At 73.1% G+C, this 57,671-nt stretch carries 45 protein-coding genes and 1 pseudogene (1 of these 46 only partly in view); 35 read left to right on the forward strand and 11 right to left on the reverse strand.

The annotated features are described in order from the left end of the window. Positions 1–75 precede the first annotated feature (75 nt). Positions 76–900, reverse strand: coding sequence for a transcriptional repressor LexA (gene lexA, locus AB0P35_RS17445; protein WP_095872909.1), 825 nt, complete (start codon positions 898–900; stop codon positions 76–78). A 406-nt stretch (positions 901–1,306) separates the two neighbouring features. On the opposite strand from lexA, the gene nrdR reads away from it, so the two are divergent. Both nrdR and AB0P35_RS17455 read left to right on the forward strand, forming a co-directional pair. Then, positions 1,307–1,807, forward strand: a complete 501-nt coding sequence (gene nrdR / locus AB0P35_RS17450; protein ID WP_095872908.1) for a transcriptional regulator NrdR — start codon at positions 1,307–1,309, stop codon at positions 1,805–1,807. Between the two features lie 193 nt (positions 1,808–2,000). Beyond that, the gene (locus AB0P35_RS17455) at positions 2,001–4,877 is read left to right on the forward strand and encodes a vitamin B12-dependent ribonucleotide reductase (protein ID WP_363511508.1); all 2,877 of its coding nucleotides are present in this window, start codon (positions 2,001–2,003) and stop codon (positions 4,875–4,877) included. A 200-nt stretch (positions 4,878–5,077) separates the two neighbouring features. Here AB0P35_RS17455 and AB0P35_RS17460 read toward each other — a convergent pair whose 3' ends face one another. Further along, positions 5,078–6,085, reverse strand: coding sequence for a hypothetical protein (locus tag AB0P35_RS17460; RefSeq protein WP_363511510.1), 1,008 nt, complete (start codon positions 6,083–6,085; stop codon positions 5,078–5,080). Between the two features lie 180 nt (positions 6,086–6,265). Here AB0P35_RS17460 and AB0P35_RS17465 point away from each other — a divergent pair, with 180 nt between their 5' ends. Further along, on the forward strand, positions 6,266–7,183 hold the full coding sequence (locus tag AB0P35_RS17465; protein WP_363511512.1) for a sigma-70 family RNA polymerase sigma factor: 918 nt from the start codon (positions 6,266–6,268) through the stop codon (positions 7,181–7,183). A 78-nt stretch (positions 7,184–7,261) separates the two neighbouring features. Then, entirely contained in the window at positions 7,262–7,816 is a 555-nt protein-coding gene (locus tag AB0P35_RS17470) for a dihydrofolate reductase family protein (protein ID WP_363511514.1), read from the forward strand. Between the two features lie 68 nt (positions 7,817–7,884). Here the strand turns inward: AB0P35_RS17470 and AB0P35_RS17475 are convergent, their stop codons facing one another. After that, positions 7,885–9,357 (reverse strand): hypothetical protein, encoded by a 1,473-nt coding sequence (locus tag AB0P35_RS17475; RefSeq protein ID WP_363511516.1) that lies wholly within the window; start codon positions 9,355–9,357, stop codon positions 7,885–7,887. A gap of 223 nt (positions 9,358–9,580) precedes the next feature. Between AB0P35_RS17475 and AB0P35_RS17480 the strand changes: the two genes are divergently transcribed. From AB0P35_RS17480 to AB0P35_RS17545, 14 genes are all read left to right on the forward strand, one after another. Continuing rightward, positions 9,581–9,826 (forward strand): hypothetical protein, encoded by a 246-nt coding sequence (locus tag AB0P35_RS17480; protein ID WP_363511518.1) that lies wholly within the window; start codon positions 9,581–9,583, stop codon positions 9,824–9,826. 81 nt (positions 9,827–9,907) lie between these two features. After that, positions 9,908–10,141, forward strand: coding sequence for a helix-turn-helix transcriptional regulator (locus AB0P35_RS17485; protein WP_095872902.1), 234 nt, complete (start codon positions 9,908–9,910; stop codon positions 10,139–10,141). Positions 10,142–10,143: 2 nt separating this feature from the next. After that, positions 10,144–10,680 (forward strand): Clp protease N-terminal domain-containing protein, encoded by a 537-nt coding sequence (locus AB0P35_RS17490; protein ID WP_095872901.1) that lies wholly within the window; start codon positions 10,144–10,146, stop codon positions 10,678–10,680. 307 nt (positions 10,681–10,987) lie between these two features. Continuing rightward, complete coding sequence (locus tag AB0P35_RS17495) at positions 10,988–12,673, forward strand: ATP-binding protein (RefSeq protein WP_363511521.1); 1,686 nt, start codon at positions 10,988–10,990, stop codon at positions 12,671–12,673. Next, the gene (locus tag AB0P35_RS17500) at positions 12,673–13,086 is read left to right on the forward strand and encodes a roadblock/LC7 domain-containing protein (protein WP_363511523.1); all 414 of its coding nucleotides are present in this window, start codon (positions 12,673–12,675) and stop codon (positions 13,084–13,086) included. Before AB0P35_RS17495 ends, AB0P35_RS17500 begins: the two co-directional genes overlap by 1 nt. After that, on the forward strand, positions 13,083–13,445 hold the full coding sequence (locus AB0P35_RS17505; protein WP_095872899.1) for a DUF742 domain-containing protein: 363 nt from the start codon (positions 13,083–13,085) through the stop codon (positions 13,443–13,445). The genes AB0P35_RS17500 and AB0P35_RS17505 overlap by 4 nt, the downstream gene beginning before the upstream one ends. Next, a complete protein-coding gene (locus AB0P35_RS17510) occupies positions 13,426–14,049 on the forward strand; it encodes an ATP/GTP-binding protein (protein ID WP_363511525.1) in 624 nt (207 codons plus the stop codon). The genes AB0P35_RS17505 and AB0P35_RS17510 overlap by 20 nt, the downstream gene beginning before the upstream one ends. Next, positions 14,046–15,293: a cytochrome P450 gene (locus tag AB0P35_RS17515; protein WP_363511527.1), complete on the forward strand. Its 1,248-nt coding sequence runs from the start codon at positions 14,046–14,048 to the stop codon at positions 15,291–15,293. Before AB0P35_RS17510 ends, AB0P35_RS17515 begins: the two co-directional genes overlap by 4 nt. 22 nt (positions 15,294–15,315) lie before the next feature. After that, positions 15,316–16,593 carry a cytochrome P450 gene (locus AB0P35_RS17520; RefSeq protein WP_363511529.1) on the forward strand — a complete coding sequence of 426 codons (1,278 nt, stop codon included), beginning with the start codon at positions 15,316–15,318 and terminating at the stop codon, positions 16,591–16,593. A 263-nt stretch (positions 16,594–16,856) separates the two neighbouring features. Beyond that, a complete protein-coding gene (locus AB0P35_RS17525) occupies positions 16,857–18,218 on the forward strand; it encodes an ABC transporter substrate-binding protein (protein WP_363511531.1) in 1,362 nt (453 codons plus the stop codon). A 76-nt stretch (positions 18,219–18,294) separates the two neighbouring features. Then, positions 18,295–19,305, forward strand: coding sequence for a sugar ABC transporter permease (locus tag AB0P35_RS17530; protein WP_095872895.1), 1,011 nt, complete (start codon positions 18,295–18,297; stop codon positions 19,303–19,305). Further along, positions 19,302–20,258, forward strand: a complete 957-nt coding sequence (locus tag AB0P35_RS17535; protein WP_363511534.1) for a carbohydrate ABC transporter permease — start codon at positions 19,302–19,304, stop codon at positions 20,256–20,258. The genes AB0P35_RS17530 and AB0P35_RS17535 overlap by 4 nt, the downstream gene beginning before the upstream one ends. A gap of 164 nt (positions 20,259–20,422) precedes the next feature. Next, positions 20,423–23,533 carry an Ig-like domain-containing protein gene (locus AB0P35_RS17540; protein WP_363511536.1) on the forward strand — a complete coding sequence of 1,037 codons (3,111 nt, stop codon included), beginning with the start codon at positions 20,423–20,425 and terminating at the stop codon, positions 23,531–23,533. A gap of 796 nt (positions 23,534–24,329) precedes the next feature. Next, on the forward strand, positions 24,330–25,859 hold the full coding sequence (locus tag AB0P35_RS17545; RefSeq protein ID WP_363511538.1) for a DUF4173 domain-containing protein: 1,530 nt from the start codon (positions 24,330–24,332) through the stop codon (positions 25,857–25,859). A 94-nt stretch (positions 25,860–25,953) separates the two neighbouring features. On the opposite strand, the gene AB0P35_RS17550 is transcribed toward AB0P35_RS17545, so the two are convergent. Next, the gene (locus AB0P35_RS17550; RefSeq protein ID WP_363511610.1) at positions 25,954–27,495 is read right to left on the reverse strand and encodes an MFS transporter; all 1,542 of its coding nucleotides are present in this window, start codon (positions 27,493–27,495) and stop codon (positions 25,954–25,956) included. Between the two features lie 196 nt (positions 27,496–27,691). Here AB0P35_RS17550 and AB0P35_RS17555 point away from each other — a divergent pair, with 196 nt between their 5' ends. From AB0P35_RS17555 to AB0P35_RS17565, 3 genes are all read left to right on the forward strand, one after another. Next, entirely contained in the window at positions 27,692–28,456 is a 765-nt protein-coding gene (locus AB0P35_RS17555; RefSeq protein WP_363511540.1) for a TetR/AcrR family transcriptional regulator, read from the forward strand. A 163-nt stretch (positions 28,457–28,619) separates the two neighbouring features. Continuing rightward, positions 28,620–29,303: a ribonuclease HII gene (locus AB0P35_RS17560; protein ID WP_363511542.1), complete on the forward strand. Its 684-nt coding sequence runs from the start codon at positions 28,620–28,622 to the stop codon at positions 29,301–29,303. Positions 29,304–29,712: 409 nt separating this feature from the next. Then, positions 29,713–30,051, forward strand: a complete 339-nt coding sequence (locus AB0P35_RS17565; RefSeq protein WP_363511544.1) for a hypothetical protein — start codon at positions 29,713–29,715, stop codon at positions 30,049–30,051. A 94-nt stretch (positions 30,052–30,145) separates the two neighbouring features. Here AB0P35_RS17565 and AB0P35_RS17570 read toward each other — a convergent pair whose 3' ends face one another. Together AB0P35_RS17570 and AB0P35_RS17575 are read right to left on the reverse strand one after the other, a co-directional pair. After that, the gene (locus AB0P35_RS17570; protein WP_363511546.1) at positions 30,146–30,775 is read right to left on the reverse strand and encodes a hypothetical protein; all 630 of its coding nucleotides are present in this window, start codon (positions 30,773–30,775) and stop codon (positions 30,146–30,148) included. Positions 30,776–31,085: 310 nt separating this feature from the next. Then, complete coding sequence (locus AB0P35_RS17575; RefSeq protein WP_363511548.1) at positions 31,086–33,416, reverse strand: DEAD/DEAH box helicase; 2,331 nt, start codon at positions 33,414–33,416, stop codon at positions 31,086–31,088. A 205-nt stretch (positions 33,417–33,621) separates the two neighbouring features. Here AB0P35_RS17575 and AB0P35_RS17580 point away from each other — a divergent pair, with 205 nt between their 5' ends. Next, positions 33,622–35,382, forward strand: coding sequence for a DUF4192 family protein (locus tag AB0P35_RS17580; protein WP_363511550.1), 1,761 nt, complete (start codon positions 33,622–33,624; stop codon positions 35,380–35,382). Positions 35,383–35,416: 34 nt separating this feature from the next. Here AB0P35_RS17580 and AB0P35_RS17585 read toward each other — a convergent pair whose 3' ends face one another. Next, complete coding sequence (locus AB0P35_RS17585; RefSeq protein WP_363511552.1) at positions 35,417–36,730, reverse strand: alpha/beta fold hydrolase; 1,314 nt, start codon at positions 36,728–36,730, stop codon at positions 35,417–35,419. Positions 36,731–37,784: 1,054 nt separating this feature from the next. On the opposite strand from AB0P35_RS17585, the gene AB0P35_RS17590 reads away from it, so the two are divergent. From AB0P35_RS17590 to AB0P35_RS17620, 7 genes and pseudogenes are all read left to right on the forward strand, one after another. Further along, positions 37,785–39,947 (forward strand): glycogen debranching N-terminal domain-containing protein, encoded by a 2,163-nt coding sequence (locus AB0P35_RS17590; protein WP_363511554.1) that lies wholly within the window; start codon positions 37,785–37,787, stop codon positions 39,945–39,947. Positions 39,948–40,162: 215 nt separating this feature from the next. Next, a pseudogene (locus AB0P35_RS17595) lies at positions 40,163–40,894 on the forward strand (NUDIX domain-containing protein); the annotation flags it as partial. 281 nt (positions 40,895–41,175) lie between these two features. Then, a complete protein-coding gene (locus AB0P35_RS17600) occupies positions 41,176–42,591 on the forward strand; it encodes an ATP-binding cassette domain-containing protein (protein ID WP_363511556.1) in 1,416 nt (471 codons plus the stop codon). Beyond that, positions 42,588–43,487: a hypothetical protein gene (locus AB0P35_RS17605; protein WP_363511558.1), complete on the forward strand. Its 900-nt coding sequence runs from the start codon at positions 42,588–42,590 to the stop codon at positions 43,485–43,487. The genes AB0P35_RS17600 and AB0P35_RS17605 overlap by 4 nt, the downstream gene beginning before the upstream one ends. 170 nt (positions 43,488–43,657) lie before the next feature. Then, complete coding sequence (locus tag AB0P35_RS17610; protein ID WP_363511560.1) at positions 43,658–44,530, forward strand: FCD domain-containing protein; 873 nt, start codon at positions 43,658–43,660, stop codon at positions 44,528–44,530. A gap of 561 nt (positions 44,531–45,091) precedes the next feature. Continuing rightward, positions 45,092–46,714, forward strand: coding sequence for an RNA polymerase sigma factor (locus AB0P35_RS17615; protein ID WP_363511562.1), 1,623 nt, complete (start codon positions 45,092–45,094; stop codon positions 46,712–46,714). A gap of 240 nt (positions 46,715–46,954) precedes the next feature. Continuing rightward, positions 46,955–47,848: a serine protease gene (locus AB0P35_RS17620; RefSeq protein WP_363511564.1), complete on the forward strand. Its 894-nt coding sequence runs from the start codon at positions 46,955–46,957 to the stop codon at positions 47,846–47,848. A 145-nt stretch (positions 47,849–47,993) separates the two neighbouring features. Here the strand turns inward: AB0P35_RS17620 and AB0P35_RS17625 are convergent, their stop codons facing one another. Next, a complete protein-coding gene (locus AB0P35_RS17625) occupies positions 47,994–48,224 on the reverse strand; it encodes a hypothetical protein (protein ID WP_095872878.1) in 231 nt (76 codons plus the stop codon). 495 nt (positions 48,225–48,719) lie between these two features. Here AB0P35_RS17625 and AB0P35_RS17630 point away from each other — a divergent pair, with 495 nt between their 5' ends. From AB0P35_RS17630 to AB0P35_RS17655, 6 genes are all read left to right on the forward strand, one after another. Beyond that, the gene (locus AB0P35_RS17630; protein ID WP_363511566.1) at positions 48,720–50,828 is read left to right on the forward strand and encodes a DNA topoisomerase IV subunit B; all 2,109 of its coding nucleotides are present in this window, start codon (positions 48,720–48,722) and stop codon (positions 50,826–50,828) included. A 170-nt stretch (positions 50,829–50,998) separates the two neighbouring features. Continuing rightward, complete coding sequence (locus tag AB0P35_RS17635) at positions 50,999–51,481, forward strand: DUF1453 domain-containing protein (RefSeq protein WP_363511568.1); 483 nt, start codon at positions 50,999–51,001, stop codon at positions 51,479–51,481. 29 nt (positions 51,482–51,510) lie between these two features. Next, positions 51,511–52,671, forward strand: a complete 1,161-nt coding sequence (locus AB0P35_RS17640) for a histidine kinase (protein ID WP_363511570.1) — start codon at positions 51,511–51,513, stop codon at positions 52,669–52,671. After that, the gene (locus tag AB0P35_RS17645) at positions 52,668–53,381 is read left to right on the forward strand and encodes a response regulator transcription factor (protein WP_363511572.1); all 714 of its coding nucleotides are present in this window, start codon (positions 52,668–52,670) and stop codon (positions 53,379–53,381) included. The genes AB0P35_RS17640 and AB0P35_RS17645 overlap by 4 nt, the downstream gene beginning before the upstream one ends. A gap of 156 nt (positions 53,382–53,537) precedes the next feature. Further along, complete coding sequence (locus AB0P35_RS17650) at positions 53,538–54,017, forward strand: DUF485 domain-containing protein (RefSeq protein ID WP_363511574.1); 480 nt, start codon at positions 53,538–53,540, stop codon at positions 54,015–54,017. Continuing rightward, a complete protein-coding gene (locus tag AB0P35_RS17655) occupies positions 54,014–55,648 on the forward strand; it encodes a cation acetate symporter (RefSeq protein ID WP_363511576.1) in 1,635 nt (544 codons plus the stop codon). The genes AB0P35_RS17650 and AB0P35_RS17655 overlap by 4 nt, the downstream gene beginning before the upstream one ends. 50 nt (positions 55,649–55,698) lie before the next feature. On the opposite strand, the gene AB0P35_RS17660 is transcribed toward AB0P35_RS17655, so the two are convergent. The 3 genes from AB0P35_RS17660 to AB0P35_RS17670 form a co-directional block, all read right to left on the reverse strand. Then, positions 55,699–56,088 (reverse strand): hypothetical protein, encoded by a 390-nt coding sequence (locus AB0P35_RS17660; protein WP_144298600.1) that lies wholly within the window; start codon positions 56,086–56,088, stop codon positions 55,699–55,701. 231 nt (positions 56,089–56,319) lie between these two features. Further along, positions 56,320–57,003 carry a response regulator gene (locus AB0P35_RS17665; protein ID WP_095872870.1) on the reverse strand — a complete coding sequence of 228 codons (684 nt, stop codon included), beginning with the start codon at positions 57,001–57,003 and terminating at the stop codon, positions 56,320–56,322. Beyond that, positions 57,000–57,671, reverse strand: partial view of a sensor histidine kinase gene (locus AB0P35_RS17670; RefSeq protein WP_363511579.1) — the 3' portion only. The gene runs 915 nt beyond the window's last position; only the last 672 of its 1,587 coding nucleotides appear in the window; its start codon lies off the right edge, out of view — the gene reads right to left on this strand; its stop codon occupies positions 57,000–57,002. The genes AB0P35_RS17665 and AB0P35_RS17670 overlap by 4 nt, the downstream gene beginning before the upstream one ends.

Here is a 57,671-nt window from a genome sequence, read left to right on the forward strand (position 1 = left end):
GGGAGCCGCGCGGGCCGTGTGCCCCGCGCAGTTCTCCGCGCCCCCGGTGTCTGCCCCGTCAGGGGCGCCGCCCTGTCAGAGGCGCCGCAGGACGGCGACGACCTTGCCGAGGATGGTGGCGTTGTCGCCCGGGATCGGGTCGTACGCCGGGTTGTGCGGCATCAGCCAGATCTTGCCGTCCTCGCGCTTGAGGCGCTTGACGGTGGCCTCGCCGTCGATCATGGCGGCGACGATGTCGCCGTTCTCGGCGACCGGCTGCCGCCGGACGGTGACCCAGTCGCCGTCACAGATGGCCGCCTCGATCATCGAGTCGCCGCGGACGGTGAGCGCGAAGAGCTCGCCCTCGCCGACCAGCTGACGCGGCAGCGGGAAGACGTCCTCCACCGTCTGCTCGGCGAGGATCGGGCCGCCGGCGGCGATCCGGCCCACCAGCGGCACGTACGAGGTCGAGGGACGGCCGGCGGTGTCGGCGGTGTTGGGGCGGGCGACCTCCACGCCGCGCACCTCGTAGGCGCGGGGGCGGTGCGGGTCGCGGCGGAGGAAGCCCTTGCGCTCCAGGGCCATCAACTGGTGGGCGACGGAGGAGGTGGAGGAGAGGCCGACCGCCTGGCCGATCTCGCGCATGGAGGGCGGGTACCCGCGGCGCTGGACCGAGTCCCGGATGACCTCGATGACCCGGCGCTGGCGTTCCGTCAGGCCGGCCTCGTCGGTGCGGATGCCGGGCGGGCGGCCGGGCAGGGAGCGGGTGGGAACGGGCGCGCCGAGCACGGCATCCTGCACGGCGGCGTGCTCGATCGGCTGGCTACGGCTCATGCTGTGGTCCACGCCTTGCTGGTCCGTGGTGCGCGCGGAGCGCTCCTGCACCGGGATGGAGTTGCTCTTGAGTTCTACGGTGTTCATCGCGGCCCCTCATTGGACAGGCGTTTCTCCCTTGCCCTGCTCAACTGGTGCCCCTATCGAAAGGTTGCGCCAAACACACGTTCGAGTGAATTATTTAGCAGTCTGCTGACTCGATCAAGGCTTTGGGTGTACATCGATTAAATGTTCGACTCCAGCAGTCTATTTCACCCGCCCCGGAGATTTCGACCCGGTCGGCGGAAGGGGCTGCGGAAGGCGATCCGGGCCAGGCCCCGAACCGGCTGCGGACGAACCGGATCCGCTCGGCGTGGCGAATGCCCCGAGCGCTAGATCTTGTGCCAGTCTCACCGGTCGGGCCCACAGGTTGTGGTCGAGCTTGCTGTGGACCCCTGCCCATCGCGTAGAGTGTCCCGGTCCGCTGTCATGCCGTTCGGGAGGGAGTCCTCAGGTGCACTGCCCCTTCTGCCGGCATCCTGACAGCCGGGTCGTGGACAGCCGGGCCAGCGACGACGGAAGTTCCATCCGCCGCCGCCGCCAGTGCCCCGACTGCGGCCGCCGTTTCACCACGGTCGAAACCGCCACCCTCATGGTGATCAAGCGCAGCGGCGTCACCGAGCCCTTCTCCCGCGAGAAGGTGATCTCCGGCGTCCGCAAGGCCTGCCAGGGCCGCCCGGTCACCGAGGACGCGCTCGCCCAGCTCGGCCAGCGCGTCGAGGAGTGCGTGCGTGCCTCGGGCAGCGCCGAGCTGTCGACCCACGACGTGGGCCTGGCCATACTCGGCCCGCTGAAGGAGCTCGATGTCGTCGCGTACCTGAGGTTCGCGTCCGTCTACCGGGCCTTCGACGGCCTGGAGGACTTCGAGGCGGCCATCGCGGAGCTCCGAGCCGAGCAGCCGTTCGTCCCGGGGGAGGGCACCGCGGTGCCGGCCCCCGCCGCCGCCGCGCCCTAGTCCGGGCCGGCCCCAGCGCTCGGCCGTCCGCGGCCGGCGCGTACCCGCACAACGGGTACAGAACACAACACAACGTGCGAAAGCGGCCGGTGTCCGAGGCTGCCCGCACACCAGGAGAAGCGAACCACCGGGTGCCCCGAAAGCCGGAAGCATCGGGGCGTCCAGGGCGTTTGCCCAGGAGGAGGAAGAAGAAGTGACTGACACGACGAGCGGTTCCGCACGCGGGTCGAAGTCCGGCAAGGCGACCAAGGCGGCCGGCAAGGCGCCCGACGGGGGCCTGCGCATCGAGCGCATCTACACCACTCCTGGCGTCCACCCCTACGACGAGGTGACCTGGGGGCGCCGCGACGTCGTCATGACCAACTGGCGTGACGGCTCGATCAACTTCGAGCAGCGCGGCGTCGAGTTCCCCGACTTCTGGTCGGTCAACGCGGTCAACATCGTGACCTCGAAGTACTTCCGCGGCGCCGTGGGCACCCCGCAGCGCGAGTGGAGCCTCAAGCAGATCATCGACCGCGTGGTGCTCACCTACCGCGCCGCCGGTGAGAAGAACGGCTACTTCGCCACCCCGGACGACGCCGAGATCTTCGAGCACGAGCTGACCCACGCCCTCCTCCACCAGGTGTTCAGCTTCAACTCGCCGGTCTGGTTCAACGTCGGCACCAAGCAGCCCCAGCAGGTCTCCGCCTGCTTCATCCTGGCCGTCGACGACTCCATGGAGTCGATCCTCGACTGGTACAAGGAAGAGGGCATGATCTTCAAGGGCGGTTCCGGCGCCGGCCTCAACCTCTCCCGGATCCGCTCCAGCAAGGAGCTCCTCTCCTCCGGCGGCAACGCCTCCGGCCCGGTCTCCTTCATGCGCGGCGCCGACGCCTCCGCCGGCACCATCAAGTCCGGCGGCGCCACCCGCCGCGCGGCCAAGATGGTCGTACTGGACGTCGACCACCCCGACGTCGAGGCCTTCATCGAGACCAAGGTGAAGGAGGAGGAGAAGATCCGCGCGCTGCGGGACGCCGGCTTCGACATGGACCTGGGCGGCGACGACATCACCTCCGTCCAGTACCAGAACGCCAACAACTCGGTCCGCGTCTCCGACGAGTTCATGACCGCGGTCGAGAACGGCACCGCCTTCGGCCTGCGCGCCCGGATGACCGGCGAGGTCATCGAGACCGTCGACGCCAAGCAGCTCTTCCGCAAGATGGCCGAGGCCGCCTGGGCCTGCGCCGACCCGGGCATCCAGTACGACTCGACCATCAACCACTGGCACACCTGCCCGGAGTCCGGCCGCATCAACGCGTCCAACCCCTGCTCCGAGTACATGCACCTGGACAACTCCAGCTGCAACCTCGCCTCGCTCAACCTGATGAAGTTCCTCCGCGACGACGACTCCTTCGACGCCACGACCTTCGCCAAGGTCGTCGAGCTCGTCATCACCGCGATGGACATCTCCATCTGCTTCGCCGACTTCCCGACCGAGAAGATCGGCGAGACCACCCGCGCCTACCGCCAGCTCGGCATCGGCTACGCCAACCTCGGCGCCCTGCTGATGGCCACCGGCCACGCCTACGACTCCGAGGGCGGCCGCGCCCTGGCCGGCGCCATCACCTCGCTGATGACCGGCACCGCCTACCGCCGCGGCGCCGAACTCGCCGGCGTGGTCGGCCCGTACGACGGCTACGCCCGCAACGCCGCCGCCCACCGGCAGGTCATGCAGCAGCACGCCGACGCCAATACCGCCGCCGTCGCGGTCGACGACCTGGACGCCCCGGTGTGGGCCGCCGCCACCGAGACCTGGGGCGACGTGATCCGTCTCGGCGCCGCGAACGGCTTCCGCAACGCGCAGGCCTCGGTGCTCGCCCCGACCGGCACCATCGGCCTGATGATGGACTGCGACACCACCGGCGTGGAGCCCGACCTGGCGCTGGTCAAGTTCAAGAAGCTCGTCGGCGGCGGCTCCATGCAGATCGTCAACGGCACGGTGCCGCGCGCCCTCAAGCGCCTCGGCTACCAGGACGAGCAGGTCGAGGCGGTCGTCGCCCACATCGCCGAGCACGGCAACGTGATCGACGCCCCCGGCCTGAAGGCCGCCCACTACGAGGTCTTCGACTGCGCGATGGGCGAGCGCTCGATCTCGCCGATGGGCCACGTCCGGATGATGTCGGCGATCCAGCCGTGGATCTCCGGCGCCATCTCCAAGACGGTCAACATGCCGGAGAACGCCACCGTCGAGGACGTCGAGGAGATCTACTTCCAGGCGTGGAAGCTCGGCGTGAAGGCGCTCGCCATCTACCGCGACAACTGCAAGGTCGGCCAGCCGCTCTCGGCGAAGACCAAGACCCCGGCGGTCGAGGAGAAGGCCGCCGAGGCGCCCGCCGCGGTCGAGAAGGTCGTCGAGTACCGCCCCGTCCGCAAGCGCCTGCCGAAGGGCCGCCCGGGCATCACCACCTCGTTCACCGTCGGTGGCGCCGAGGGCTACATGACGGCCAACTCCTACCCGGACGACGGCCTGGGCGAGGTCTTCCTGAAGATGTCCAAGCAGGGCTCGACCCTCGCGGGCATGATGGACGCCTTCTCCATCGCCGTCTCGGTCGGCCTGCAGTACGGCGTGCCGCTGGAGACCTACGTCTCGAAGTTCACCAACATGCGCTTCGAGCCGGCCGGTCTGACGGATGACCCGGACGTGCGGATGGCGCAGTCGATCGTCGACTACATCTTCCGCCGCCTGGCGCTGGACTTCCTGCCGTTCGAGACCCGCTCCGCGCTCGGCATCCACTCCGTCGAGGAGCGCACCCGGCACCTGGAGACCGGCTCGTACGAGCCCGTCGAGGAGGACGTGGACGTCGAGGGCCTCGCCCAGTCCGCGCCGCTCGCCGCTCCCAAGGCCACCGAGCCCGCCCCGGCGAAGCCGCAGGCCGCCCCGGCCCAGGCCCACAACTCCACCGAGCTGGTGGAGATCCAGCTGGGCCTGAACGCCGACGCGCCGCTCTGCTTCTCCTGCGGCACCAAGATGCGCCGCGCCGGCAGCTGCTACCTCTGCGAGGGCTGCGGCTCCACCAGCGGCTGCAGCTGACATCAGCTGCCATCGGCTTCGTCCCCTCGTCGCCCGTCGGGGTGAGGCGAAGCCGTGATCGAGACAGGTGTGTCCCCTCGAAGCCCACGTGCTTCGAGGGGACACACGGCTTTGGGGCGGCGGCACGGCACGGGTGATGCACCGTGAACCGGCGAACTCCTCCAGGCCTCAGGGGAAGACCGACGGGACGTGCCGCAGGCTCACTGCATGTTTTCCAGGTGCGGGTGGTCGAAGGACGTGGGGCAGACGTAGATCTGCATGGTGTAGCCGCGGCCGATCAGGACCATCGGCGGGTCCGAGGGCTTGCGCAGCCCGATCGGGCCGGCGGGGGCTTCCCGGTCTTCCAGGGGGATCCAGCTTCCGCTCCCGCCATCCCATTCTCCGGAGCTGACGGTGAGCAGCGACCGGTACGCGGCGTTGCAGATCTCGCAGTGCATCGGCCAGGGGTCGCAGAAGCTCCACGGACCCCAGCCGCCGACTTTCCATCCCGGTGATACGGCGTGCTCGTACTGGTAGTAGGTGCCGCCCGGGCTCCATTCCTCCTCCGGGTCGTCCTCCGCCCACGCCTGTCGTCCCCATTCGACCAGGCGTTCCGCTAGCTCCTCCGGCAGCTCGTGCGGCGCCGGGTACTCGGTCACGACCTCGGGGTGCAGGACGCACGGCTCGGGAACGTAGTGCCCGTAGTGCTCGACGTCGACGGGCTCCGGTGGATCGGTGAGCACCTGGTCGACGCGGCCGGAGTCCCGCCAGACCAGGTGTGCTGCGGGAATCCCGTCGTCGTGATGCAGGGGGCACCACAGCACCTGCAGGAGGTCCGCTCCTGCGGGGCCGGACAGCCCGGGTACGTCGCGGAGGTAGAGCTGAGCGACGGGGAGCAGCGCATTCGAGCCGGCGTGTGGTTGATGGCCCGCTTGGAGCCTGTCGAGACAGGCCTGTTGTTCGGGGGTGAGGAGGTTCTCGCGGGGGGCGCGAGGACGGAGCCAGGCCGCCTCGAGGAGTGCCCTGCGCTGCCGGACGTCATCAAGGGAGACGGGCAGGTCCCAGTGGTGGTGCTCCTTCGTGCAGCCCGGCCATTCCTCGTCGGCTGGCCACCGCAGCGGGCCGCCGACGGAGCTCTCGTGAACAGTCGGCTCACCGGGGCGCGGGTGCAGGCGGACTGCCTGACGTGCCAGCGGAGCCAGCTCCGGGAACACGGACGCGATGTCCACAGGTCGGGGTGGTGTGGTTCTCGCCACCGGAACTCCCTCGGCCGTCATCTGCGAGATTCGGGCGGACTCTATGGGCATGCGCGGACAGCCGCATCGACGGTCGGTCCGGACCGCGGAAGCGCCTGCGTGGCGCCCTCGCGTCCCGGCCGCGGCGGGGCTGTGGTGCGGCATGATGAGTGGATGGAACTCGAGCCGCACCGGCGTGAGTTGGTGGTGTTCTGCTACCGGATGACGGGTTCGTTCCAGGAGTCCGAGGATCTGGTGCAGGAGACCCTGCTGCGGGCGTGGAAGGCCCGTGACCGGTACGACCCGGCGCGTGCCTCGGTGCGGACCTGGCTGTACCGGATCGCGACCAACGTGTGCCTGACGGCGCTGGAGGGGCGCGAGCGACGGCCGTTGCCGTCCGGCCTCGGGGTGCCGAGCGATGATCCCGGGGCGCCGCTCGTGCCGGCGCCGGACATCCCCTGGCTGGAGCCGCTCCCCGACGCCCGGTTCGACGTGGAGGCGCGGGCCGACCTCCGACTTGCGTGGGTGGCCGCCGTGCAGCACCTGCCGGCACGCCAGCGCGCGGTGCTGGTCCTGCGCGAGGTGCTGGCGTTCTCCGCCGCCGAGGTCGCCGGGCAGTTGGGGACCACGGTGGCCGCGGTCAACAGTGCGTTGCAGCGCGCCCGTGCGGCGCTCGCCGGCGTGGGCGATGCCGGCCAGGTCTGCGAGCCGGACGATCCCGAGGTGCGCGCGGTGGTCCAGCGCTATGTGCGGGCGTTCGAGGCGGCCGATGTCACCGCGCTGGTGCGGCTGCTGGCCGAGGACGCCGTCCTGGAGATGCCGCCCGTGCCGCTGTGGTACCGGGGCAGCCGGGACTACGGCCTGTTCCTCGAACGTGTCTTCCGGATGCGCGGTACCGGGTGGGGTGTGCGGCACCTCACGGCCAACGGGCAGCCCGCGCTCGCCGCCTATGCGCCGGAGTCCGGCGGTGGACTCCTTCTGCACACCCTGCAGGTTTTCACCGTTGCCCGGGGCCGCGTGACGCACAACGTGGTGTTCGCGGATCCGCGCGTCCTCGAAGGATTCGGCCTCCCGCGTCGGATTTCCGCCTAGGAGTTCCGGCGGCAGCGATGAGTTCGGGCGGTGCGGCCGGTACGTACCGGTGAACACCGAACCGAAGGGAATCCCGCCGTGAGTGTCATCGTCATCGAATTCATCACCCTGGACGGCGTCGTGTCCGACCCGGACGGGTGCGGGGGTACGCCGCTGGGCGGCTGGGCGTTCCGGTACGGCAGGGAGGCCGTCGCCGGGGACAAGTTCCGGCTGGGAAGCACACTGGACGAGGGGGTCCTGCTGCTCGGGCGCCGGACCTGGCAGCTGTTCTCGCGGCTGTGGCCGGGCCGCGACGACCCGTTCGCCGCCCGCATGAACGCCGTGCCGAAGCTCGTCGCGTCCCGCACGCTGACCGACACCTCGGCATGGGCGAACTCCCGCCTCGTCGACGGCGACCCGGTCGACACCGTCAGGCGCGAGCAGCGCGACGTGGTAATCACCGGCAGCCTCGGCGTCGTGCACCGGCTGATGGCCGAGGACCTGGTCGACGAGTACCGGCTGCTGACCTTCCCCGCCGTTCTCGGCGCCGGCCGCCGCCTCTTCCCGGCCGAGGGTCCGCACGTCGACCTGGAGTGCCGATCGGTCGAGCAGGTCGGCGCCGCCGTCCTCACCCGCTACCGGAGGGCCGTCTGAGCACCGCCCGCCTGCGGTGAAACGGCAGGGCCGGACCCCGATCGGGGTCCGGCCCTGCCGCTCACGGGTCAGTGCGTGGTGCTCACGGAGGGGAGGGCCCACTCGCGGTGGAAGGCGGGGAGGGGGAGGTCGGCCTTGAGGAGGGGGGTGCCGAGGATCTTGATCTGGGCGTAGAGCCTGCCGTTGATGTCGAGGCCGGCGGTGTTGGTCCAGCTGCCTTCGACGTGCGGGGGCTTGCCGGTGGTGTCGAGGGTGACGGTGCCGGCGACCTGCGTGCGCAGGTAGGGCTCGATGCCGGCGGCGACGCCGACGGTGTTGTAGAGGCCGACGGAGGCCTCGGCGGTGAGGCCGGTGCGCAGGGTGGCGTTGCCGCTGAGCTTGGCGCGGACGGGGCCGACGGTGGTGGTGCCGGGGTCGGCGGTGGTGGTCCAGCCCTTGCCCTTGGCGTAGTCGGCGTGCACGGACCAGGCGCCGTCGAGGTCCTGTTCGGCCTCGACGGTGAGCTTGCCGTCGGCGCCGACGGTCAGGTAGCAGGTGAGGTCGAGGTTGACCACGACGGGGAAGCCTGCGACGGTCAGCACGGGGCTGGCGCTGAGCTTGGCGAGCGGGACGCGCAGCGGGTTGGTGGCGCCGGCGAGGGTGGCGCCGACCTTCCAGTCGGCGTGGGCGCCGAGGCCGAAGCCGACGCGGGCCTTCTCGATGCCGCCCTTGAGGATGCCGCGGCCGTCGTAGGAGAAGTCGACGGAGGGGTTGAGCCGGATTCCGGCGGCCAGGTCGGCCTTGGCGCCGCCGGGCAGCGGGACGCTGGTGCTCGCGTCGAGGGAGAGTTCGGCGGAGGCGCTGCCGCTGCCGCCGCCAGGACGGGTGGCGAAGCCGACCTTGAGGTCCTTGACCAGGGGCTGGACGCGGATGCCGTGGACGTCGATCGGGGCGTGCTGCTCGGTGGCGGTGGCGCCGAGCAGTTCGGCGACCTCGGCGGGCCGGGTGGTGACCTCGACCTCGTCGCCGTCGGTCTTCCGGATGCCGGTGACGGCGACCAGGGCGCCGCGGGGTGCGGCGGCGGTGGGCGGGCTGGCGATGAGCTGCCCGGTGCGGACGGTGTCCGGCGCGGCCGTGGTGCCGGCGGAGGCACCGGGGCTCTGCGGGGTGCTCGGGCTGTGCGTGCTGCCGGGGGTGTGCGGGGCACCGGTGCTGCGGGTGGCGCTCGGGGCGGGGGTGTTCCCGCGGGTTGCGGTGCGCAGGGTGGCGTGGCCGTTGGCCGGGTCGTAGGCGACGAGGGCGACGCTGGTTCCGGTGCCGGCGGCGGGCTTGCCGGAGGCGGCCGGGGCGGCGACCGTGGCGGCCGGGGCCGCCGCGGCGGCGGGTTCGGTGCTGCTCGGGGCGCCGGCCGCGGGGGCCGGCGCGGTCTCGGTGGTGACGGCCGCGACGGCTTCCGCCGGGCCGGCGGCGGGTGCGGCGGCGGGTGAGGAGGCGGCGCAGCCGGTGACGGTGAGCAGCAGGCCGGTGGCCAGTGCGGGGAGCGCACGGGAGCGTATGGACATGCAGAGGGTTCGCCTTCGACGTGGTGAGGGCAGGGTGAGGCCGGACGGGGGTGGCCGACCGACGTATTCCTTGGCATGTTACTGACGAGTCATCGGTTGGACGAAAGTGACGCAGGCTCAACTTTCTGGAGGTGGATGCCGGATGAGTTTCGGATGGCATGCCCGGCGGGTGGCGGATTCGAGGTTGCCGTTGCGGGTGAGGGTGTCGGCGCTGCGGTCGTGCGTGCAGCTGTACCGGCCGCTGGGGTTCCACGGGACCCTGGACCGGTTGGCCTGGCTGGCCGGGCCGTTCCAGCGGGACGAGGACGCGCTGTTGCGGGCGCTGGCCGTGCTGGAGGAGGACCGGAGTCGCTGGCTGGCCGAGCTGGACGCCTATGCGCGGTCGCGGCGGACGGGCAAGCGCTGCGGTCGCCGGGTGCCGGGGGAGGGGGAGCGGAACCCGAACGACCGGACGTACTGGTCGGTGTGAGTCGCCGTGCCGTCCGTCCCGTCGCACGCCCGCGTGTCAACCTGGGTTGACAAGCGCGGGATGTCAACCTAAGTTGACAGCATGAGCGAGACGAGACAGCTCGCCGCGGACGCGAGCAGCCGCGACCCCGCGATCGGCCTGCGGGCCGTCCGGGCGCTGCGGGACCTGGCCGACCGGCTGGAGGACCTCCAGGTCGGCAACGCGCGCGAGCAGGGCTGGTCCTGGCAGGAGATCGCCGCCTGCCTCGGGGTCAGCCGACAGGCGGTGCACAAGAAGTACGCCAAGCGGATCTTCGGTACGAGAGGGGAGGGCTGACCGTGTTCGAGCGGTTCACGGACGGCGCGCGCCGCGTCGTCATCCAGGCCCAGGTGGAGGCGCGCGAGCTCGGCCACGAACGGGTCGGCACCGAGCACCTGCTGCTCGGCATCGTGCACGACCCGGACGACCCGGTGGCCGCACTGCTGGCCGCCGACGGCCTCGACCACGAGGCCGCCCGGGCCGAGGTGGTCCGACTGGCCGGTGGCGAGGTGGACGGCCGTGCGCTGGCCGCGATCGGCGTCGACCTCGACGCCGTCCGGGCGGCCGTGGAGTCCGCCTTCGGCGAGGGCGCCCTGGAGCGCAGGCCCGCCGAGGGCAAGCGGGACCGGAAGCACAGCCGGCTCACCCCCGGCGCCCGGAAGACCCTGGAACTCTCCCTCCGCGAGACCCTGCGGCTCAAGCAGAAGGAGATCGCCACCGGCCACATCCTGCTCGGCCTGATCCGCGAGGGCCAGGGCACCGGCGCGGAGGTGCTGTCCGGCCGCGGCCTGGACTTCGCCAAGCTGCGCCGGGACGTGGAGGCGATCCTCGGCTGACCTGCGAGCCCCCGCAAGCGCCTCTCCGGCGGGCCGTTCCCACATTGCGGAACGGTCCGCCGGACGTCTTCACGGCCCTGTGCCCGGCGGCCGGCGGGTGGTGCGGACGCGGATGGTCGCCTTGTGCGACTGTGCGTCAACTCGGCCGTTGAGTCGAAAAGCTGAATGGATATGATCGGGCGACCGCGTGTACCGATCAAATGAGCGGAACACGCCCGGCCGTACGCTCGCCGGCCGGCCCGGCGCACCCGTCTCCGGTCCCGCGGTCTCCCTGCTCCGCCGCCGACGCCGCACGAGGATCAGACAGATGAGAGCTCGCACGCGCCCCGCCCGGGCGGCGTACCGGGGATCCGACGGCGGACCCGCCGTCCGCGCCGCCGCCGGGATGGTCCTCGGCGCCGGAGCCGCCGCCGCGGCCGTCGCCCTCACCCCCTCCGTCCACCGCGCCGCCGTCGCGGGCGTCGCCGCCGTCGCCGCCCTCCTCTGGTGCGGCCTCGTCGGGTACGCCGCCACGCTCGGCACCCGCGCCCGCGCCGCCGAGCGCACCCTCGCCGACGTCCGCCGCGAACTCGCCGAGACCGGAGCCGCCGCAGGCGCGCTGCACACCGAACTCACCGCCACCCACACCGCGGCCGGCGCCCTGCGTGCCGCCCTCGCCAACGCCCAGGCCGAGACCGGCGAGATCCGCACCGAACTGGACCGGGCCCGCGCCGACGAGCAGGCCCTCCGGGCCGAACTCGGCGCCCTGCACGAGGCGCACAGCGCCGCCGTCCGCGAACGCACCGAACTGGCCGCCCTCCGCGACCAGGTGCTGCCCGCGGTGGTCGCGAGGCTCCGCGCCGGCGCCTCCGTCGACACCGCCCTCGCCGGCCACGACCTGCCGGCCCACCACGCCCTGCTGCGGGCCGTCGCCGAGGCCGTCGGCCGCGGCGAGCGCCAGCGCGCCGCCGCCCTCGCCGTCTGCGCCACCGCCGCCGGCCGCGTCCAGGCCCTGGCCACCAGCATGCACGCGGAACTCCGCGAGATGCAGCACCGGCACGGCGAGGACGTGCTCGGCGACCTGCTCGAACTCGACCACGCCACCGCCCAGGTCGGACGGATGGCCGACTCCATCGCCGTGCTCACCGGCGCCCGCTCCGGCCGCCGTTGGACCAAGCCGATCGGCGTCGAGTCGATCCTGCGCGGCGCGCTCGGCCGGATCGGCGCCTACCAGCGCGTCCGCCTGCACAACGCCTCGACCGCCGCGGTCGCCGGGTTCGCCGCCGAGGGCGTCATGCACGTCCTCGCCGAACTCCTCGACAACGCCGCCAACTTCTCCGCCCCGCCGTCCGAGGTGCACGTCTACGTCGAGGAGTCGCACTCCGGCCTCGTCGTCACCGTCGAGGACGGCGGCCTCGGCCTGAGCGACAGCTGGCTGCGCCGCGCCGAACAGGCCGTCTCCGCCCAGCCGCTGGACCTCAGCGCGCTCTCCGCCGGCACCCGCCTCGGCCTCGCCGTGGTCGGCTCGCTGGCCCGCAAGCACGGGCTCTCGATCTCCTTCCGGCCGTCCGCCCGCGGCGGCACCGGCGTGGTGGTGCTCGTCCCCGAGCAGTTGATCAGCCACCCCGCGCCCGCCCTGGCCCGGGCGCTCGCCGCCGCGCACGGCGCGGCGCCGGCACCCTCCGCGGTCCGCCCGGCTGGCACCGGCCGCCCCGTCCTGGAGCCCGCCCCGGCGGTCGCCCCGGCCGGTGCCGCGGACCCGGACCGCACCCATGACAGCGAGGCCGACAGCGAGGCCGGCAACGAGGCCGGCACCGACACCCCGCCCGCCGCCCGGACCCTGCCGCAGCGCCGCCGCGGCCAGACCCTGGCGGCGGCGACCCCACCGGCCGCGCCCACCCCGGCGGCGCGGTCCGAACGGGCCGCCGCCCTGTCCGCGGCCCGGTTCGGCGCCTTCCGCAAGGCCCTGCAAGGGGCCGAGTCCCCCGACGCCCACTCGAAGGACGATGCCTGATGAGCAGCAGCACCGACCAGGACCTCGACTGGCTGCTGGAGAACCTGCTGACGGCCACCCCCGGTGCCCGGCACGCCCTGGTGCTCTCCGCCGACGGCCTGAAGCTCTGCCACACCACCGGCCTCGGCACCGACCAGGCCGACCAGCTCGCCGCGATCGCCTCCGGCATGCAGAGCCTCGCGCACGGCGCCTCCATCGAGTTCGGCGACGCCGCCGGCGGCGTCCGCCAGTCGATGACCGAGTTCCACGGCGGCATCCTCTGCATCGTCGCCGCGGGTGAGGGCGCCCACCTCGCGGTCGTCACCGACGACGACGCCGACGTCGGCGTCGTCGGGCACAACATGCACGGGCTGATCGAGCAGATCGGGGTGTTGCTGAGCGCCCCGCCGCGCGAGATCGAGGCCGGGGTGTGACGCCGCCGCTGCCCGGCCGGGACGAGGACCCGGACCGCCTCTACACCGTGACCCGCGGCCGCAGCCGGCCGCCGGAGCACGCCTTCGACCTGGTCACCCTGATCGTCACCGAGCAGGAGCCGCTGCCCGGCATGCAGTCCGAGCACGCCCGGATCCTCACCCTGTGCGCCACCCCGACGGCCGTCGTCGAGCTCGCCGCCGAACTCGCCCTCCCGGTCAGCGTGGTGAAGATCCTGCTGGGCGACCTGCTGGAGGCCGGCCGGATCACCGCCCGCCACCCCAGGTTCGCCCCGACCAAGGCACGGCTGCCCGACCTCGACACGCTGAAGCAGGTACTGCATGGTCTCCAACAGCTCTGACACCCTCACCCCGGGCAGGGCCCCGCTCTCCAGCACCGCGGCCAACGGTCTGAAGATCGTCGTGGTGGGCGGCTTCGGCGTCGGCAAGACCACCCTGGTCGGCTCGGTGAGCGAGATCCGCCCGCTCAACACCGAGGAGACCATGACCCGGGCCGGCGAGGGCGTCGACGACCTCACCGGGGTGCAGGGCAAGCGGTCCACCACGGTCGCCTTCGACTTCGGCCGGATCACCCTCGGCGCCGAGAACGTGCTCTACCTCTTCGGCGCCCCCGGCCAGGAGCGCTTCTGGTTCCTCTGGGACCGCCTGTTCAGCGGCGCCCTCGGCGCCGTGGTGCTGGTCGACACCCGCCGGCTCGAGGAGTCCTGGTACGCCATCGACCGCCTGGAGCACCACGGCACCCCGTTCGTGGTCGCCCGCAACAACTTCGGGCCGCCCGAGCACACCCTCGCCGAGGTGAGGGCCGCCCTCGACCTCGCCGACCACATCCCGCTCGTGGAGTGCGACGCACGGGACCGCGAGGCGAGCAAGCAGGTGCTGATCGAACTCGTCCACCACCTGCACCGCATGGCCGAGGCCGAGGCCTCCGGAGAGGACACCCCGTGACCGAGCCCGTCACCACCCCGCCGCCGGGCTGCCCGGCCCACGCCGACGCCGCCCCGCTGTACGGGCCGCGGTTCCAGACCGACCCCGGCGCCCTCTACCAGGAACTGCGCGACCGCCACGGCCCGGTCGCCCCGGTCGAACTCGCCGGCGGGGTCCCCGCCTGGCTGGTCATCGGCTACCGCGAACTCCAGCTCGTCACCGGCCAGCCCAAGGTCTTCGGCCGCGACTCCACCCGCTGGAACCAGTGGCCGCACATCCCCGCGGACTGGCCGCTCAAGCCGATGATGGCGCCCGTCCCCTCGATCCTCTACGCCGAGGGAACCGAGCACCAGCGCCGCTCCGCCGCCGTCACCGACGCCCTCTCCGACGTCGACCCGTACGAACTGCGCATCCACTGCGAGGAGGTCGCCGACCGGCTCATCGACGGCTTCGCCGGCCGCGGTGAGGCCGACCTGGTGGCCGACTACGCGCACCGGGTGCCGCTGCTGGTGCTCTGCCGGCTGTTCGGCCTCGACGAGGACGAGGCCCCGGTGCTCATCCGCGGCCTGCTCGCCATGCTCGACGGCGGCGCCGACGCCCAGGAGGGCGCCCAGCAGCTGCTCACCGTCATGCTCGGCCTCGTCCACCGGCGCCGCGAACTCCCCGCCGCCGACGTCACCTCCCGGCTGCTCGCGCACGAGGCGGGACTCAACGACGAAGAGGTCATGCGGGACCTGCGGGTGCTGCTGATCGCCGGCCACCAGCCCCTCGCGTACTGGATCTCCAACGCGCTGCGGCTGATGCTCACCGACGAGAGGTTCGCCGCCTCCCTCTCCGGCGGCCGCCGCTCCATCGGCCAGGCACTCGGCGAGGCCCTCTGGGAGGACACCCCGACCCAGATCTTCGCCGGCCGCTGGGCCACCCGCGACGTCCACCTCGGCGGCCAGCGGATCGCCAAGGGCGACATGGTGCTGCTCGGCTTCGCCGGCGCCAACGCCGACCCCGCCGTCCGCCAGGACACCGGGCGCCCCGCCGAGGGCAACCGCGCCTACCTGAGCTTCTCCGCCGGCGACCACGGCTGCCCCTACCCGGCGCGCGAGGCCGCCGAGGTGATCGCCAACACCGCGATCGAGGTGCTGCTCGACCGGCTCCCGGACCTGCGCCTCGCCGTGTCCGAGAGCGCCCTGGTGTGGCGCCCCTCGGCGTGGGTGCGCGGACTGATGGCCCTGCCGGTGGCGTTCACCCCCGGCTACGTGGCGGAGTGACGAGACCCGAGGAGGGGCAGCGATGACCGAACCGACCGCAGCGACCACAGTGACCGCAGCGACCGCCGTGGCACCGGCGACCGGACCGAACCAGCCGGCGGACGGCACACCGTTCGTCATGGACCCGCTGGCCCGCGACAACGCCGCCGAGGGCGCCCTGCTGCGCGCCGCCGGCCCGGTGGTGCCGGTCGACCTGATGGGCGTCCACGGCTGGGCGGTCACCCGGCACGCCGAGGCCCGCCGGCTGCTCACCGACGCCCGGCTGGTCAAGGACGCCGCGCACTGGGCCGCGTACCAGCGCGGCGAGGTGCCCAGGACCTGGCCGCTGATCGGCCTCGCCGTCCCCGGCCCGTCCATGGTCACCACCGACGGCGCCGCGCACCGCCGGCTGCGCGCGATCGTCGCCCAGGCCTTCACCCCGCGCCGGGTCGAGCTCATGAAGCCCCGCATCGAGGAGATCACCGCCCGGCTGCTCGACCAGGTCGCCGCGGCCGGGCCGGTGGTCGACCTGAAGACCGTCTTCGCCTTCCCGCTCCCGATGTCGGTGATCGGCTGGCTGCTCGGCGTGCCCGAGCACGACCACGCCTACATTCGGGAGTTGTACGAGCGGTTCTTCTCCAGCACCACCAAGCCGGACGAGGTGCCGGCCACCATCGCGGCGCTGAACGCCTTCGTCGCGGACCTGGTGGCGCTGCGCCGGGCCGAGCCTGGCGACGACCTGATCAGCGCCCTGCTGACGGCCGACGTCGAGGGCGGCGCGCTGACCGACGCCGAGGCCTCGGCCACCCTGCGGGTGATCATCGCGGCCGGGCACGAGACCACGGTCAACCTGATCACCAACGCGGTCCGCGCACTGCTCACCCATCCGGACCAGCTCGCGCTCGCCCGTTCGGGCGAGGTGCCCTGGTCCGCGGTGGTCGAGGAGTCGCTCCGCTGGACCCCGCCGACCAGCAACTTCCTGTTCCGCTTCGCCACCGGGGACATCGAGGTCGGCGACACCGTCGTCCCCGCCGGCGACGCCGTGCTGATCTCCTACAACGCCATCGGCCGCGACCCCGCGCAGCACGGCGTGACCGCGGAGATCTTCGACATCACCCGCGACGCCGAGCGGCACCTCTCCTTCGGCCACGGCCCGCACGTCTGCCCGGGCTCGCCGCTCGCCCGGCTGGAGGCCGCGGTCGCACTGCCCGCGCTGTTCGAACGATTCCCGGACCTCGCCCTCGCGGTGCCCGAGGAGGAGCTGCGGCCGAACCCCACCATGGTGGTGAACAGCCTGCGCGAGCTGCCCGTCCGGATCTGAACCGTCCGAACGGGCCGCGGAGGGCCGGTGCGCCACCGGCCCTCCAGCACAGCCGGATTACGACCGGGACACCGGCCGATGAAGGTCGAACGCGCACCTTGGCGTGCGGTAACCGGTGAGTTAACGTCTTCAAGCCAGCGTACTGCTGGGTACAGCTCGATCATCCGGTACAGCGCAGTGTTGTTGTCCCACGCCGGCATCTCGGGTGCCCTGGCCAGGAGGAGCGCATTGACCACCACCACGATCGCCTGTGAGGCCCGCCGATGACCACACTGATGCGGCGGCGCCTGCTCGCCGTCCCCGCCGTGCTCGCCCTGGCCCTCGCCGCGGCGTGTTCGAACAGCTCCTCCAAGGACGGCGGCGGCAACTCGGCGGCGCCCACGCTCACCGGTGACTGCGCCAAGTACCAGGCCTATGCCGGCCATTCCGGCACCAAGGTGACGATGTTCGCCTCGATCCTCAGCCCGGAGTCGGACTCGCTGGAGAAGTCCTGGGCGGAGTTCAGTTCTTGTACGGGCATCAAGATCTCGTACGAGGGCTCCAACGACTTCGAGTCGCAGCTGCCCGTCCGGGTGAGCGGCGGAAACGCGCCCGACTTCGCGATCATCCCGCAGCCCGGCCTGCTCGCCCAGATGGTCAAGACCGGAAAGGTCGTGAAGCCGCCGGCGCAGACCGTCGCCAACGAGGACAAGTGGAGCCCGGTCTGGAAGACCTACGGCTCCGTCAACGGCACCTTCTACGCGGCGCCGATGAGCGCCAACATGAAGTCGCTGGTCTGGTACTCGCCGAAGGCCTTCAAGCAGGCCGGCTACGAGGTCCCGAAGACCTGGGCCGACCTGATGGGCCTCAGCAACAAGATCGCCACCTCGGGCGGCGCCAAGCCGTGGTGCGGCGGCATCGCCTCCGGCACCGCCACCGGCTGGCCGGCCACCGACTGGGTGGAGGAGGTCGTCCTCGGCAGCTACGGCGGCGACGTCTACGACCAGTGGGTCAGCCACAAGGTCAAGTTCAGCGACGAGAAGATCACCGGCGCGATGAAGACGGTGGCCGACTGGATGCAGAACCCGGCCTGGGTCAACGCGGGCATCGGCGACGTGAAGTCGATCGCCACGACGACCTTCCAGGACGCGGGCGCGCCGATCCTCACCAACAAGTGCTTCATGCTGCAGCAGGCCTCGTTCTACCGGGCGCAGTGGCCCAAGGGCACCAACATCGGCCCGGACGGCGACATCTTCGCCTTCCACCTGCCGGCCGTGAACCCGACGGTCAGCAGCCCGGTCGAGGGCGGCGGCGAGTTCCTGGCGGCGTTCTCCGACCGGCCCGAGGTGCAGGCGGTGCAGAACTACCTGTCGAGCAGCGAGTGGGCGAGCAGCCGGGTCAAGACCTCGTCCGGCTGGGTCTCCGCCAACCAGGGCGTCGACAAGAGCCTGTACACCGACCCGATCGACAAGCTCTCCGCCGAGGCGCTCACCGACCCGGCCGCCACGTTCCGGTTCGACGCCTCCGACCTGATGCCGGCCGCCATCGGCTCCGGTCAGATGTGGAAGTCGTTCACGGCGTGGTTCGCCGAGGGACAGTCCATCCAGAAGGTGGCGGCCGACATCGACGCGGCCTGGCCGCAGTAACGCCGGCCGCCTCCGGGCAGCGCGGGTCCCACCCGCCCGCGCTGCCCCTCCCCATGTCCGAGGAAGGACCCTCCGCATGCCCACGGCCACCGCCGTGCACCTCGCCGACTCGGCGTGGACGGATGCGACGATCAAGTTCACCAACACCGTCGGAGCCGTCGCCGGCTTCCTCGGCGTGCTGCTGCTGATCTTCTTCGCGGCCGGCCGGGCGACCGGGCGGTTCTCCCGCCCGCTGGCCGTCCTCGTCATGATCGGGCCGGCGATCCTGCTGCTGCTGGTCGGCCTGGTGGTGCCGCTGATCCGCACCGTCTACCTGAGCTTCTACAACGACGACTCCACCAAGGCGGTGGGCGGCAGCAACTACGGCTGGGCGCTGACCACCGACTCCATCCACCAGGTGCTGTGGAACACCCTGCAGTGGCTGGTGGTCGCCCCGCTGGTCGCCACCGGCACCGGCCTGGTGCTGGCCCTGCTGGTCGACCGGCTGCGCGGGCAGGCGCTCTACAAGTCGCTGCTGTTCATGCCGATGGCGATCTCCCTGGTCGGCGCCTCGATCATCTGGAAGTTCGTCTACGAGGACCGCGACCCGTCGCAGCCGCAGATCGGCCTGCTCAGCCAGATCGCGATCAGCCTCGGCTGGGACGACCCGCCGAACTGGATCCTCTCCCACCCGCTGAACAACTACCTGCTGATGATCGTCATGATCTGGGTGCAGACCGGCTTCGCGATGGTGGTGCTCTCCGCGGCGATCAAGGCCATCCCGGACGAGATCACCGAGGCCGCCCGCCTCGACGGCGCCCGCGGCTTCCAGCTGTTCCGGCACGTCACGGTGCCGATGATCCGCACCACGCTGGTGGTCGTGCTGACCACCGTCATGATCACCACGCTGAAGGCCTTCGACATCGTCCGCACCATGACCGGCGGCAACTTCGGCACCCAGGTGCTGGCCAACGAGATGTACTCGCAGTCCTTCGTGCAGTTCAACGTCGGCCGCGGCAGCGCGCTCGCCGTGATCCTCTTCCTGGCCGTGATCCCGCTGGTGGCCTACAACATCGTCCAGCTGCGCAAGGAGCGTGAGCACCGATGAGCGAGCAGCTCGCCCCGGCCCCGCAGCCGGGAGCGGCGGACCGCGAGCCCCCGGTGAAGGCCGTCCGCCGCGTCTTCAGCAACCCGCTGGCCTCACTCCTGATGCTCGTGGTCACCGTGCTGTGGACGATCCCGACGATCGGCCTGCTGGTCACCTCGCTCCGCCCGGAGGAGGACGTCGCCACCAGCGGCTGGTGGGAGGTCTTCGCCGACCCGAACCTGACCCTGGAGAACTACCACACGGTGCTCTTCGAGGGTGGCTTCGGCGTCAGCGGCGGCCTGTTGCCGTACCTGGTCAACTCGCTGGCGATCAGCATCCCGGCCACCGTCTTCCCGCTGGTGCTGGCGGCGATGGCGGCGTACGGGCTGGCCTGGGTGAAGTTCCGGGGCAGCGACATCGTCTTCTTCGCGATCTTCGCGCTGCAGGTGGTGCCGCTGCAGATGGCGCTCATCCCACTGCTGCAGCTGTTCTCCGGCGGGGCGCACATCGGCTCGGTCACCGTCATCCCCGCCTTCGACCTCAGCGGCACCTACGCCCCGGTCTGGCTGGCGCACACCATGTTCGCCATGCCGCTGGCGATCTTCCTGCTGCACAACTTCATCGCGCAGCTGCCGCGGGACGTGATGGAGGCGGCGGTGGTCGACGGGGCCACCCACTTCAAGATCTTCCGGTCGATCGTGCTGCCGCTCTGCACCCCGGCGCTGGCCTCCTTCGCGATCTTCCAGTTCCTCTGGGTCTGGAACGACCTGCTGGTGGCGCTCACCTTCGCCGGCGGCACCCCCGAGGTCGCCCCGATGACCGTGCGGCTGGCACAGCTCTCCGGCTCCTTCGGCGGCCGCTGGGAGCTGCTCACGGCCGGTGCCTTCCTGTCGCTGATCGTGCCGCTGATCGTCTTCTTCGCGCTGCAGCGGTACTTCGTCCGAGGCCTGCTGGCGGGCTCGGTCAAGGGCTGAGCCCGCGACCGGGCCCGCCCGGCGGAGGCGCCGCGCCCGACTCCTGACGGTCCGTGACATGGACCGAGAATGTGGGGATTTCGAGGACGCGCAACCCGTACAGCCGGTACACCGGTAGCGGCGATTCCGTCGATTGTCCGGTTGTCCGACGTGTGGGGGATGGCGTGAGGTTCAGAAGACGTCTGGCGTGCCTGGTGGCCGCCGCGCTGGCGGGGGCCGTGCTGGCCGCCGCACCGGCCGGGGCGGCGGGAACCGCGATCCTCGGCAACACGGCGGTCGGCTCGGCCACCGACTCGGGCGACTCCAACTACATGAACACCTCGCGCTTCGTCACCGGTTCGAGCGGCGGCGCGCTGGGCAGCGTCAGCGTGCACGTCGGGGCGGTCGGCGCCGCGCCGAACAACCAGTACCAGGTCGCGGTCTACGCCGACGCCTCGGGCAAGCCGGGCGCACTGGTCGCCTCCAGCGCCTCCGGCGCGCTCACCGCCAATGCCTGGAACACCCTGCCGCTCGCCGGCACGCTCACCGCCAACACCGCGTACTGGCTGGCCTACAACAGCAACGGCAGCAGCGCGGCCGTCAACAACCTGCACTACAGCAGCGGCGGCACCAGCGGCTACTCCACCGGCGGCACCCCCTTCGGCAGCTGGCCGTCCACCTTCGGTGCCAGCAGCACGATGAGCGCCACCTTCTCGATCTACGCCACCTACACCCCCGACGGCGGTGGCACCACCCCGCCGGGCAGCGGCCCGGGCTCCGAGGGCCCGATCCTGCTGGTCGGCAACGCGGCCAACCCGTACACCGCGTACTACACCGAGATCCTCAAGGCCGAGGGCCTGAACTACTACAAGCAGACCGACCTGTCGGCGGTCACCGCGGCGACGCTCGCCTCCTACGACCTGGTGCTGCTCGGCGAGACCGCGCTCACCCCGGCTCAGGTGTCGATGTTCACCACCTGGACCAACGGCGGCGGACGGCTGGTCGCGATGCGCCCCGACAAGCAACTCGCCGGCCTGCTCGGCCTCACCGCCACCACCGGCACCCTCGCCGACGCCTACCTGAAGATCGACACCTCGGCCGCCCCCGGCGCCGGCCTCACCGCCGACACCATGGGCTTCCACGGCACCGCCGACCGCTGGACGCTGAACGGCGCCACCGCCGTCGCCGCCCTCTACGACGACGCGACCACGGCCAGCGGCAACCCGGCCGTCACCCTGCGGACCGTCGGCAGCGGCCGGGCCGCCGCCTTCACCTTCGACCTCGCCAAGTCGGTCGTGCAGACCCGGCAGGGCAACATCGCCTGGGCCGGCCAGCAGCGCGACTCCACCGACGGCTACGAGGCCGCCGAGATGTTCTTCGGGACCAACGGTCAGCCGAACTGGAACAACCTCGACAAGGCGCTGATCCCGATCGCCGACGAGCAGCAGCGGCTGCTGTCCAACCTGATCACCCTGATGGACTCGGCGAAGAAGCCGCTGCCGCGGTTCTGGTACTTCCCGCGGGACGTCAAGGCGGTCGTCGTGATGACCGGCGACGACCACGGCATCGGCGGCACCGTCGGACGCTGGGACAGCTACGTCTCGCAGTCCCCGGCCGGCTGCTCGGTGGCGGACTGGGAGTGCGTCCGCGGCTCCTCGTACATCTACACCGACGACCCGATGACGGCGGCCCAGGCCCAGTCCTACACCGACGAGGGCTTCGAGGTCGGCGTGCACGTCACCACCAACTGCAAGCCCTGGGGCACCACGGCCAACCTGCAGCAGTTCTACACCGACCAGCTGACCGCCTGGAAGGCCAAGTACGGCTCGCTGCCGAACCCGTCCAGCAGCCGCACCCACTGTGTGGAGTGGGACGACTGGGCCGGCCAGGCCAAGACCAAGCTGGCCAACGGCATCCGGCTCGACATGGACTACTACTACTATCCGTCCTCCTTCGTGCAGGACCGGCCCGGCTACTTCAACGGCACCGGCACGATCATGAAGTTCGCCGACACCGACGGCAACGTCATCGACGAGTACCAGGCCACCACCCAGCTCACCGACGAGTCCGGCCAGTCCTACCCGTCCACCATCACCACGCTGCTCGACGGCGCGTACGGCGCCAAGGGCTACTACGCGGCCATCGGGGCCAACATCCACACCGACTTCGCGGCCTCCACCGCCTCGGACGCGGTGATCGCGGCGGCCAAGGCCCGCGGGGTGCCGGTGGTCTCCGGCCGGCAGATGCTGACCTGGCTGGACGGCCGCAACGGCTCCGCCTTCTCCAAGCTCGCCTGGAGCGGCAACTCGCTCACCTTCGACATCACCGGCGGCACCCGCGGCCTGCGCGCCATGGTGCCGGTGAACTCCGCCTCCGGCACCCTCACCGGGATCTCCAAGCAGGGCCAGGCCGTGCCCTACCGGATCGAGACGATCAAGGGGACGGCGTACGCCTTCTTCGACGGCGCGGTCGGCTCCTACACCGCGACCTACGGGCAGGACACCACCGCGCCCACCGTCACCGGCACCACCCCCGCGGCCGGCGCCACCGGAGTCGCGGTCGGTACCCCCGTGAAGTTCTCCTTCAGCGAGCCGCTCGACCCGGCCACGGTCACCGCCTCGGCGCTCACCCTGAAGACCACCACCGGCGGCACGCCGGTCGCCGGCACCGTCTCCTACGACGCGGCCACCGGCACCGCCGTCCTCACCCCGGGCGCCGACCTGGCGCTGACGACCGGTTACACCGCCACCGTCCAGGGCGTGAAGGACCTGGCCGGCAACACCCTGGCCGCGCCGGTGTCCGTCTCCTTCACCACCGCCGGGGCGCCGCCGAAGACCATCGGGTCGAACGCGGTGGGCACGCTGGTCGACGACACCGACTCCAACCACCTCAACGGCTCCAAGGTGACCACCGGCTCCACCGCCGTCGCGCTCACCTCGCTGAGCGTGCACGTCGGCGGGGTCAGCGCGGCGCCCAACAACCAGCACCAGTTGGCCGTCTACACCGACAACGCCGGCTCGCCCGGCACCCTGGTCACCGCCACCGGCTCCGGCACGCTGACGCCCAACGCCTGGAACTCGCTGCCGGTCTCCGTCACGCTCGCGCCCAACACCAGCTACTGGTTCGTCTACAACAGCAACGGGACGAGCTCGACGGTGAACAACATGCACTACTCGACCGGTCCGGCAGGCTCCGGCGCCTACAGCAACACCGTGGTGCCCTTCGGCACCTGGCCGGCCAGCTTCGGAACCGCCGTCAAGGACAGCCTCGTCTACTCGCTGTACGGCGCGTACTGACGATCCGTCGGCAGGCCCGCCTCCGGGCCGGCCGGCCGCCGCGGGGCGCTTGTGTCACAACTCTGCGACACAAGCGCCCCGCGGCACTTTTGAACCTGTTCAGAAATGCCCCCGGAGGCCTAGAGTCACGGTCACCGTCGCGAGGCCGCCTGCCGGCCGCCGCGTGTTCAGTGACGCTTGAGGGGGACTCATGTCGACACCGTCAGACAGGACACCGCCGCCCGTGCCCGGGAAGGGGCCCGCGGAGGACTCCGAGGTCCGGCCCGCGGCCGACGCTGGGGTCGGGGCCGACGTCGGGGCCGGGTCCAATGTCGGGGCCGGCGCTGACGCCGGGGCAGGGGTTGCTTCCGGGGCAGCCGCCAGGTCCGAGGCGGAGGCCTCGGAGGGGTCGGCTGGGACCGAGGCCGGGCGGGACTCCTCGGTGGGCGGTGGAGCGACCGGGGACGGGGGCTCGTCCGCGGACGGCGGCGATGGAGGTGTGGCGGCCGGCCGCGCCCGTGCCGAACTCCGGAAGGCCGGCCTGCTCGCAGCCGCCGAACCCGACGCCGCTGAACCCGATGCCGCCGGCGCCGTGCCCAGTTCCGGTGTCGCCGCCCCTAGTGGTGCAATGCCCGGTGGTGCAGCGACCGGTGGTGCCGCCCCCGCTGGTGGAGCAACCGCTACGGGAGCCGCGTCCGCCGCTCCCTCGGGGGCGCGCACGGGCTTCGCTCCTCCGGGCGGTGCGGCATCCCGGCAGCCGCCCGTCCCCGGTCCTCGGCCCGGCGCCTGGCCCGGTGCGGGCCCGGCCGGACCGGGGGTGTGGAAGCCGCCGGCACCGCCGCCGGACCCGGAGTGGATCGTCGCGACGGCGCCCGTCCGGCCCGCCCTGCCGGGGTTCCGGGTGCTGGCCGGCGGCCTGGCCTCCGGTCTGCTCGCCGCGGCCCTGCTGACCGAGGGGCTCGGCGTCAACGTGCTGCTGTGGGCCCTGATCGGCGCGGTCGCCGCCGGACTGGCCGCTGCCGCCGCAGGACGCCGGGTCCGGCCGTGGACGGTCGTGTGGACGGTCGCCGCCCTGGTGCTGCTGCTCGTACCGGCTCTGGTGGAGGCCTCCTGGCCGGTCGTCCTGGCGCTGCTCGCCGCCGCCGGTGCTGGCTCGCTGGCCCTGCACGGCGGCAAACGCTGGCCCGGCGTGCTGCTCGGCCCGATCGGCATCTGGCCGCACCTGATCCCCGGCCTCGGCTGGGCCCTCCTCTCGCTGCGCAACCGGCAGTACCCGGCCAGGGCCCGGGTGGTGTCCATCGTCAAGGCCGCAGGCGTGTCCCTGGCGCTGCTCGTGGTCTTCGGTGCCCTGTTCGCCAGCGCCGACGCCGCGGTGGCGGAGCTCCTCGGCGACCTCGCACCCAGCGTGGACACCGACGACCTGCCGATGCAGGTCCTGCTCTTCCTGGCCGGCCTGCTGGTCGCCCTGGCCGCAGCGCACACCGCAGCCGGGCCGCGCCGCTTCGACCGCCTCCCCGTCAAGCCGGGCCGTGCACGCGGACGGCTGGAGTGGGCGGTACCGCTGGTGGCCCTCAACCTGCTGTTCGGCGCGTTCGTGGCCGTCCAGGCCGTGGTCTTCGTCGGCGGCTACGAGTCGGTGATGCGCAAGCCCGGCATGATCCCGGCCGAGTACGCCCGACAGGGCTTCTGGCAACTGCTGATCGTCACCCTGCTGGTGCTGGTCGTGCTCGCCCTGGCCGGCCGGTGGGCGCCGCGGTCCACCCCGCGCGACCGGGCCATGGCCAAGACGCTGCTCGCACTGCTCTGCAGCCTGACGATGGTCGTGGTCGCCTCGGCGCTGTACCGGATGCACCGCTACGTGGACAACTTCGGTCTGACCCGCCTGCGGATCTCGGTGGCCACGGTGGAGATCTGGCTGGGCGTCGTCCTGCTGCTGGTGCTCGTCGGCGGCATCCTCGCGTCCAGCCGGTGGCTGCCGCGCGCCGTGGTGCTGAGCGCCGTCGCCACCACCGCGGTCTTCGGTCTGATCAGCCCGGACGCGATGATCGCCGAGCAGAACGTCCACCGCTACGAGCAGACCGGCAGGATCGACGTCGGCTACCTCCGGGACCTCTCCGCCGATGCCGTGCCCGCCCTGGACCGGTTGCCGCAGGACCAGCGCATCTGCGCCCTGCAGAAGATCGCCCAGGACCTCGGCGACGATCAACTTCCCTGGTACGCCACCAGTCTGGCCGAGGCCCGGGCCCGCGAGATCCTGCGGGACCGCCCGGTGCCGCTGATGAACGGCTCCTGCGGCAGGATCGGCGTTCGCCTGGGAAGCTCGTACTCGGGCGGCTACGAGTACTGACGGTCCGACCGCTCTCGGCGTGGGGTGCCGGGGGCGGTCCGACCGGGTCGCGGTGCGGTGGCAGGGCAGGCATGCCCCGCCACCGCACGGTGCGTCAGAGTGCCACGCCGGCCGCCCCTTCCGACGGCAGGTCGCTCGCCTTCGCCTTCACCACGAACAGCGCCACCAGCAGGGCGACCACGGCCAGCGACGCGCCCACGATGAACGCCTGGCCGATGCCGTGCGCCAGCGTCTCGCTGTAGGCGGCACTGCCCACCGGGAACTCGTGGGTCTTCTGGAAGTACTGCGCCTGCTCGGGAGTGGCGCTCTGCAGGAAGCCCGGCACCAGGTCGGTGGCCTTGGACTTGGCCGCGCTGCTGAACACCGTGGTGAGGATCGACAGACCCAGCGCGCCGCCGATCTGCTGCACCGAGTTGAGCAGACCGGAGGCCGCACCCGTCTCGTGGTTCGGCACACCGGACACCGCGATCAGCATCACCGGGACGAAGATCAGGCCCATGCCGAAGCCGAACACCACCGTCGGACCGAGGATGCCGTCCACATAGCCGCTGTCCGCCTTGAGCTGGGTCAGCCAGCCGAGGCCGACCGTGACCAGGGCGGCGCCGCCCGCCATGAAGACCTTCGGGCCGAGCTTCGCCTGGAACGCCGAGGCGATCTGGGCGGCCACGATGATCGCGGCGCTGATCGGCAGGAACGCCACACCGGCCTTGAGCGGGCTGTAGTGGATGACCGTCTGCGCGAAGATCGTGATGTAGAAGAAGATGCCGAACATCGCCGCGGCGAGGCAGAGCATCATGATCAGGCCGCCGGTGCGGTTGCGGTTCCGGAACAGGTGCAGCGGCGTGATCGGCTGCGCCGTCCGGCGCTCGATGACCGTGAAGGCGAGCACCAGCACCACGCCGACGGCGAAGGAGCCCAACGTGAGGGGGTCGCTCCAGCCGTCCGAGGCGGCCCGGATGAAGCCGTAGACCAGGGCGACCAGGCCGAACGTCGAGGTGAGGGCGCCGGGCAGGTCGAACCGGCCGTCCGTACGCTCCGACTCGTTGATGTACATCGGTGCGGCGATCGCGATGAGCACGGCGATCGGCACGTTGACGAAGAACACCCAGCGCCAGTCGAGGTATTCGGTGAGCAGACCGCCGGCCAGCAGGCCGATCGCGGCACCGGAGCCGGCGACGGCCGAGAAGACGCCGAAGGCGCGGTTGCGTTCGGGGCCCTCCTCGAAGTTGCTGGCGATCAGTGCGAAGGCGGTCGGTGAGCAGATGGCGCCGCCGAGGCCCTGCAGGGCGCGTGCGGCGAGCAGCATGGTCGAGTCCTGCGCGAAGCCGCCGAGCAGCGAGGCGAAGCCGAAGAGCAGGGTGCCGACGATGAAGACCCGGCGCCGGCCGAGGATGTCGCCGAGCCGGCCGCCGAGCAGGAGCAGGCCGCCGAAGGCCAGCGTGTAGGCGTTGATCACCCAGGAGAGGGTGGTGTCGGAGAAGCCGAGGTCGTTCTTGATGTGCGGCAGCGCGATGTTCACGATCGTCGCGTCCAGCACGACCATCAGCTGGGTCGCCGCGATGACGGCGAGGGTGATGCCCTTGCGCGGGGTGCGCCCCGCCTTCGGTGGTGCCGGTGTGCCGACGGTGTCGGAGATTGCCACTGAAATGCCCCCTGTTGATCCTGCACCGTGGGGTGGTGCCGGAGTACTGCGCCCGTGACGTGCGCGATTGTGCGACCGCGCACGGCCGGTGGCAGCGCACGGACACTGTGAAGGAACGGAGTCGTTCACTATCATGTGGACGATATCCGGTAGGGGATTGTGAACGCAAGCGTTCTCTAGGGTGGTGACGATGGATCAGTTGGTACGGCGTCAGACGTCGGTCGGACCGTCGGGCGCGGTGGTCGCCAGGTGCGCGCCACCGGCCCCCGTCGGCGTGACACGGGCCGTACCGCTGCAGGCCGGCGCGGACGCCCCGGAGGGGCCCGCCGAGCCGGTCGAGGACGAGCCGGAGCCGTCCGGCGGACCTGCGGCACCGGTCGCGGCCCGGCGGCGGGGCCGCGCCCTGGAGGCCGCGATCTTCGAGGCGACCCTCGAACTCCTCACGTCCGGCGGCTTCGCCCGGCTGACCATGGAGGGCGTCGCCGGCGCGGCGCAGACCGGCAAGGCCGCGCTCTACCGCCGCTGGACGTCCAAGGCGGATCTGGTCGTGCACGCCCTGGGGGCTACTCTGCCACCCCCCGTGGGCATCCCCGACCTCGGGTCGGTCCGCGCCGAGTTGGTGCAGCTCATGGCCGGGTTCGGCATGATCATGGGCTCGCCCGCGGGCACCGCCATCCGTGTCCTGATGGCCGAGCTCGACCACGAACAGGCGGTCGCCTTCAAGGACTTCCTCGACGACCGGGTCATGCGGCCGGCCAACGAGGCGCTCCTCGACATCCTCGGCCGCGGCGAGCGCCGCGGCGACGTCCGCCCCGGCGCGGCCACCCCGATCGTCGCCGACGTGGCCCCCGCGATGCTGTTCTACCGGGCCAAGGTCGGTGGGGGCGTGGTCGACGACGCCTTCTGCCGCGAGCTCGTCGACCAGGTGCTCATGCCGATGGTGCGCGCCCGGTAGTGCGCGCCCGGGCGCACAGTCCGTGAGGCCGCGGGGGCGCCGGAGCGTCCAGAGCGTCCGGGGTGTCGGGGGTGTCAGGGGCGTCCGGGGCGTCCGGGGCGTCCGGAGCGGTTCCGGCGGGGACGTAGGCTGGTGCTGCCGGCGCGACACGAATGGACCAGCCATGCCCTACGACCCCCCGACCCACTCGGTCGAGCGATCGCTGCGCCGGTCCGGAGCCGGCGTCGTCGTCGGGCTCGACGAGGTCGGACGCGGGGCCTGGGCCGGCCCGGTGACCGTCGGCGCCGCCGTCACCGGGCTGCGCCGCCCGCCGGAGGGCCTCACCGACTCCAAGCTGCTCACCGTGAAGCGCCGCGAGGCGCTCGCCCCGGTGCTCGCCGACTGGGTCACCGCCTACGCGCTGGGTCATGCCTCCCCGCAGGAGTGCGACGAACTCGGCATGACCGCCGCACTGCGACTGGCCGCCGAGCGCGCCCTGGCGGCGCTCCCGGTCCGGCCGGACGCCGTGATCCTCGACGGCAAGCACGACTACCTCGGCGGCCCCTGGCGGGTCCGCACGGTGATCAAGGGCGACCAGTCGTGTGTCTGTGTCTCCGCCGCGTCCGTCCTGGCCAAGGTGGAGCGGGACCGGATGATGGCTGAGCTCGGCGCCGACCACCCCGCGTACGGCTTCGAGGGCAACGCCGGATACCCCTCGCCGGTGCACCGCGCGGCGCTGGAGGAGTTCGGGCCGACCTCGGAGCACCGGCTGTCCTGGGCTTATCTCGACGCCCTGCCGCAGTGGCGCCACCTCAAGCGCGGCCGCCTCGCGGAACCCGTGGACGAGCAGCTCTCACTGGGTTTCTGACGGTTCGTCTGATCTTCCGACGGCTCGCCGGAGCCGCGTAAGGTGCCCAACAGGTGGGGCGCCCGTGCGCATCCGGCCGGCATTTGATAGACATCCGGGTATGCCTGTCTTCCCCGAGGAGCCGGAGATTCACGAGAGTATCCCGGGCCCCGGCGTTCCCTTCCCCCACAAGTCGGACGCATCCAGCCCCCGTACGCCTTCCGCCAACCCCGCCGCTTCGGGCCTCGTGCCCGGTCCGCGACCCGCGCCGCCCCGTCCGGCGCCTCCCCGCCCGGCCTCGTCCGGAGTCGGCGCCACCCCGGGGCCGCGCCCCGGTCCGAAGCCCGCCGCGGGCCCCCGCCGTTCGTCCCCCACCGTCCGGCTCGTTCCCGCCGGTCCGCAGGCCGCACTCGAGTGCGCCGACGAGACGGTGGACCAGCTGCTCGAGTCCGGCCGCCCTCCCGGCGACATCCTGGTGCTGACGGTCGGCGAGTCCCACCCGTGGCAGCAGCACGAGCTGTCCTTCGGCGAGGAGCGCTACTGGGCGCAGCTCGCCGAGGCCGGTGACGTGTTCTACGCGGACGCCGCCACCGGTCGTCCGCTCCGCCGAGACGTGGTGGTGCTGGTGGCGAACGCCTCCGGCTCCAACCGCATCGCCGGCGCCGCGGTGCGCGCCGCCGAGCGTGCGGGCTCGCTACTGGTGGTCTGCGGCGGCACCGAGGCCGTCGCATCGCTGTTCCCGGGTGCGGACCGGCCGGTCCCGGCCTGAGCCGTCGCTGTCCGAGCCGTCGCGGTGCCGCCCGCCTTTCCGGCGGGCGGCACCGCGAACGGTCCGTGTACAGCCGTGCCGTGTGAGGGCGCGGTCAGTGCGAGGCTGCGGGGCGCAGTGCTGTCACCGCCGCGACGGGGGAGACCCGTCCGGTCTGCCGGGCCGGCTTCCGCTCATGGCGGGGAGGCAGCTCGGTGACGGTGTGCAGCGGCCCGTCGGCCCATGATCCGGAGTGCGGGTTGCGGCCGCGCCGCCCGTCCCCGAGCGAGTGCCACCCGGCCGGTGTCAGCGTGATGTACGAGCCGCAGCGCAGTCCGTGCAACTCGGCGGCGTCGCGCAGTGCCCACATCCATGCACCGTCCTGGGGTACCCACTCGGGCGAGCCGTCCCGGCAGCGCAGCAGGACCGCGGTGCGGACGGGGGTGGCCAGCCGGAGGTCGTGCGGGATCACCTGCCGGAGGTGTGCCAGGATCGCGTTGCGATGCTGCCACCCGTCGGTGAGGTGCTGCCGGGTGGCGAAGGACGCGGAGGCGACCAGTTGGTGCCTGGCGTCCAGCACGGCGACGACCGTGGTGCCCGGTTGCGGCAGGTGCCGCTGGTGCAGCTCGCGGACGAAGTCGCGCGGGGCTCGCAGCAGCGGTACGCCGGCCTCTGACCAGGCCTTGGGGTCGATACTCCGTCTGGCGGTGGAAGGATCCTGACCGTGGTCTCTGCGGTTGATCACGATCCTCCTTCCGGCCCGCTGGCACGGCGGTGACGTGGGTACGCCGAATACCGGGTCTTGCGACCAGGTGTGGGGTACGGCTCCAATTCTCCCGTCAGATCGGTCCGAGCGGCAATGATGAAATGCCGACCGCCGCCCGAAATTCAGTGTTCTGCCGGATATATTCCGTCTCTCCGGTGCGGCCATTCGCCTGACGGTCGTCCGACGAGTGGTCGAAGTCCGGTTTGCCCCTCGGTGTCCTTGCGGTGAACGGTACTCCTCGTCGGTCCGAGGAGGCGGTGACCGGTGATCGTGGGCCCGCGCGTGAAGGTCAGGCCTGGAGGGCGAGGACCAGGGGCAGCACACCCGTCGCACCGGCGCGCCGCAGCAGCCGGGAGGCGACCGTGACCGTCCAGCCCGAGTCGACCAGGTCGTCCACCAGCAGCACCGGGCCGCCCGTCGAGCCGAGCGTCGCGCCCAGTTCCTCCGGGACGACCAGCGTGCCCGCCAGCGAGTGCAGCCGCTGCGCGCTGTTGGACCGCGGGCCGTGCGGCGGGCGACCCGCCGCGTACTCGATCCGGCCGAGCAGCGGCAGCCGACCCACCGTCGCGATCCGCGCGCCGAGGCTCTCTACCAACTGGGGCCGCGTCGAGGACGACATCGTGACCACGCCGACCGGCCGGGCCAGCCGTCCGCCGTCCGGGCCCTCCGGCCCGGCCCAGCCGCCGGGGCCGCGCGCCCAGTCGGCGAGGACGCTGACGAGCGCGTCCACCACCTCGGGCGGGACGGGGCCGTCCGGCGCCGACTCGGCGAGCAGGGAGCGCAGCCGGGTGCCCCAGCCGATGTCGGAGAGCCGACCGAGTGCCCGGCCGGTCTCCGCCTGTTCCCCGGCGGGAATGCGGCCCTTGAGCTGCACCCCCAGCGCGTCCATCCCGGTCGGCCACAGCCTGCGCGGCTCGAACTCGACGCCGGGCCGGCCGAGCGCGGCCCGGGCTGCGGCCAGGGCCTCCGCCGACACCTCCGGGCCGTGGGCGGGGCCGACGCAGTTGTCGCACCGCCCGCAGGGCGCTGCCTCCGGGTCGTCGAGCTGCCGCCGCAGGAACTCCATCCGGCAGCCGCCGGAGGCCGCGTACTCCCGCATGGCCTGCTGCTCGGCCTCCCGGGCGGCGGCGACCTTCGCGTAGCGCGGCGCGTCGTAGGCCCAGGCCTGGCCAGTCGCCTCCCAGCCGCCGCGGACCTTGCGGACCGCGCCGTCGACGTCGAGCACCTTGAGCATGGTCTCCAGCCGGTTCCGCCGGAGGTCCACCCGGGCCTCCAGGGCCGCGGTGGACAGCGGGCGGTCCGCCTCGGCGAGCGCGTCGATCGTCCGGCGGACCTGCTCCTCCGGCGGGAAGCCCAGTGAGGCGAAGTACCGCCAGATCGCCTCGTCCTCCCGGCCGGGCAGCAGCAGCACCTCGGCCCGGTCGACTCCGCGGCCGGCCCGCCCGACCTGCTGGTAGTAGGCGATCGGTGAGCCGGGGGAGCCCACGTGCACCACGAAGCCCAGATCGGGCTTGTCGAAGCCCATGCCGAGGGCGGACGTCGCCACCAGGGCCTTGACCCGGTTGGCCAGCAGATCCGCCTCGGCGCTGCGGCGTTCGGCGTCCTCCGTCCGGCCGGAGTACGAGGCCACCGGGTAGCCGCGGGAGCGCAGGAACGCCGTCACCTCGTCCGCCGCGGCCACGGTGAGGGTGTAGACGATGCCGGAGCCCGGCAGCTCGGCCAGGTGGTCGGCCAGCCACGCCAGGCGGTGCGCCGGATCGGGCAGTGCGAGCACACCGAGGCTGAGGCTCTCCCGGTCCAGCGGACCGCGCAGCACGAGCGCCGTGCGGTCGACACCCGGGCCGTCGGCACCCTCGGGGGCACCGGTGCCCAACTGCTCCGCCACGTCGGCGGTGACGCGGGCGTTGGCCGTCGCCGTGGTGGCGAGCACCGGCACACCGGGGGCGAGGTCGGCCAGCATGGTGCGCAGCCGGCGGTAGTCCGGCCGGAAGTCGTGGCCCCAGTCGGAGATGCAGTGTGCCTCGTCGACCACGAGCAGACCGGTGGAGGCGGCCAGCTTCGGCAGCACCTGGTCGCGGAAGTCGGGGTTGTTCAGCCGCTCCGGGCTGACCAACAGGATGTCGACGGCCCCGGCCGCGACCTCGGCCTGGATCTCGTCCCACTCCTGCGGGTTGGCGGAGTTGATCGTCCGGGCGTGGATGCCCGCCCGGGAGGCAGAATCCACCTGGTTGCGCATCAGTGCCAGCAGCGGCGAGACGATCACGGTGGGACCGACGCCGCCCGAGCGCAGCAGGGCGGTGGCGATGAAGTAGACGGCCGACTTGCCCCAGCCGGTGCGCTGCACCACCAGTGCCCTTCGGCGGTCGACGACCAGGGCCTCGATGGCCCGCCACTGGTCCTCGCGCAGCACGGCGGACGGCCCGGCGAGCTCGCGCAGCACGGCCTCGGCCCGCTCTCGGACCGCGGCGCGGTCCTGACCGCGGACACCTCCGTCGCCGGTCGTGTCCGCCCGGTCGGCGGCGTGGCCGACCGTGCCTGGGCCGCCGGTGCCGCCGGAGCGGTTCGCCGCGGTGGGCACGTCCGTGGGCTCGGATTCGGGGCGGATGCTGCGCTCGTCCATGGCTTCATGCATACCGCGTGCGACCGACAATGGGCCAATGCGGCGCCGGGCCTGTGGATAACGTGTCATCAGATCGGTTGACAGGAAGGTCAATACCTCCGGAACGGCGAAAATTCCCGGGAAGTGGTCCGCCCGCAACAATCCGGAATCCGGAGTTATCCACAGGCTGCGCGCAGCGGGCAGAAAAGACGGCACGCTTCGGGCCATGAACCACGACGAGCACCGCACTCCGCCCGCCGCGCCCTTCCCGGGCGGGCCGGCCGCCCTCCTGCCCATGCCGATGCGCGGCCCGGCCGACATGGCCGAGATGCTGCCCTACCTGCTGGGGTTCTTCCCCGACGACAGCATCGTCGCCGTCGGCCTGCAGGGCCCCTCGCTCCAACAGGGCGGGGTGGTCCGGGTCGACATCCCCGACAACCCCGCCCAGTGGGGGCCGGTGGCCCACGACACCGCGGCCCTGCTGCTGGAACTCTCCGAGAAGCGCGACCGCCGACCGGACCAGGTCCTGCTCTACCTCGTGCGGGATCCCGCCGGCCCCACTGAGCCCGTCGGTGTCGGTGAGCCCGCAGGTGCCACCGCACCCGCACATCCGGTCGGTCCTTCCGATTCCGCCGATTCCGCCGGTCCGGCCGATCCCGCCGAGGCGAAGAGCGGCGCACCGCCGAGCGGCGCGGCACGCCCGGTCGAGTCGTTGCGCCCGCTCGCCGACAGCCTCGCGGCCGCTTTCCGTGAGGCCGGGGTGGCCGTGAAGGAGTCGCTCTGCGTCTCCGGTGGCCGCTGGTGGTCCTTCCTGTGCAGCCGCCCCGGCTGCTGCGACCCCACCGGGACACCGGTCCGACCGGCCCACCGGCCGAGCGCGATCGCCGCGGCGGCGGCCTTCGCAGGTCTGGCCCCGCGCGGCAGCCGGCGGTCCATGGTGGCCGGGCTGGCCCCGGTCGGGCCGCCGACCGCGGACATCCAGCGCCAGGAGATCGAACGGGCCGGGCCCGGCTTCCTCCGCGAGCTCGCCTCGGGCCGAGCGGCCGCGGTCGAACGGACGGGCACCCTCATCACGGAGGTGATGGCCGAGTTCCGCGACGGCGCACGGGAAGTCGACCCCCAGCGGGTCGCCCGGCTGCTGCTCGGCCTGCAGGACAAGCTGGGCCGCGACCGCGGAGCCGAGTTCGCCGAGCCGGACGAGTTGGCCGTCGCCCAGCGCGTGTGGCGGTTCCTCGTCCAGCGCTGCGTCAGCCCGTTCGAACACCTCGCCGCGCCGCCGCTCACCCTGCTCGCCTGGACGGCCTGGATCGCCGGCGACACCGCCACCGCCCGGATCATGCTGTCGCGGGCGCTGGAGGTGGACTCGCGCTACACCCTGGCCCACCTGCTGTACGAGTCGATCAACGGCGGCCTCGCACCGGAGCGGCTCCTGGAGAGTGTCCGCGACCAGCGCGCCGGCCGCATCGCCGCCCGGCCCCGGGGCTCCCGGCCCACGGCGACCTCCGGCGGCGTCGGGCGGGACCTCGCGCCCCAGGGGCCGGCCCTTGCTCCCGCACCTGCCGCACCCGCGGCGGAGCCGTCGGCGCCGCCCACCACGGCGGAGAGCAGGGGAACTCCGGAATCGCCCCCCGCGGCCACCGGGCCGACGAATGACGCGGTCGGCGAGCCGCCTCCCGGCCAGGGCGCGGGCGGCTCGGACGAGGGCGGCCAAGGCGAGGGCGACTCGAACGGCGGAGGCCAGGGCGGCCGGGCTCCTGGGCGGCCTCCCGCCCCGGGCAGGGCCACCCTGCGCGATCACCGCACGGTCGGTCGCGGTGGCGCCTCGGCACCCCGGCCTGCGGCCCCCGGCACCCCCGCGGGCACCAGGCCGCGGTCGACGCTGCCCCGCCCGGTCGGGCCGACCCGCGGCACGCCGGGGCCGGGCGCCCGGCAGGTCCACGACCGTACGGCCGGCCCACTGCGCGCTCATCGGCCGGGCGATGGCTGAGATGCTCCGCCGCCCTGGCAGGGTCGCCCCGCTGCTACGCCTCGCCGCGCGCCATCCGGACCAGGCGGTCGAGCACCACTCGGCCGCTCACCCGGAGCGCGTCGTGCTCCCACTCGTTGGTCAGCCAGAAGCGCAGGTTGCCCACGGTCTGAGCGGTCTCCAGCGAGTCGGCGGTGTCCACGTACATGTCGTCGAAGTACACGGCCGCGAACACCGGCACCTCGTTGGCGGCCAGCCGCTCGGGGGAGTACAGGTCGGGCCAGTCGCGGCGCTCCGCGAGCAGCTGCGCCGTCTCGCGCAGCGGCTGCAGCGCCGGGTCGGTCTCGAACATCCAGGGGTAGATCATCTCGCCGGTGAGCAGGACCGGGGCGTCCGTTCCCAGGGCGGCCTCGGCGTCGAAGGCCGGGAACTCCTTGCGGACGCGCTCGGCGGCCCACCCGGTGCCCGCCGGGTCCACCGAGCGCTGGCCGTAGATCGACTCGTGCAGGACGGCGTACATCGGGTTCTGCGCGAAGGAGAGCTGGGCCTGGGCTTCGGCGAGGAAGGTGTCGGACAGCTCCGGGCCGTCCTCGCCCTCCACCCAGGCCTCCTCCAGCAGGTAGTGCAGCGCGCCCGAGCCCGATCCGCCACCGAGCATCAGGCCCAGTGCCTGGAAGGCCCGCACGGTCAGCAGACCACCGCTCGGCAGCTGGGCAGGCCGCTGCGTGAGGTGCGCCGCGATCCGGCGGACGGCGGCCACGTCCTGCGGGTAGCGGGCGTAGTGCGCCGCGTTCTTCGCCGCCACTCGCGGGTAGGCCGCCCGGTAGACGTCGTCCGCCGAGGCACGCAGGCCGGCCAGACCGCCGGTGACGAACGCCTCCCGCAGCCCCTCCGGGGCCAGCGACAGATAGGTCAGCGTGCAGAAACCGCCGAAGCTCTGGCCGAGGAGGCTCCACTTGCCCTCGTCGCCGAGCAGCAGACGGCGGATCAGCTCGGCGTCCCGAACGATCGAGTCGGCCCGGAAGTGAGCCAGGTAGTCGGCCTGCTCGGCCGGTCCGCCGCGGCGGACCAGGGTCTGCCGATTGGCCGGCGTGGAGCGTCCGGTGCCGCGCTGGTCCAGGAGCAGCACCCGGTAGTCGTCGAGGGCGCGGTTCAGCCAGTCGTCGCGTCCCAGCGGCCGCCCGGCCTTGCCGCCCGGCCCGCCCTGCAGGTAGAGCAGCCACGGCAGGTCGTCGTGCTCCCGGCCGGACGCCACGACCTCCCGGGCGTAGACCTCGATGCGCTCGCCCTCCGGCCGCTGGTGGTCGAGCGGCACCCGGAAGACGTGGTCCGTGGTGACGATTCCGGGCAGTCGGCCGACGGTGGACATGGAGCTCCTCGGTACGTGCTGGTCGCAGGCGCGATGCGACGCGCGTCAACCATGTTCCGGGTGCGGGCGCCGCCGAACCGCACCGTATCCTGGCGGCGGACAGGAGCCGATAGGGGAGGGCCATCGACGTGGCCGCGCCGCCGTCGGCAGCCGGGCCGGACAGCGTCGATGGGGGCGACGTGGCCGGTCGGAGGGTCGCACCTCGCCTGCGCGCCATTGCCGCCGCGCCGGTCGGCGTGACCTGTGGCAGGTGCAGGACGTTCACCCAGGGGGCGCGGGCGGCACTGTCCGCCCGCAGGCCCTGCACCGAGTCGATGCGCACCGCACCACCACCGGTGCGCTCACGCCCGCACGGGCGGCCCGTCCGGGCAGAGAGCACCGCCGGACACGGCCGCACCGGAAGCGGCACGGCCCGACCTGCTCCCACCGATCCACCTGCCGCACCGGCAGAGCAGCACAGACCGCGAACGAGCATGCTCGCGGTCGACCGGCCCAGCAGCAGCCGGCCGACCGAGGGGAGGAGAGTCCGGTGACCGTCTCCAGGCCACCAGAGCCGGCCGCACCGCCGCCACCGGCCGATGCGCCGACCCCGGCGCCCGGCACAGCCCCGGCAGCTTCGGCCGCCTCGGCGCCGACGGTGCCGCCGGTGCCCTTGGCCTCCCCGATGCCGGCCCAGCCATCGGTGCCACCGCTCCCTCCCCTTCCCTCCGCGCCACCCGCCGGGCTACCGCCCCACGGGCGGTCGAGCGCCGTCCCCGTGCCCCCGGCACCGCAGAGCGCCGCCATGCCGTCCGCACCACCTGGACCACCCGGACCCACGGCGCCACCCGCACCTGCCGCACCGCCCGCCCCGGCGACGCCCCCAAGGCACGGCGCGCCCGTTGCTGGTGCGGCCACCGGCACACCCGCCGTCGGCCACCCCGGCGGCAGACCGCCGATGGGCCCCCCGCCTACCCGGACCTCTCCTCACGGAGTCCCGGTCCCTCCGTCCACCCAGACCCCGCCGTACGGGGTTCCCACACAGCCCTACGGGGTTCCCACACCGCCCTCCGGCGTGCCGACCCCGTCCCACGGGGCCGGGACGCCGCCGTACGGGGTACCGCTGCCGCCCACCGGTGGTCCGGTCGGCGCCCCCGGCGGCCAGCCCAGGCCGCCGGCACCGCCCCGCGCACAGACCGCCGCCGCCGCGCACGACCTGCTCCTCTGCGTGGCGGCACCGGCCATGGCCGCGTCCGGCGGGGACGGCCAGCTGCGGGGCCAGGGGCTGCAGGGCTTCTACCGCTCCGGCGTCCGCACCCTGGCCCGCATGGAGCTCCGGCTCGGCGGCATCGAGCCGATGCCCCTCCAGGGCGCGCTCACCTCGGCCGCCGAGGCCCGCTTCGTCGGCAGCGTCCGCATCCCCGGCGACCCCGATCCCGACCCGGCGCTCACCGTGGAGCGGCTGCGCCATGCGGACGGGACGGAAACGGTCACCGTCCGCAACGCCGGCGGCCGGCCCGCCCGCCTTCCGCTGGAGATCACGTTCGGCACCGATCTCGGCCTGCTCGGCGAGATCGCCGCCGGTCAGCGCAGCGCCGACCTGCCGAGCCAGGTGCAGTCGGCCGGTCTGCGCTGGGCCGGCCTCGGCCGCAGCGCAACGGTGTCGGCGCGGCCCACCCCGCACGCCGTACTGGCCGGCGCGGGCGTGCTCCGCTGGGATTTGGAGGTGCAGCCGGGCGCACGCTGGTCGGTCGATCTGCAGACCGCCCTGGAGAGCTACCCGTCCGCGGGCCGCCCGCCCACGGGACGCGGCCAGGGTGTCCCGCTTCCCTGGTCCGAGCCGGAGATCCGCAGCGACGACGCCCGAGCGCAGCGCCTGGTCCCTGCCTCACTCGATGCGCTGGGCGCCCTGCTGCTCGCGGACGCGGACCGTCCGACCGACCTGTACGCCGCCTCCGGCGCGCCGTGGCGGTTCGGTCTCACCGCAGCCGACGCCCTGTGGGCCGCCCGCTGGACACTGCCGTTCGGCACCCGGCTGGCCGCGGGGACACTGCGCGCCCTGGCGCGCCGTCAGCAAGCCGGCCGCCAGCCCGGTCCAGGCGCCGCGCCGCCGACCGGCGGCCCGGCCGTGGGCCCGCAGGAAGGGTTGATCCCCGGCCCGATGCGGCACGGCGGTCCCGAACTGCCGCCGATCTGCACCACCACCGAGGCCACCCTGCTGTTCGTCACCGTTCTGGCGGAGGCCTGGCGTTGGGGTCTGCCGAGAGCCGAGGTGATAGAGCTCCTGCCGGCGGTCGAGCGCGCCCTGGCGGCGCTCCGCGCCTCCGTGGCCGAGGGCCCGGACGGACCGGAGGGATTCGTCGTCGACCTCAGCCGCGCCCCCGAGGATCGGTCGAGCCGTTCCGCGGTGGCCCGCTGCGAGGTACAGGCGCAGGCGTACCGCGCGGCCCTGCACGGCGCGGAACTGCTCGCGGCCTTCGCCCGGCCCGGCGCGGCCGAGTGGCTGAGCTGGGCGGCGGCGCTCCGGGAACGCTTCCGGGAGCGGTTCTGGATCGACGACCTGGCGGGCGGCCGACCCGCGGCGGCCCTGCTCGGCGGCGGCCGGACGGTCCCGGCGGTCGCCTCCTCCCTGGTACACCTGCTCGACGTCGGCCTCTCCCGCGAGGGCAGGCTGCACGAGGGCCTGCTCGACCGGGAGCAGACCAGGCTTCTCGCCCAGCGCCTCACCACTCAGGAACTGGACTGCGGGTGGGGTCTGCGGACGCTCAGCGCCAAGTCGCCCCGGTTCAACCCGCTGGGCCACCGCAGCGGCGCCGTTCGGGTGCACGAGACAACGCTCGCAGTGGGCGGCCTCGCCGACGCGGGCTTCGAACGCGAGGCGGATCTGCTGCTGGAGGGCCTGCTGGGTGCTGCCGAGCACTTCGACGGCCGGCTGCCCGAGATGTACGCGGGCGAGCAGCGGGTGACGGGCTGCCCACCGGTGCCCCACCCCGCGGCCTGTCGGCCGGCGGCACTGTCCGCGGCGGCCGGTGTCCACCTCGTGCTGGCGATGGCCGGAATCCGGCCGGACGTGCCCGGCGGCAGGGTGGTGGTGCGCCCCGCCTCCAGCACGCCGCTGGGCGAACTGCAGCTCACCGGACTGCGGGTGGCGGGCGAGCCGTTCTCCGCCCGGGTCAGCCGGATCGGTGTGGCCGTCGTCGAGGAGGCCCCACCCCAGCTGCAGCTCGGCGCGGGCTGACGCGCCCGTCGGGCCGTCACCCCACCATCACCCCAACGCCGCACCACGCCGCACCACGCCGCCCAACCCCGCACCGCACCGCGCCGGACCGGCCCCTCCTCCGGCGCGGTGCCGCGGCCGATGACGGGCCGCACCCGGCCGGCCGACCGGCCCGGGTCTGTAGGCACTCTGTGTTTATCGTCAGAGAGACGACTATCATCATCGCCATGACGCGCTATGACCCGTCGGCCTTCCCCCCGTTCGCCGTCACCGTCGACCTGGTGGTTCTGACGGTCCGGGACCACGAGCTGTGCGCGCTGCTGGTCCGACGGGGCGAGCCGCCGTTCCAGGGGTACTGGGCCCTGCCCGGCGGCTTCGTGCGCCCGGACGAGGGTCTCGCCGAGGCGGCCTCCCGCGAACTCGCGGAGGAGACCGGCCTCCGGGCGTCCGCGCCCGGCCAGTCCGCGGCCGGCGTGCACCTGGAGCAGCTCGCGACCTACGGGCACCCGCAGCGGGACCCACGCATGCGCGTGGTCAGCGTCGCCCACCTCGTCCTGGCGCCCGACCTGCCCACCCCGCGTCCTGGCGGCGACGCCAGCAGCGCGCGCTGGGCCCCCGTTCACGAACTGCTGAACGACGGTCCCGCGGACGGCGTCCCGCTGGCCTTCGACCACGGCCAGATCCTCGGCGACGGCGTCGAACGCGCCCGCTCAAAGATCGAGTACTCCTCGCTGGCGACCGCCTTCTGCCCGCCCGAGTTCACGGTCGGGGAGCTGCGCCGCGTCTACGAGGCGGTGTGGGGCGTGGTGCTCGACCCGCGGAACTTCCACCGCAAGGTCACCGGCACCCCCGGCTTCCTGCTCCCGTCCGGCGGTACGACGACCCGGCAGGGTGGCCGCCCCGCCCAACTGTTCACCGCCGGTGGCGCGACCGTCCTCAACCCGCCGATGCTCCGCCCCGAGGCCTGACCGCCCGAGGCCTGACCGACCCGCGAGCACGGCCCACGATCCAGGCCCAGGGCCGGGACCCCGGCCTGCACGCCTCGCTCCGAACCCGCACTGACGATCGGTCAGCAGCCCCATCCCGTCACCTGATCGAGTGGGGTCGGCAGGCGCGCTCCCCACTGGCATCCGCAATGCCCGGATTCCTCCCCGCCGGGGCCTAGTGTGCTGGCGCGGGCACGCGGAGCGCCGCGCTCCCCACGGCCGGCGCCACCCGGTCGGCCGAGGCATGGGAGCAGCAGGCAGCGATGATCCAGATCACCGGACTGACCAAGGTCCACCGGCGGAACGGACCGCCGGCGCTGCTGGACCTGACCTTCGACACCCGTCCGGGCACGGTCACCGCCCTGCTCGGCGACGAGGGCGCGGGCAAGACCACTGCGATCCGCCTCATGGTCGAACTCGAACGCGGCCGCGGCGCGGCCCTGTTCGACGGCCGCACCTACCGCAGGCTGCACCGCCCCGAGACCTTGGTCGGCCTGCTGCCGGACACCGGAGCCGCCTGTCCCGGCCACCCCGGACGGAGGGCGGCCGACCATCTGCGGATGCTCGCCGCCGCGATCGGCGTACCGCCGCGCCGCGCCGACGACCTGCTGGAGCAGACCCGGCTCGCCGGAGTCGCCGGCCACCGGCTGCGCACCTTCTCCCCGGGCATGAACCGGCGGCTCGCCCTGGCCACGGCACTGCTCGGTGATCCCCGGGCGCTGCTGCTGGACGCCCCGACGGCCGGCCTCTCACCGCGCGGCACCGAGTGGCTGCACTCCTTCCTCCGCTCCTTCGCCGCCGCGGGCGGCACGGTGCTGCTCACCACCCGCTCCCCGCAGGAGGCCGGCGCACTCGCCGACCGGGTGATCACCCTGGTGCGGGGACGCCAGGCGGCCGATCAGGGTGCGGCGGAATTCCGCGGCACCCGGCTCCGTCCCGAGGTGGTGGTCCGCGGCCCTCAGATGGCCCGGCTCGCCGACCTGCTCCTCGCCCGGGGCGCACGGGTCCGCCCGGACGGCCGGTCGGCCATCGCGGTCGGCGGCCTCGTCCGCGCCGAGATCGGCGAACTCGCCCACCGGCACGGCATCCTGCTCCACGAGCTCGCGGACCGGGCGGTCGGACGGCCGCTGCCGCACCCCGTCCTGCCCGCCGGCTCCGGCCGCTCGGGCGAGGTCGTCCGGCTGCACCGCACCCCGTTCCCGCACACCCCGATGCCGCATGCCCCGGCACCTCCTTCCCCTGCGGACGGCGTGCCGACGACCGCCCGGCACCGTCCGGGCGGACTGCCCACCGTCGGCGCCCCGACCGTCGGCTCCCGCACCACCCCACTGCGGTCCGTGCCGGCACCGTCCCCGTTCGCGCCTGTGCCTGCGGCCACGCCGACCCGGTCCGGCCGGCCACCCGAGGAGGATCCGCCGACCAGGCCACTCCCTCCCGTGGTCGCCTCCTCCCCGGTCCCGTCCGTCCCGTCCGTCCCGCAGGTGCGGCCGGAGCCCGGCCTCCCCGCACGGACGGCGCCCGGCACACACCCGAACCCCGACCCGAGTCGTAGCCCCGAGCCGGACCTGCTCCCCGACCGGAGCTGTAGCCCCCGCATGGGCACAGACCCCGAGTCGGGCCCGAACCCGCCCTCCCGCCCGTCGGCCGACGGGGAGTACCACCGGAGCGAGGCCCCGTGAACGCACCGCCGTACCACGCACTGCCGTACCACGCGCTGTCGTACGAGGTACGGCGCCTGCGCGGCCTGCGGTCGACCTGGCTGATCGCGGCCGCCGTCCTGCTCGCGGGCGCGGCGGTGGCCGCCGTCACGGTCCGGCAGCAACCGGAGGGCCCGCTGTCGGCGGCGGCCGCGCTGCGGGCGGTCGCCGCCGTCGTCCCGGTCCTGCCGCTGCCGGTGGCGGCGCTCGGGGCGTGCCTGCTCGGCGCGCTCTCGTACGCGCACGAGGCCGTCCACCCCGGGCTGCCGGCCTCCCGGGTCACGCTGTCGCGTCGGGTGGCGCTGCTGCTGGCCAAGTTGCTGGTGCTCGCCGGAGCCGTACTGCTGCTGACCGCCGCCGTCGTCGTCGTGAATGCCGCAGTGGTGTGGCTGGCCCTGCCCGCGGGCGTGGACGCCGGCGCACTTCTCCCGCACGCGACCCCGGCCGGCGACGCACTCCAGGCGGTCCGCACCGCCCAGGCCCTGCACACGGCCGCCGCGGCCGCCCGCCCGCTGGGGCTGTTCGCCGCCCTGGTGGTGCTGGCCGCGTGGGTCGGCCTGGTCGCCACCTCCCTGGTGCGGCAGGCGACGGCCGGTCTGGTGCTGGTAGGGGCGCTCGCCGTGCCGGGGGAGCTCTTCGCGGGCCTGCTGCTGCGCCGGACGGGCCCCGGTGGGCCTGCCCTGCTGCCTGCCGTCCGGGACCTGGAGACGCTGCTGCCGCTGCACAGCGGGCTGGAGCGGCTGCATGTCCGCGACGGGCGGGCCGTGGCCGACGTCCTGCAGCTGCCGCTCCCGTTGCTGCTCGCGCTGCTGCTGGTGCCGCCCGCGCTGGGGCTGGGGGCGGCCGTCGCCGTCCAGCTCAGGCGTCGTGAGCTGTGAGGATCCGTCCTCCGCCGGCCGGCGGAGGTGCAACAGGAGGTGTCCAAGTGATCGGAAGTGGACGGTCTGCCTGATAAGAAGTCAATGATCCAGCCGCAGACGATCACCCTTTCGTGTGCTTTTCACGAGAATCCTCAAGCCGGGTGGGGCGATCGCCGACAAAGGAACGTGTGAGTACCCTTGCGCACCCCGCCATGACCACCGCCCGTTCGGCCGACCCGATCGCCGCCGCCGACCTCGACCGCTTCCCCTACGCCGAACGGCCCGTCCCGCCCGCCCCCCGCTGGGAGGGCGCCGAGTCCGACCTCGCCCGGGCCGGCCGCAAGACCACCAGCAGCCGCGGTCGCGGCCTGCACGGCCAGCTGGTCCAGCAGCTCGGTCAGATGATCGTCGCCGGTGACCTCGGTGCCGACCGCCCGCTCGTCCCGGAGGAGATCGGCCAGCGGTTCGAGGTGTCCCGCACCGTCGTCCGCGAGTCCCTGCGCGTGCTGGAGGCCAAGGGCCTGGTCAGCGCCCGGCCGAACGTCGGCACCCGGGTCCGCCCGGTCAGCGACTGGAACCTCCTCGACCCGGACATCATCGAGTGGCGCGCCTTCGGCCCCCAGCGCGACGAGCAGCGCCGCGAGCTGTTCGAGCTGCGCTGGGCGATCGAGCCGCTGGCCGCCCGACTCGCCGCCGGCCACGGCCGCGAGGACGTCCAGCACCGGCTGGTCGAGCTGACCGAGATCATGGCGCACGCCGCCACCCAGGGTGACGGGCTCGGCTACGCCAGGGCCGACGCCGAGCTGCACGGCCTGCTGCTGCAGATGGCCGGTAACCGCATGCTGGAGCACCTGTCCGGCATCGTCTCCTGTGCCCTGCAGGTCTCCGGCGGTCCCGGCTCGACCTGCGAGCGTCCTTCGGACGCAGCGATCAGCCTGCACGTCCGCCTGGTCGACGCCCTCGGCACCGGTGACGGCACCGCCGCCGAGACGGCGATCCGGGCGCTGCTCACCGTCCATCCCGACATCGAGCACGCCGTCCCGGCCCCGCGCGAGCACTGAGCGCGAGCCGCTGAGCGCGAGTGGGGGTACCGTGCGCGAGGTCCGTGCGCGAGTCCGTGCGCGCGGCCGAGCGACGAGCCCGGCCTCGCGCAGCCGCCCCGGACAGCCTCCGGACGGCCTACGGACGGCCTACGGACGGTTTCCGAAAAGCCTTCGGACGGCCTTCGCACAACGCCCGCAGGACCCCTCCGGCCCCGCCGCCGCACGGCCCCTCCTACCGCCGCCGACCCGTCCCCCCGGGCGTCCGGAGGGCCGTGCCGCCCGGCGGGCGAGGGGGCCGGCGGAGGTTCCGCCGGCGGTGTGACCCGCGCCACGAACGGGATGCGTAACACTTGAGGGGTGGCAGCGATGTGTACGGAGCGGAAGCAGCTCCGGAATACCACCACCATGTCAGAATGCTGTGTTGGTCTGCGGCGCTGCTGCCGTCCCGCAAACCCAGTCCTCGTCCTCAAGTCCGAGCCGGTCGGAGCCGACCTCGCACGTGATCGTGCGTGATCGTCTTCCGTCCTCTCGTACGGTCGGGTACGGGTTCGAGTCCACTCATCGTCCGAGAGGTTGTTCGTGTCGGCCAGCACATCCCGTTCGCTCCCCCCCGAGATCGCCGAGTCCGCAGCTCTGCTCGCGCTCATCGAGCGGGGCAAGGCCCAGGGGCAGATTGCCGGTGACGACGTGCGTCAGGCCTTCGAGGCGGACCAGATCCCGGTCACCAAGTGGAAGAACGTCATGCGCAGCCTCAACCAGGTGCTGATTGAGGAAGGAGTGGACCTCATGGTCAGTGCGGCCGAACCGGCCGGCTCCAAGCGCAAGAGCGTTGCGGCCAAGAGCACCACCAAGCGCACCGCGACCAAGACGGTCACCACTCGGACCCCGGCCGCCCCGGCCAAGCCGCCGGTGCGCATCGCACCCGCAGCCACGCCGGCGACCCCCGTGGCCGCTGCGGCCGTGGTGGCGTCGGTGTCCGAGGCCTCGGTGGTCGAGACCGTCTCCGTCGAGGCCAAGCCGGCCGCGAAGAAGGCCGCCGCCCCGGCGAAGAAGGCCGCGGCCAAGAAGACCGCCGCCCCCGCCAAGAAGACCGCCGCCAAGAAGACCGCCGCAGGCAAGGGGGGCAAGGGCGACGAGGAACTGCTCGGCGAGGAGGAACTGCTCGAGGACGCGGCGGCCCCGGCCGACAAGGCCACCGAGTCCGGCGACGCCCCGGAGGAGGAGTCGGAGGGCTTCGTCCTCTCCGACGACGACGAGGACGACGCGCCCGCCCAGCAGGTCGCCGTCGCCGGTGCCACCGCCGACCCGGTCAAGGACTACCTCAAGCAGATCGGCAAGGTCCCGCTGCTCAACGCCGAGCAGGAGGTCGAGCTCGCCAAGCGCATCGAGGCCGGCCTGTTCGCCGAGGACAAGCTGAGCCAGGCCGACAAGCTGGCGCCGAAGCTCAAGCGCGAGCTGGAGATCATCGCCGAGGACGGCCGCCGCGCCAAGAACCACCTGCTGGAGGCCAACCTCCGCCTCGTGGTCTCGCTGGCCAAGCGCTACACCGGCCGCGGCATGCTCTTCCTGGACCTGATCCAGGAGGGCAACCTCGGTCTGATCCGCGCGGTCGAGAAGTTCGACTACACCAAGGGCTACAAGTTCTCGACCTACGCCACCTGGTGGATCCGGCAGGCGATCACCCGCGCCATGGCCGACCAGGCCCGCACCATTCGCATCCCGGTGCACATGGTCGAGGTCATCAACAAGCTGGCCCGCGTCCAGCGCCAGATGCTCCAGGACCTGGGCCGCGAGCCCACCCCGGAGGAGCTGGCCAAGGAACTCGACATGACCCCCGAGAAGGTCATCGAGGTCCAGAAGTACGGTCGCGAGCCGATCTCGCTGCACACCCCGCTCGGCGAGGACGGCGACAGCGAGTTCGGTGACCTGATCGAGGACTCCGAGGCGGTCGTCCCGGCCGACGCGGTCTCCTTCACCCTGCTCCAGGAGCAGCTGCACTCCGTGCTGGACACCCTGTCCGAGCGCGAGGCGGGCGTCGTCTCCATGCGCTTCGGCCTGACGGACGGTCAGCCGAAGACGCTGGACGAGATCGGCAAGGTCTACGGGGTCACCCGTGAGCGCATCCGCCAGATCGAGTCCAAGACCATGTCGAAGCTGCGCCACCCGTCGCGTTCGCAGGTCCTGCGCGACTACCTGGACTGATCCAGTTGCCCGAAGGGGCCCGGAGCACTGCGCTCCGGGCCCCTTTCGCATTCCCGGACGCGGCACCCGCCGCTCCCGGACACCCGCTGCTCCCGGACGCCCGGCGTTCCCGGGCGGCCGTCAGCCGCCCGGCCGCCGGCATCGCTCGTACGGGTGGCTGCGCGCCGGCTGACGCCACGTAAGGTGACCGCTCGACTACGCTGTGCCGGTTGTCTGTCGTCGAGCCAGCTTGGAGACCCGGTGCCCTCCCTGGACGCCCACGCCCTTCGGCCCCGCCGCCTTGACCTCCGCAGCAACCCGAGCCGGACGGCCGCAGCCCGCCGCGCGGTGGCCGCGGCGCTGCTGGCCTCCCTCCCCGCCTCGCTGGCGGTGCTCGGCGCGGCCGGCCCCGCCGAGGCGCAGCGCAGAATCGTCGGCGGCTCGGCCTCGTCCACCACCGACCACCCGTGGATGGTCGCCATCGCCAGCAGGCAGCAGTTCGGCGGCTCCCGGTCCGGGCAGTTCTGCGGCGGCGTGCTCGTCACGGCCACCAAGGTGGTCACTGCCGCGCACTGCTTCTACGACGAGCGGACGGGCCGCCGCGCCGACCGGCCGGGGCTGCAGGCCGTGATCGGCCGTGACGACCTGCGCACCCGGGACGGCCGGGAGGTCACGGTGCGCAGCGTGTGGATCGACCCCGGGTACGACTTCGTCCACAATCTGCGGGACGTGGCGGTGCTCACCCTCGCCGAGCCGCAGTCGGGCCGGCCGGTGATCGGCATGGTCGGCCAGGGCGAGACCGAGCCGTACGCGGTGGGCACCGCGGCCCGGGTCTACGGCTGGGGCGACACCCGGGGGAACGGCAGCTACTCGCCCACGCTGCGCTCGGTCGAGGTGCCGGTGGTCGCGGACGAGGTGTGCTCGCGCGCCTACCCGGAGAGCGGGGACAGCCCGTACGACCCGCGGGTCATGGTGTGCGCGGGGGCGGAGCAGGGCGGCCGGGACGCCTGCCAGGGCGACAGCGGCGGGCCGCTGGTGGTGGCCGGCCGGCTGGCGGGGCTGGTGTCCTGGGGCACGGGCTGCGCGGAGGCGACCCACCCGGGGGTCTACACCCGGCTCGCCGCGGTGGCGGACGATGTACGCTCCGCGCTCTGACGGTCACCGTCCGACGCGGTGTCAGCCCGTGGGTGCCCGCTCACGGATGGCGACGGCGGGTACCGAAAGGGGCCGGGCGGCAGGTCGTTCGACCTGCCGCCCGGCCCCGCGCCTCGGGTGGACCCGGATCGCCGTCGGAGCGCGCTCAGCGCTCGTCTTCGGTGGCCGTCGCGGGCGTCGTGCCCAGACGGCCCGTCTCGTCCTGTATCTCCACAGAGATCTTCTTGAGCTCTGGCTCGAACTTCCGGCCGTGGTGGGCACAGAAGAGCAGCTCTCCGCCGCTGGCGAGGACAACGCGCAGGTAGGCCTGGGCGCCGCAACGGTCGCAGCGGTCAGCCGCGGTGAGCGGGCTCGCAGGGGTCAGAACAGTAGTCACGTCGCCTCTTCTCTAGCTCGACGAGCTGTCGTACCAGGATGAACATCCAACCAGGTCGATTTCGTTCCCGCTCGTGGCTTTTCTTCTCTGAGGATTCTGCTGTGTTGATGAGGACGTGCCCCGGGGCCCGGCGGTTCATGCGTGCCGATTCCCGCGGCGTACAGCGTTTCTCGAACGCCCGATCGAGGCGATGTCCGAGGTCCGCGTAGCATAATCCTCTGCTGGGTTGGAGCATAAGCCCCGTCCCGAGCACCGGTAGCCTGCATCGCAGCAGCTCCGCAGCCTGCCCCCGGTGCCACGCTCCGCCAGGAACCGTGGTGGCAGGAGGAGATGGCGCTCCCGGCCACCGGTGTCCGGCCAAGGTCGTGTTCGCGCAGCGCGTACAGGCTGCGACGGGCGCCACACCCCGCCGTCTCGCCCTGTGAGAGCGGGTCGGGGGCAAGAGGCCGTCCGCGCAGACGAGTCAGAGAACTTCATTGAGGAGTGCAACGCCGCATGAGTGCCGAATCAGTGCCGTCCGCCCTGCTGGCGAAAGACGACGGTTCCAACTACACCGCTCGGCACCTGCTCGTCCTCGAGGGCCTGGAGGCCGTCCGCAAGCGGCCGGGCATGTACATCGGGTCCACCGACAGCCGCGGCCTGATGCACTGCCTGTGGGAGATCATCGACAACTCGGTCGACGAGGCCCTCGGCGGCTTCTGCGACCGGATCGAGGTCCTGCTGCACGAGGACGGCTCGGTCGAGGTCCGCGACAACGGCCGTGGCATCCCGGTCGACGTCGAGCCGAAGACCGGCCTGTCCGGTGTCGAGGTCGTGATGACCAAGCTGCACGCCGGCGGCAAGTTCGGCGGCGGCTCCTACGCGGCCTCCGGCGGTCTGCACGGCGTCGGCGCCTCGGTGGTCAACGCCCTCTCCGCCCGCCTGGACGTGGAGGTCGACCGCAGCGGCCACACCCACGCGATCAGCTTCCGCCGCGGCACGCCCGGCCACTTCACCGAGCTCTCCCCGGACGCCCCGTTCGAGGCGGCCAGCGGCCTGACGAAGAAGGGCAAGGCCCCGCGCGGCCGCACCGGCACCCGCATCCGCTACTGGGCCGACCGGCAGATCTTCCTCAAGGACGCCCGGCTCTCCCTGGAGAGCCTGCACGCCCGCGCCCGGCAGACCGCGTTCCTCGTCCCCGGCCTCACCATCATCGTCCGTGACGAGCGCCTGGCGGAGAGTGAGGAGGTCGACGAGACGACCTTCCGCTTCGACGGCGGCATCGCCGAGTTCTGCGAGTTCCTCGCCCCCGACAAGCCGATCTGCGACGTGCTGCGGCTGCACGGTGAGGGCAACTTCAAGGAGACCGTGCCCGTCCTCGACGAGCTCGGCCACATGACCCCGACCGAGGTCACCCGCCACCTCGGCGTGGACATCGCGCTGCGCTGGGGCGCCGGCTACGACAGCACCATGCGCTCCTTCGTCAACATCATCGCCACCCCCAAGGGCGGCACCCACGTCACCGGCTTCGAGCGCTCCCTCGCCAAGACCGTCAACGAGGTGCTGCGCGGTGCCAAGCTGCTGCGCGTCGCCGAGGACGACGTCACCAAGGACGACGCCCTGGAGGGCCTCACCGCGGTGGTCACCGTCCGGCTGGCCGAGCCGCAGTTCGAGGGTCAGACCAAGGAGGTGCTCGGCACCTCGGCGGCCAACCGGATCGTCGCCGCCGTGGTCGCCAAGGAGCTGAAGGCCTTCCTCACCTCCGCGAAGAAGGACGAGAAGGTCCAGGCCCGGGCCGTCCTGGAGAAGGTCGTCGCGGCCGCCCGCACCCGGGTCGCCGCCCGCCAGCACAAGGAGGCGCAGCGCCGGAAGACCGCGCTGGAGACCTCCTCGCTGCCGGCCAAGCTCGCCGACTGCCGCAGCGACGACGTGGAGCGCAGCGAGCTGTTCATCGTCGAGGGCGACTCGGCGCTGGGCACCGCCAAGCTGGCCCGCAACTCGGAGTTCCAGGCGCTGCTGCCGATCCGCGGCAAGATCCTGAACGTGCAGAAGGCCTCGGTGGCCGACATGCTCAAGAACGCCGAGTGCGCCTCGATCATCCAGGTGATAGGGGCCGGTTCGGGCCGCACCTTCGACATCGACCAGGCCCGCTACGGCCGGGTCATCTTCATGGCCGACGCCGATGTCGACGGCTCGCACATCCGCTGCCTGCTGCTGACGCTCTTTCAGCGGTACATGCGGCCGATGGTCGAGCAGGGCCGGGTGTTCGCCGCGGTGCCGCCGCTGCACCGGACCGAGCTCACCAACCCCAAGCGCGGCCAGGACAAGTACCACTACACCTACTCGGACGCCGAACTGCGCCGCACCCTGCTGGAGTTCCAGTCCAAGGGGCTGCGCTGGAAGGACCCCGTGCAGCGGTACAAGGGCCTCGGTGAGATGGACGCGGACCAGCTGGCGGAGACCACGATGGACCCGCGCCACCGCATCCTGCGCCGGATCAACCTCGGCGACCTGGAGGCGGCGGAGAAGACCTTCGACCTGCTGATGGGCAACGACGTGGCGCCGCGCAAGGAGTTCATCGTGGACTCCGCGGCGACGCTGGACCGCTCGCGCATCGACGCCTGACGGGCCGCCCGGCCACCGCGCGCCGGGGGTCCTCCACCGGGGTTCTCCACCCGCGGGTGGAGGACCCCCGGCGCGTCCGCGTCCCGGATCTCGACCCCGGCTCCGAGGTGCGCGGCCGGCCGGCTCCGTAGCGTCGGAGAGGTCAGCCAGCCTCTTTCCGGGAGCCCGCCATGCCGTCCCCGTCCGCCCTCGCCAACGTCCTGATCGCCGTCGCGGTGGTCGTGCTGGTCGTCGGCCGCCAGATGAAGGCCCGCCGGGTCGACACCGACCGGCGCTTCTGGCCGGTGCCGCTGGTCCTGGCGGTGGTCGCGCTGCGCGACCCGGCGCTGGTCGACCGCGACCACGAGGGCGCCGCGGTGGCGGTCCTGGCCGGCTCGGTGGGCACCGTGCTCGCCATGGGCTGCGTCTGGGGGTGGACCGTCCGGCTGTGGGGGGAGGCCGACGGCACGGTCTGGGCGAAGGGCACCAGGGCCACCCTGGCCGCCTGGGCGGGCATGATCGTGCTGAGGATCGGCTGGTATCTGCTCGGTGGAGCCCTGCACGTGCACCAGGGCAGCGCGGTGCTGCTGCTGTCGCTGGCCGGGTTGCTGCTGGTCCGCGGCGCGGTGCTGAAGCTGCGGGTGGCGCAGCGGTTCGACCGGGTCGCCCTCTGATCCGCACGGAAGGAAACGGGGAGTCACAGGTGCCGCTGGAGTTCTGGACCCGATGGCCGGCCGGCGGCTTCCCGTACCGGGAGCCGTCGACCCGGCCCCGGCAGGTGATCAACACCGGCGGCCGGCTGGTCCTGCTGGCCGTGGTGGCCTGGGGCACCTTCTCCTCGGGCCGGTTCACCGGCTGGGCGGCCGTCGTGGCGGCCGGCTGGATGGCGCAGGCGGCCGCGCTGCTCGCCGGGTTCTACGTCGCGGCCAGGGCGCGGCGCCTGTGGCCGGCGCTGGCCTGCGCGGCCGGCCTGCTGCTGGTCGCGGCGCTGGCGAACGACGGCGGCGCGGGCACCCTGGCCGGGGTGCTGTGGGCCGGCCTCGGGATCGTCGCGCTGGTCCGGCTGCCGCTCGCCGCCGGGGTGGCGGTGGCCGGCGCGGCGCTCGCCTCGTACGCGCTGATGAACGGTGAGCCGCTGGTCGCCGGGCTGACCACGGCTGCCGGGCTGGGCCTGCTCGGCTATCTGCTGCGGCTGGACGCCGAGGCGCGCGGCACCCAGCGCAGGCTGCTGGAGCAGGAGCGGGCGGCGCGGGCGGCCGAGGCGGAGAGCGCGGCGCTCGGCGAGCGGGCCAGGATCGCCCGGGAGATCCACGACGTGCTGGCGCACAGCCTCTCCGCGCAGCTCGTCCACCTGGAGGCGGCCCGGCTGATGCTGGACGGCGGCGCGGAGCGCGCGCAGGTCCGCGAGCGGGTGGTCGCGGCCCGCCGGATGGCGCAGGAGGGCCTGGCGGAGACCCGGCAGGCGCTGTCCGCACTGCGCGGCGAACTCACCCCGGTCGGCGACTTCCTGGCGGAGCTGACGGACCGTGAGCGGGCCGCGCTGGCCGTCGAGGGCGTGCCGCGGCCGCTGCCCGCCGAGGCCGCTCTCGCGGTGCGCCGGGTCGCGCAGGAGGCCGTGACCAACGCGCGCAAGCACGCCCCGGGCAGCCGGGTCACGGTGCGCCTCGCCTATCTGCCGGCCGCCGTCGAGCTGGAGGTGCGCAACACCGGCCCGGCGCGCGGCGCGACCCCGGAGGGCCTCGCCGACAGCGGTTCCGGGTACGGTCTGCTGGGGATGCGGGAGCGCGCCGAACTGCTCGGCGGGGAGCTCACGGCCGGTCCCGAGGACGGAGGGTGGCGGGTGCTGCTGAGGGTGCCGGCGTGAGCGCGGGGCCGGTGACCAGGGTGGTCGTCGCGGACGACCAGACCGTGGTGCGCGAGGGCATTGTGATGCTGCTGGGCCTGCTGCCGGGGATCGAGGTGGTGGGCGCGGCCGCCGACGGCGAGGAGGCGGTGCGCCTGGTCGCCGAGCACGCCCCGGACGTGGTGCTGATGGACCTTCGGATGCCGCGGTGCGACGGCGTCGAGGCGACCCGGCGGATCCGGTCCGAGCACCCCGGCACGGAGGTGGTGGTGCTCACCACCTATGCCGACGACGACTCGCTCTTCCCGGCGCTGTGGGCCGGGGCGCGCGGCTACCTGACCAAGGACGCGGGGGCGGAGGAGATCGCCCGGGCGATCGCGGACGTGCGTTCCGGCGCGGCCGGCCTCTCCCCGCAGGTGCAGCGGCGGCTGCTGGAGAGCCTCTCCGGACCGGTCCCGAAACCGCCGCAGCCACCCGCGTCGGCGCAGCCGCCGGTGTCGGCGCAGCCACCGGGGTCGGCGGGGCTGCCGGACGGGCTCACCGCGCGGGAGGCCGAGGTGCTGGCGCTGATCGCCGAGGGGCTGTCCAACGCGGAGATCGCGGCCGAGCTGTTCGTCAGCCCGTCCACGGTGAAGACGCACATCAACAACCTCTTCGCGAAGACCGCGGTGCGGGACCGGGCGCAGGCCGTGGCATACGCCTATCGGCATGGAATTTCCCGGAGTTCGTGATCCGCTGCCCCGCTCATCAGTTTGGGTGAACGTTCCTTCATCGATTGGCGCAGGCGCGGACGGCCGTCCCATTCTGGTCGGGTCAGCGGCCGGAGGATTCGGTTCCGGCGCCGAGCCGGACGCCGCGCGCGCGTGCGTCCCCGTCCAGGAGCGTCCGTGGCGCAGCAGCAGAGCTTCGACTGGTGGGCCGGCCGGTTGCCGGGCCTCCCCTCCGCCCGGCGGCGCCCCGGGGTGCCGACGCAGGCCGCGCCCCTGCCCGGTGCTCCAGGTTCCGGTGGCACAGAGCCCGGCACGGCAGCACCCGGCGCACCCGGTGCATCCGACGCGGCCGAGGTGTACCTGGCGGTGCAGTCCAGCGAGGACTTCGACCGGATCCGCCGCGGCTACCGGGGGTTCGTCCTCCCGGCGACCCTGGCCTTCCTCGGCTGGTACCTGCTGTACCTGGTCGCGCAGGCCGCCGCACCGGCGCTGATGCGCCGTCAGCTGGCCGGCCCGCTGAACGTCGCCTGGCTGCTCGCGCTCGGCCAGTTCGCCTCGACCTTCCTGCTCACCTGGCTGTACGCCCGCAACGCGCGCACCCGCCGCGACCGGGCCGCCCTGGAGCTGCGCTGGGACACCCAGGACCGGCTCCGGTGACCGGCCGCACCGCCCTCGCCGAGGCCGGCCGGTCGTCCGGCCACCACGGGCTCGCCGTCGTGCTCTTCGCCGTCGTCGTGCTGGTCACCCTGGGGATCACGCTCTGGGCCGGGCGCCGCGGCCGGGCCGCCGAGGACTTCTACGCCGGCGGCCGCGGCTTCAGTCCGCTGCAGAACGGCCTCGCCCTCTCCGGCGACTACCTCTCCGCGGCCTCGTTCCTCGGTGTCACCGGCCTGATCGCGCTGTACGGCTACGACGGCGTGCTCTACAGCATCGGCTTCCTGGTCGCCTGGCTGCTGGTGCTGATGCTGGTCGCCGAGCTGGTCCGCAACGCGGGCCGCTACACCCTGGCCGACGTCCTGGCGCTGCGGATGCGGGCCCGGCCGGTCCGGGCCGCCGCGGGCACCGCGGGCCTGGTGGTCTCGCTGCTCTACCTGATCGCGCAGATGGTCGGTGCGGGCAGCCTGGTCGCCCTGCTGCTCGGCACCGGCGACGGCCCGGCGAAGAGCTGGACGATCGTCGGCGTCGGCGCCCTGATGATCGTCTACGTGACGGTCGGCGGCATGCGGGCGACCACCTGGATCCAGATCGTCAAGGCCGTGCTGCTGGTGGCCGGTTCGCTGCTGCTGACCGTCCTGGTGCTGGTCCGCTTCCACGGCGACCTCGGCGCGCTGATGCAGGCCGCCGCCGACCGCAGCGGTGCCGGGCAGGCGTACCTTCAGCCCGGGCTCCGCTACGGGGCCGATCTCACCAGCCGGCTGGACTTCCTCAGCCTCGGCCTCGCCCTGGTGCTCGGCACCGCAGGGCTGCCGCACGTCGTCTGCCGCTTCTACACCGTGCCGACCGCGCGCGCCGCCCGCCGTTCCACGATCTGGGCGATCGGCCTGATCGGCGGTTTCTACCTGACCGCCGTGGTGCTGGGCCTCGGCGCCGCGGCCCTGGTCGGCACGGCGGAGGTGCGGCGCGCCAATCCGGCCGGGAACACCGCCGTGCCGCTGCTCGCGGCGGAGCTCGGCGGCGGCACCGGGACGACCCGCGGGGTGGTGCTCTTCGCGCTGATCTCCGCGATCGCCTTCGCGACCATCCTCGCCGTCGTCGCCGGGCTCACCCTGGCCTCCTCCGCGGCCTTCGCCCACGACCTGTACGCCAGGGCCTGGCGCCGCGAGGCCGCGCCGAAGGTGACGGAGCGTCAGGAGTTGTCCGCCGCCCGGTGGTCCGCGGTGGCGATCGGCGCGCTGGCGATCGTGCTCAGCCTGTTCGCGCAGCGCTTGAACGTGGCCTTCCTGGTCGGCCTGGCCTTCGCCGTGGCCGCCTCCGCGAACCTGCCGACCCTGCTGTACAGCCTGTTCTGGCGCCGCTTCACCACCCGCGGCGCGGTCTGGGCGGTGTACGGCGGGCTGGTGCCCGCGGTGCTGCTGGTGCTGTTCTCGCCGGTGGTGTCCGGCGTGCCCACGGCCGTGCTGCCCGGGGCGGACTTCCACGTGTTCCCGCTGGAGAACCCGGGCCTGGTGTCGATCCCGCTCGGCTTCCTGGCCGGCTGGCTCGGCACGGTGACCTCCCGCGAACCGGCCGACCCCGGCCGGTTCGCGGAGATGGAAGTCCGCTCGCTCACCGGCACCGGGGCGGTCTAGGGCTCCCCCACGGACGCCCCAGGCCGCACCCCGGCGCCGGTGACCCGGCGTCAGACCGTACAGGTGGTGCTGTGCAGGTCGGGCGTGTCGGCCGGGCCGCCGGTGGCGCACACGATGGTGCGGTAGTCGGTGCGGACGGCCGGGGTGGTCAGCGAGAGCGTCCCGGTGCTGGCGACCAGCGTGGAGCTGGCCACCGTCTCCCAGGGGCGGCCCCATGCGCGCTGGATCCGGACCTCGACCCGCAGCAGGGTCGGCCGGGTATGGTCGGCCGTGTCGAGGCGGGCCGCGCCCACCACGCCCTCGGTGCTCGGCTGCTGCCAGACGCACGGCCGGGTGATCGACGGCGGGCAGGCCGGCTGGGGCGCAGCCACCGCGGTGCCCGAGGTCAGGGTACTGATCGTTGCCACAGTCGCGGCCAGACCTGCGATACGTGAAATCATGGCTCTCGTTCTCCTTTGAATCAGAGCCTTGTCGGGTTTCTGTGGAGACTATGTCATGTCCGTGACAGAATCGCCACCGTGAGTGCCCGACAAATGACCGAACGTCAGAAGGCCGCCGCGCCAACGGCATGGGAGACCCTGCGGGCCGCGGCAGGCCACCCCCGCGACAGACCGGCCGCACCGGCCGGCCCCCGGCCGGCGTCCGCGCCGGGCGCCTTCCCGGCGCCCGCGCTACCGCCCGGCCAGCCCGTACCGGTGCTCGGGCCGGCCCGTGTCGCCGTACCGCAGGCTCAGCCGCAGCCGCCCGTCCCGGGCCAGCTGCTTCAGGTACCGCTGCGCGGTCGAGCGCGACAGCCCGGTGGCGTCCGCCACCTCCTGGGCGGACAGCGGCTGCCCGGCGCGCCGCATCGCCCCGAGCACCAGATCGGTGGTCGGGGCCGAGTGGCCCTTCGGCAGGGCGGCCGGGGAGGCGGCGCTCCGCAGCGCCGAGAACATCCGGTCGACCTCGTCCTGGCCGGCCTCCCTGGTGCCCGCCCCGGCCAGGGCGTGCCTCAGCTCGGCGTACCCGGTGAGCTTCTCCCGCAGCCCGGCGAAGGTGAACGGCTTGACCAGGTACTGCAGTGCGCCGTGCTGCATCGCCGCGTGCACCGTGGTCACGTCCCGCGCGGCGGTGACCATCATGACGTCGCAGCCGATGCCGCCCTCGCGCAGCCGCCGGACGAGTGCCAGCCCGGTCTCGTCCGGCAGGTGGTGGTCGAGCAGCACCAGATCGACGGGGGAGCGTTCCAGGCTGGCGAGGGCCTCGGCGGCGCTGTGCGCCCGCCCGGTGACCCGGAAGCCGGGCACCTTGGCGACGTACGCCGCGTGCACCTCGGCGACCCGGAAGTCGTCGTCCACCACCAGTACGTCGATCATGCCGTCTCCGCCGGGTGCAGGGCCTCGGGCAGTTCCACCGTGAACCGGGCGCCGCCGCGCGGGCCGGTGCCGACCGCGAGCCGGCCGCCGGACCGCTCCACCACCCGGCCGACCAGGGCCAGGCCCAGCCCGCGCGGCCGGTGCGCCGGGGCGTCCTTGCTGGTGAAGCCCTCCTCGAAGACCAGCGTCCGCAGCTCCTCGGGGATCCCGGGGCCGCTGTCGCCGACCTCGACCAGCAGGGTCGCGCCGACCGGCCGCAGCCGCACGTCCACCGCGCCCGGACCGGACCCGATCGCGTCCAGCGCGTTGTCGACCAGGTTGCCGACCACGGTGACCAGGGCCCGGGAGTCGACGGCGGCGTCCGGCAGGTGGCTGTCCGCGGTGACCGCCAGGTCGACGCCCCGTTCGGCGGCGACCGCCGCCTTGCCCGCCAGCAGCGCGCCGACGTGCGGGTCCTGCACCTGCTCGGTGATCCGGGCGGTCAGCGCCGAGTGCGAGCCGGACTGCTCGGAGATGAACGCCGCGGCCTGCTCGTGCCGGCCGAGTTCCAGCAGGCCCAGCAGGGTGTGCATCCGGTTGGCGTGTTCGTGGTCCTGCGCCCGCAGCGCCTCGGTGAGGCTCCGGGTGTTGTCCAACTCGCGGACCAGCGACTCGAGTTCGGTGCGGTC

This window comes from Kitasatospora sp. NPDC085879 (genome assembly GCF_040686255.1).
Classification (GTDB): domain Bacteria; phylum Actinomycetota; class Actinomycetes; order Streptomycetales; family Streptomycetaceae; genus Kitasatospora.

Excerpts from the sequence above, each read along its gene's own strand:
- lexA (WP_095872909.1), bottom strand. The coding sequence starts at position 900 with ATGAACACCGTAGAACTCAAGAGCAACTCCATCCCGGTGCAGGAGCGC.
- AB0P35_RS17465 (WP_363511512.1), top strand. The coding sequence starts at position 6,266 with ATGGAACTCGAGCCGCACCGGCGTGAGTTGGTGGTGTTCTGCTACCGG.
- AB0P35_RS17475 (WP_363511516.1), bottom strand. The coding sequence starts at position 9,357 with ATGTCCATACGCTCCCGTGCGCTCCCCGCACTGGCCACCGGCCTGCTG.
- AB0P35_RS17485 (WP_095872902.1), top strand. The coding sequence starts at position 9,908 with ATGAGCGAGACGAGACAGCTCGCCGCGGACGCGAGCAGCCGCGACCCC.
- AB0P35_RS17495 (WP_363511521.1), top strand. The coding sequence starts at position 10,988 with ATGAGAGCTCGCACGCGCCCCGCCCGGGCGGCGTACCGGGGATCCGAC.
- AB0P35_RS17500 (WP_363511523.1), top strand. The coding sequence starts at position 12,673 with ATGAGCAGCAGCACCGACCAGGACCTCGACTGGCTGCTGGAGAACCTG.
- AB0P35_RS17510 (WP_363511525.1), top strand. The coding sequence starts at position 13,426 with ATGGTCTCCAACAGCTCTGACACCCTCACCCCGGGCAGGGCCCCGCTC.
- AB0P35_RS17520 (WP_363511529.1), top strand. The coding sequence starts at position 15,316 with ATGACCGAACCGACCGCAGCGACCACAGTGACCGCAGCGACCGCCGTG.
- AB0P35_RS17525 (WP_363511531.1), top strand. The coding sequence starts at position 16,857 with ATGACCACACTGATGCGGCGGCGCCTGCTCGCCGTCCCCGCCGTGCTC.
- AB0P35_RS17530 (WP_095872895.1), top strand. The coding sequence starts at position 18,295 with ATGCCCACGGCCACCGCCGTGCACCTCGCCGACTCGGCGTGGACGGAT.
- AB0P35_RS17535 (WP_363511534.1), top strand. The coding sequence starts at position 19,302 with ATGAGCGAGCAGCTCGCCCCGGCCCCGCAGCCGGGAGCGGCGGACCGC.
- AB0P35_RS17555 (WP_363511540.1), top strand. The coding sequence starts at position 27,692 with ATGGATCAGTTGGTACGGCGTCAGACGTCGGTCGGACCGTCGGGCGCG.
- AB0P35_RS17560 (WP_363511542.1), top strand. The coding sequence starts at position 28,620 with ATGCCCTACGACCCCCCGACCCACTCGGTCGAGCGATCGCTGCGCCGG.
- AB0P35_RS17575 (WP_363511548.1), bottom strand. The coding sequence starts at position 33,416 with ATGGACGAGCGCAGCATCCGCCCCGAATCCGAGCCCACGGACGTGCCC.
- AB0P35_RS17580 (WP_363511550.1), top strand. The coding sequence starts at position 33,622 with ATGAACCACGACGAGCACCGCACTCCGCCCGCCGCGCCCTTCCCGGGC.
- AB0P35_RS17585 (WP_363511552.1), bottom strand. The coding sequence starts at position 36,730 with ATGTCCACCGTCGGCCGACTGCCCGGAATCGTCACCACGGACCACGTC.
- AB0P35_RS17600 (WP_363511556.1), top strand. The coding sequence starts at position 41,176 with ATGATCCAGATCACCGGACTGACCAAGGTCCACCGGCGGAACGGACCG.
- AB0P35_RS17630 (WP_363511566.1), top strand. The coding sequence starts at position 48,720 with ATGAGTGCCGAATCAGTGCCGTCCGCCCTGCTGGCGAAAGACGACGGT.
- AB0P35_RS17635 (WP_363511568.1), top strand. The coding sequence starts at position 50,999 with ATGCCGTCCCCGTCCGCCCTCGCCAACGTCCTGATCGCCGTCGCGGTG.
- AB0P35_RS17660 (WP_144298600.1), bottom strand. The coding sequence starts at position 56,088 with ATGATTTCACGTATCGCAGGTCTGGCCGCGACTGTGGCAACGATCAGT.
- AB0P35_RS17665 (WP_095872870.1), bottom strand. The coding sequence starts at position 57,003 with ATGATCGACGTACTGGTGGTGGACGACGACTTCCGGGTCGCCGAGGTG.